The organism is Halopenitus malekzadehii, from assembly GCF_900108505.1.
Classification (GTDB): Archaea; Halobacteriota; Halobacteria; order Halobacteriales; family Haloferacaceae; genus Halopenitus; species Halopenitus malekzadehii.
The window spans coordinates 1,037,312-1,093,244 of record NZ_FNWU01000001.1; the positions used below are offsets into that span (position 1 = coordinate 1,037,312).

Annotated in this window: 56 protein-coding genes (2 of these 56 cut by a window edge); 25 read left to right on the forward strand and 31 right to left on the reverse strand. The window is 66.2% G+C overall.

The window, feature by feature from the left end; all coding sequences use genetic code 11:
* Positions 1-672: the 5' portion of a uracil-DNA glycosylase family protein gene (locus BLW38_RS05140; protein WP_092815694.1), read on the reverse strand. Its footprint begins 3 nt before the window's first position; only the first 672 of its 675 coding nucleotides appear in the window; the start codon lies at positions 670-672; the stop codon falls past the left edge of the window.
* A 77-nt stretch (positions 673-749) separates the two neighbouring features.
* Between BLW38_RS05140 and BLW38_RS16150 the strand changes: the two genes are divergently transcribed.
* A complete protein-coding gene (locus BLW38_RS16150) occupies positions 750-896 on the forward strand; it encodes a DUF7550 family protein (protein WP_177167426.1) in 147 nt (48 codons plus the stop codon).
* 135 nt (positions 897-1,031) lie between these two features.
* Here BLW38_RS16150 and BLW38_RS05145 read toward each other — a convergent pair whose 3' ends face one another.
* Together BLW38_RS05145 and purL are read right to left on the reverse strand one after the other, a co-directional pair.
* The gene (locus BLW38_RS05145) at positions 1,032-2,291 is read right to left on the reverse strand and encodes an ABC transporter ATP-binding protein (protein WP_092815188.1); all 1,260 of its coding nucleotides are present in this window, start codon (positions 2,289-2,291) and stop codon (positions 1,032-1,034) included.
* A 187-nt stretch (positions 2,292-2,478) separates the two neighbouring features.
* Positions 2,479-4,704 carry a phosphoribosylformylglycinamidine synthase subunit PurL gene (purL, locus tag BLW38_RS05150; RefSeq protein WP_092815191.1) on the reverse strand — a complete coding sequence of 742 codons (2,226 nt, stop codon included), beginning with the start codon at positions 4,702-4,704 and terminating at the stop codon, positions 2,479-2,481.
* Positions 4,705-4,894: 190 nt separating this feature from the next.
* On the opposite strand from purL, the gene BLW38_RS05155 reads away from it, so the two are divergent.
* Positions 4,895-6,025, forward strand: a complete 1,131-nt coding sequence (locus tag BLW38_RS05155) for a pyridoxal phosphate-dependent aminotransferase (RefSeq protein WP_092815194.1) — start codon at positions 4,895-4,897, stop codon at positions 6,023-6,025.
* Between the two features lie 73 nt (positions 6,026-6,098).
* Positions 6,099-7,070, forward strand: a complete 972-nt coding sequence (locus BLW38_RS05160) for a mechanosensitive ion channel family protein (RefSeq protein WP_092815197.1) — start codon at positions 6,099-6,101, stop codon at positions 7,068-7,070.
* Positions 7,071-7,143: 73 nt separating this feature from the next.
* Here BLW38_RS05160 and cdd read toward each other — a convergent pair whose 3' ends face one another.
* Positions 7,144-7,554: a cytidine deaminase gene (gene cdd, locus BLW38_RS05165; protein WP_092815200.1), complete on the reverse strand. Its 411-nt coding sequence runs from the start codon at positions 7,552-7,554 to the stop codon at positions 7,144-7,146.
* Positions 7,555-7,694: 140 nt separating this feature from the next.
* On the opposite strand from cdd, the gene BLW38_RS05170 reads away from it, so the two are divergent.
* Positions 7,695-8,654: a DUF4382 domain-containing protein gene (locus BLW38_RS05170; protein ID WP_092815203.1), complete on the forward strand. Its 960-nt coding sequence runs from the start codon at positions 7,695-7,697 to the stop codon at positions 8,652-8,654.
* Between the two features lie 125 nt (positions 8,655-8,779).
* Positions 8,780-10,033: a Glu/Leu/Phe/Val family dehydrogenase gene (locus tag BLW38_RS05175; RefSeq protein WP_092815206.1), complete on the forward strand. Its 1,254-nt coding sequence runs from the start codon at positions 8,780-8,782 to the stop codon at positions 10,031-10,033.
* A gap of 57 nt (positions 10,034-10,090) precedes the next feature.
* On the opposite strand, the gene BLW38_RS05180 is transcribed toward BLW38_RS05175, so the two are convergent.
* Entirely contained in the window at positions 10,091-10,477 is a 387-nt protein-coding gene (locus BLW38_RS05180; RefSeq protein WP_092815209.1) for a thioredoxin family protein, read from the reverse strand.
* A gap of 161 nt (positions 10,478-10,638) precedes the next feature.
* On the opposite strand from BLW38_RS05180, the gene BLW38_RS05185 reads away from it, so the two are divergent.
* The gene (locus tag BLW38_RS05185) at positions 10,639-11,571 is read left to right on the forward strand and encodes a PLP-dependent cysteine synthase family protein (RefSeq protein WP_092815212.1); all 933 of its coding nucleotides are present in this window, start codon (positions 10,639-10,641) and stop codon (positions 11,569-11,571) included.
* A 57-nt stretch (positions 11,572-11,628) separates the two neighbouring features.
* On the opposite strand, the gene BLW38_RS05190 is transcribed toward BLW38_RS05185, so the two are convergent.
* The 5 genes from BLW38_RS05190 to BLW38_RS05210 all read right to left on the reverse strand — a co-directional run bounded on the left by BLW38_RS05190 (position 11,629) and on the right by BLW38_RS05210 (position 17,174).
* On the reverse strand, positions 11,629-12,081 hold the full coding sequence (locus BLW38_RS05190) for a DUF5804 family protein (RefSeq protein WP_092815215.1): 453 nt from the start codon (positions 12,079-12,081) through the stop codon (positions 11,629-11,631).
* A 93-nt stretch (positions 12,082-12,174) separates the two neighbouring features.
* Positions 12,175-13,377, reverse strand: a complete 1,203-nt coding sequence (locus tag BLW38_RS05195) for a methionine adenosyltransferase (protein ID WP_092815218.1) — start codon at positions 13,375-13,377, stop codon at positions 12,175-12,177.
* 578 nt (positions 13,378-13,955) lie between these two features.
* Positions 13,956-15,023 (reverse strand): transcription initiation factor IIB, encoded by a 1,068-nt coding sequence (locus BLW38_RS05200; protein WP_092815221.1) that lies wholly within the window; start codon positions 15,021-15,023, stop codon positions 13,956-13,958.
* A 279-nt stretch (positions 15,024-15,302) separates the two neighbouring features.
* Positions 15,303-16,484 carry an asparagine synthase C-terminal domain-containing protein gene (locus BLW38_RS05205; RefSeq protein ID WP_092815224.1) on the reverse strand — a complete coding sequence of 394 codons (1,182 nt, stop codon included), beginning with the start codon at positions 16,482-16,484 and terminating at the stop codon, positions 15,303-15,305.
* A gap of 6 nt (positions 16,485-16,490) precedes the next feature.
* Entirely contained in the window at positions 16,491-17,174 is a 684-nt protein-coding gene (locus BLW38_RS05210; RefSeq protein WP_092815227.1) for a PHP domain-containing protein, read from the reverse strand.
* Positions 17,175-17,326: 152 nt separating this feature from the next.
* On the opposite strand from BLW38_RS05210, the gene BLW38_RS05215 reads away from it, so the two are divergent.
* The 10 genes from BLW38_RS05215 to BLW38_RS05260 all read left to right on the forward strand — a co-directional run bounded on the left by BLW38_RS05215 (position 17,327) and on the right by BLW38_RS05260 (position 27,429).
* Positions 17,327-17,641 carry a hypothetical protein gene (locus BLW38_RS05215; RefSeq protein WP_143040797.1) on the forward strand — a complete coding sequence of 105 codons (315 nt, stop codon included), beginning with the start codon at positions 17,327-17,329 and terminating at the stop codon, positions 17,639-17,641.
* A gap of 113 nt (positions 17,642-17,754) precedes the next feature.
* The gene (locus BLW38_RS05220) at positions 17,755-19,125 is read left to right on the forward strand and encodes a geranylgeranyl reductase family protein (protein WP_092815233.1); all 1,371 of its coding nucleotides are present in this window, start codon (positions 17,755-17,757) and stop codon (positions 19,123-19,125) included.
* 168 nt (positions 19,126-19,293) lie between these two features.
* Positions 19,294-21,390 carry a sensor histidine kinase gene (locus tag BLW38_RS05225; RefSeq protein WP_143040798.1) on the forward strand — a complete coding sequence of 699 codons (2,097 nt, stop codon included), beginning with the start codon at positions 19,294-19,296 and terminating at the stop codon, positions 21,388-21,390.
* Positions 21,391-21,451: 61 nt separating this feature from the next.
* A complete protein-coding gene (locus tag BLW38_RS05230; RefSeq protein WP_092815239.1) occupies positions 21,452-21,658 on the forward strand; it encodes a DUF5800 family protein in 207 nt (68 codons plus the stop codon).
* A 3-nt stretch (positions 21,659-21,661) separates the two neighbouring features.
* On the forward strand, positions 21,662-22,855 hold the full coding sequence (locus tag BLW38_RS05235; protein ID WP_092815242.1) for a redox-regulated ATPase YchF: 1,194 nt from the start codon (positions 21,662-21,664) through the stop codon (positions 22,853-22,855).
* Between the two features lie 246 nt (positions 22,856-23,101).
* Positions 23,102-24,157 (forward strand): aliphatic sulfonate ABC transporter substrate-binding protein, encoded by a 1,056-nt coding sequence (locus tag BLW38_RS05240; RefSeq protein WP_092815245.1) that lies wholly within the window; start codon positions 23,102-23,104, stop codon positions 24,155-24,157.
* A complete protein-coding gene (locus BLW38_RS05245) occupies positions 24,157-24,990 on the forward strand; it encodes an ABC transporter permease (RefSeq protein ID WP_092815248.1) in 834 nt (277 codons plus the stop codon). The genes BLW38_RS05240 and BLW38_RS05245 overlap by 1 nt, the downstream gene beginning before the upstream one ends.
* A 1-nt stretch (position 24,991) precedes the next feature.
* On the forward strand, positions 24,992-25,705 hold the full coding sequence (locus BLW38_RS05250; protein ID WP_092815251.1) for an ABC transporter ATP-binding protein: 714 nt from the start codon (positions 24,992-24,994) through the stop codon (positions 25,703-25,705).
* A 108-nt stretch (positions 25,706-25,813) separates the two neighbouring features.
* On the forward strand, positions 25,814-26,623 hold the full coding sequence (gene dacZ / locus BLW38_RS05255; RefSeq protein WP_092815254.1) for a diadenylate cyclase DacZ: 810 nt from the start codon (positions 25,814-25,816) through the stop codon (positions 26,621-26,623).
* An 8-nt stretch (positions 26,624-26,631) separates the two neighbouring features.
* A complete protein-coding gene (locus BLW38_RS05260; RefSeq protein ID WP_394327074.1) occupies positions 26,632-27,429 on the forward strand; it encodes a mechanosensitive ion channel domain-containing protein in 798 nt (265 codons plus the stop codon).
* Here BLW38_RS05260 and BLW38_RS05265 read toward each other — a convergent pair.
* Positions 27,426-27,926 (reverse strand): acyltransferase, encoded by a 501-nt coding sequence (locus BLW38_RS05265; protein WP_245710070.1) that lies wholly within the window; start codon positions 27,924-27,926, stop codon positions 27,426-27,428. The two genes, BLW38_RS05260 and BLW38_RS05265, sit on opposite strands and share 4 nt — an antisense overlap.
* 391 nt (positions 27,927-28,317) lie before the next feature.
* Entirely contained in the window at positions 28,318-29,601 is a 1,284-nt protein-coding gene (gene purD / locus BLW38_RS05270; RefSeq protein ID WP_092815262.1) for a phosphoribosylamine--glycine ligase, read from the reverse strand.
* A 229-nt stretch (positions 29,602-29,830) separates the two neighbouring features.
* Between purD and BLW38_RS05275 the strand changes: the two genes are divergently transcribed.
* On the forward strand, positions 29,831-32,095 hold the full coding sequence (locus tag BLW38_RS05275; protein WP_092815265.1) for a thioredoxin domain-containing protein: 2,265 nt from the start codon (positions 29,831-29,833) through the stop codon (positions 32,093-32,095).
* A 45-nt stretch (positions 32,096-32,140) separates the two neighbouring features.
* On the opposite strand, the gene BLW38_RS05280 is transcribed toward BLW38_RS05275, so the two are convergent.
* From BLW38_RS05280 to BLW38_RS05295, 4 genes are all read right to left on the reverse strand, one after another.
* A complete protein-coding gene (locus tag BLW38_RS05280; RefSeq protein ID WP_092815268.1) occupies positions 32,141-33,001 on the reverse strand; it encodes a hypothetical protein in 861 nt (286 codons plus the stop codon).
* A gap of 360 nt (positions 33,002-33,361) precedes the next feature.
* Positions 33,362-33,823 carry an aspartate carbamoyltransferase regulatory subunit gene (gene pyrI, locus BLW38_RS05285; RefSeq protein WP_092815271.1) on the reverse strand — a complete coding sequence of 154 codons (462 nt, stop codon included), beginning with the start codon at positions 33,821-33,823 and terminating at the stop codon, positions 33,362-33,364.
* Positions 33,820-34,737, reverse strand: a complete 918-nt coding sequence (gene pyrB, locus BLW38_RS05290) for an aspartate carbamoyltransferase (RefSeq protein ID WP_092815274.1) — start codon at positions 34,735-34,737, stop codon at positions 33,820-33,822. The genes pyrI and pyrB overlap by 4 nt, the downstream gene beginning before the upstream one ends.
* Positions 34,738-34,816: 79 nt before the next feature.
* Positions 34,817-35,161, reverse strand: coding sequence for a 2Fe-2S iron-sulfur cluster-binding protein (locus BLW38_RS05295; RefSeq protein ID WP_092815277.1), 345 nt, complete (start codon positions 35,159-35,161; stop codon positions 34,817-34,819).
* 136 nt (positions 35,162-35,297) lie between these two features.
* Between BLW38_RS05295 and mvaD the strand changes: the two genes are divergently transcribed.
* Positions 35,298-36,290 carry a phosphomevalonate decarboxylase MvaD gene (gene mvaD, locus BLW38_RS05300; RefSeq protein ID WP_092815280.1) on the forward strand — a complete coding sequence of 331 codons (993 nt, stop codon included), beginning with the start codon at positions 35,298-35,300 and terminating at the stop codon, positions 36,288-36,290.
* 200 nt (positions 36,291-36,490) lie between these two features.
* Entirely contained in the window at positions 36,491-37,831 is a 1,341-nt protein-coding gene (locus tag BLW38_RS05305; protein WP_092815282.1) for a DEAD/DEAH box helicase, read from the forward strand.
* A gap of 28 nt (positions 37,832-37,859) precedes the next feature.
* On the opposite strand, the gene BLW38_RS05310 is transcribed toward BLW38_RS05305, so the two are convergent.
* Entirely contained in the window at positions 37,860-38,261 is a 402-nt protein-coding gene (locus BLW38_RS05310; RefSeq protein WP_092815285.1) for a hypothetical protein, read from the reverse strand.
* A gap of 135 nt (positions 38,262-38,396) precedes the next feature.
* Here BLW38_RS05310 and BLW38_RS05315 point away from each other — a divergent pair, with 135 nt between their 5' ends.
* Entirely contained in the window at positions 38,397-39,908 is a 1,512-nt protein-coding gene (locus BLW38_RS05315; protein WP_092815288.1) for a DUF790 family protein, read from the forward strand.
* A gap of 131 nt (positions 39,909-40,039) precedes the next feature.
* On the opposite strand, the gene BLW38_RS05320 is transcribed toward BLW38_RS05315, so the two are convergent.
* The 3 genes from BLW38_RS05320 to BLW38_RS16155 all read right to left on the reverse strand — a co-directional run bounded on the left by BLW38_RS05320 (position 40,040) and on the right by BLW38_RS16155 (position 42,188).
* Positions 40,040-41,125: a tyrosine-type recombinase/integrase gene (locus BLW38_RS05320; RefSeq protein WP_092815291.1), complete on the reverse strand. Its 1,086-nt coding sequence runs from the start codon at positions 41,123-41,125 to the stop codon at positions 40,040-40,042.
* Complete coding sequence (locus BLW38_RS05325) at positions 41,118-41,522, reverse strand: DUF5805 domain-containing protein (RefSeq protein ID WP_092815294.1); 405 nt, start codon at positions 41,520-41,522, stop codon at positions 41,118-41,120. Before BLW38_RS05325 ends, BLW38_RS05320 begins: the two co-directional genes overlap by 8 nt.
* 522 nt (positions 41,523-42,044) lie before the next feature.
* Positions 42,045-42,188 (reverse strand): hypothetical protein, encoded by a 144-nt coding sequence (locus tag BLW38_RS16155; protein WP_177167427.1) that lies wholly within the window; start codon positions 42,186-42,188, stop codon positions 42,045-42,047.
* A 686-nt stretch (positions 42,189-42,874) separates the two neighbouring features.
* On the opposite strand from BLW38_RS16155, the gene BLW38_RS05330 reads away from it, so the two are divergent.
* Positions 42,875-43,606 carry a DUF7124 domain-containing protein gene (locus BLW38_RS05330; protein ID WP_092815297.1) on the forward strand — a complete coding sequence of 244 codons (732 nt, stop codon included), beginning with the start codon at positions 42,875-42,877 and terminating at the stop codon, positions 43,604-43,606.
* Positions 43,607-43,625: 19 nt separating this feature from the next.
* Here the strand turns inward: BLW38_RS05330 and BLW38_RS05335 are convergent, their stop codons facing one another.
* Both BLW38_RS05335 and BLW38_RS05340 read right to left on the reverse strand, forming a co-directional pair.
* Complete coding sequence (locus tag BLW38_RS05335; RefSeq protein WP_218143027.1) at positions 43,626-44,729, reverse strand: DoxX family protein; 1,104 nt, start codon at positions 44,727-44,729, stop codon at positions 43,626-43,628.
* A 194-nt stretch (positions 44,730-44,923) separates the two neighbouring features.
* Entirely contained in the window at positions 44,924-45,106 is a 183-nt protein-coding gene (locus BLW38_RS05340) for a hypothetical protein (RefSeq protein WP_092815303.1), read from the reverse strand.
* Between the two features lie 76 nt (positions 45,107-45,182).
* On the opposite strand from BLW38_RS05340, the gene BLW38_RS05345 reads away from it, so the two are divergent.
* On the forward strand, positions 45,183-45,584 hold the full coding sequence (locus tag BLW38_RS05345) for a hypothetical protein (protein WP_092815306.1): 402 nt from the start codon (positions 45,183-45,185) through the stop codon (positions 45,582-45,584).
* Positions 45,585-45,612: 28 nt separating this feature from the next.
* Here the strand turns inward: BLW38_RS05345 and BLW38_RS05350 are convergent, their stop codons facing one another.
* From BLW38_RS05350 to BLW38_RS05365, 4 genes are read right to left on the reverse strand one after another with little or no spacing between them, the layout of a single operon-like run.
* The gene (locus BLW38_RS05350; protein WP_092815309.1) at positions 45,613-46,623 is read right to left on the reverse strand and encodes a cytochrome b/b6 domain-containing protein; all 1,011 of its coding nucleotides are present in this window, start codon (positions 46,621-46,623) and stop codon (positions 45,613-45,615) included.
* Positions 46,620-47,009, reverse strand: coding sequence for a hypothetical protein (locus tag BLW38_RS05355; protein ID WP_092815312.1), 390 nt, complete (start codon positions 47,007-47,009; stop codon positions 46,620-46,622). The genes BLW38_RS05350 and BLW38_RS05355 overlap by 4 nt, the downstream gene beginning before the upstream one ends.
* Positions 47,006-47,662: a 4Fe-4S dicluster domain-containing protein gene (locus BLW38_RS05360; protein ID WP_092815315.1), complete on the reverse strand. Its 657-nt coding sequence runs from the start codon at positions 47,660-47,662 to the stop codon at positions 47,006-47,008. Before BLW38_RS05360 ends, BLW38_RS05355 begins: the two co-directional genes overlap by 4 nt.
* A gap of 11 nt (positions 47,663-47,673) precedes the next feature.
* The gene (locus BLW38_RS05365; RefSeq protein ID WP_092815318.1) at positions 47,674-51,057 is read right to left on the reverse strand and encodes a molybdopterin-dependent oxidoreductase; all 3,384 of its coding nucleotides are present in this window, start codon (positions 51,055-51,057) and stop codon (positions 47,674-47,676) included.
* Between the two features lie 186 nt (positions 51,058-51,243).
* Here BLW38_RS05365 and BLW38_RS05370 point away from each other — a divergent pair, with 186 nt between their 5' ends.
* Together BLW38_RS05370 and BLW38_RS05375 are read left to right on the forward strand one after the other, a co-directional pair.
* Positions 51,244-53,397, forward strand: coding sequence for a hydrogenase iron-sulfur subunit (locus tag BLW38_RS05370; RefSeq protein WP_092815321.1), 2,154 nt, complete (start codon positions 51,244-51,246; stop codon positions 53,395-53,397).
* Positions 53,397-54,044: a TorD/DmsD family molecular chaperone gene (locus tag BLW38_RS05375; RefSeq protein WP_092815324.1), complete on the forward strand. Its 648-nt coding sequence runs from the start codon at positions 53,397-53,399 to the stop codon at positions 54,042-54,044. The genes BLW38_RS05370 and BLW38_RS05375 overlap by 1 nt, the downstream gene beginning before the upstream one ends.
* 76 nt (positions 54,045-54,120) lie before the next feature.
* Here the strand turns inward: BLW38_RS05375 and BLW38_RS16160 are convergent, their stop codons facing one another.
* From BLW38_RS16160 to BLW38_RS05385, 4 genes are all read right to left on the reverse strand, one after another.
* The gene (locus BLW38_RS16160; protein ID WP_177167428.1) at positions 54,121-54,258 is read right to left on the reverse strand and encodes a hypothetical protein; all 138 of its coding nucleotides are present in this window, start codon (positions 54,256-54,258) and stop codon (positions 54,121-54,123) included.
* Between the two features lie 106 nt (positions 54,259-54,364).
* Positions 54,365-54,697 (reverse strand): hypothetical protein, encoded by a 333-nt coding sequence (locus tag BLW38_RS05380; RefSeq protein ID WP_092815327.1) that lies wholly within the window; start codon positions 54,695-54,697, stop codon positions 54,365-54,367.
* On the reverse strand, positions 54,694-54,840 hold the full coding sequence (locus BLW38_RS16165; protein ID WP_177167429.1) for a hypothetical protein: 147 nt from the start codon (positions 54,838-54,840) through the stop codon (positions 54,694-54,696). The genes BLW38_RS05380 and BLW38_RS16165 overlap by 4 nt, the downstream gene beginning before the upstream one ends.
* Entirely contained in the window at positions 54,837-55,091 is a 255-nt protein-coding gene (locus tag BLW38_RS05385) for a hypothetical protein (protein ID WP_092815329.1), read from the reverse strand. Before BLW38_RS05385 ends, BLW38_RS16165 begins: the two co-directional genes overlap by 4 nt.
* A gap of 183 nt (positions 55,092-55,274) precedes the next feature.
* On the opposite strand from BLW38_RS05385, the gene BLW38_RS16170 reads away from it, so the two are divergent.
* Entirely contained in the window at positions 55,275-55,424 is a 150-nt protein-coding gene (locus BLW38_RS16170) for a hypothetical protein (protein WP_177167430.1), read from the forward strand.
* A gap of 107 nt (positions 55,425-55,531) precedes the next feature.
* On the opposite strand, the gene BLW38_RS05390 is transcribed toward BLW38_RS16170, so the two are convergent.
* Positions 55,532-55,933, reverse strand: partial view of a hypothetical protein gene (locus BLW38_RS05390; protein ID WP_092815332.1) — the final stretch only. It continues 504 nt past the right edge of the window; only the last 402 of its 906 coding nucleotides appear in the window; its start codon lies beyond the right edge, outside the window; the stop codon is at positions 55,532-55,534.

A 55,933-nucleotide genomic window follows, 5' to 3' on the forward strand; every position in this document is an offset into this window, starting at 1 on the left:
CCGCACGTAGTAGGGGTCCTCGCCCGCGATGAACCGACCGAGATCGCTCTCGCGCCGGTAGTCGGTTCGGCGGAGTTCACGCAGCCCCGCCGACAGCCGGTCCGCGTGGTCGGATCCCCAGTCCCGCGGATCGCGGATCGGAACGACCAGCCAGCCGGAGCCGAGTAGTTCGGTTCCGTGGACCGCCTCGAGGCCGCCGGCCGCGTCGATCTCGGCCCACGTTTTGGCGGTGTAGGACTCGATGACGTGGCGGGTCGCCCGATCTCCGACCGGCAGCAGTACGTGGGCGGCGATCGCCCGCAGTTCGGCGTCGAAGACCGGTTCGAGTTCCGCATAGGAGTCCTCGGACGGGTCGGCGACGCTCGTGTCCGGAACACACGAGTGGAGGTACGACAGGAACGTGCTCCCGATGTCGATCCACGGCGTCGTCTCGGCGTCGCCATCACCGGATGCATCGGTGCTGACGAGCCCACCGTCAGCGAGCGCACCGAAGAACCGTTCGGACCACGTCTCGCCCGTGAACGGGACCCCCGACGTCCGCCCGCCGTGAACGCCCGGGTGGTCACCGATCACGTGAAAATCGGCGTTTGCGTCGCCGTATCCGGGGACGTACTCGGCGCAGCCGGGCCGCATTCCGAACGGGTTCCGGAGCCGATCGGTGACGTTTCGCACGACGACGGCTACGACGGTGCCGCCCAAATGGCGTTCGGATCGGATCCGTTTTTGTGGGTCCGCTCCGATCGTCGAGTATGGCAGACCATTCCGCGGAACCCGACCCGAACGCACGCGTCACGTCCCCGATGCAGGATTTCACCGGAAGCCAGGCGCTCACCGGCGGCGTCGTTCTCCTGATCGGTCTCGCGATCGCGTACCTCGTCCCGGCGCTGTTGCTGTAGTCTCGGCCCATCGTGTCACGTCGCGATCGGCGACGGCCGGGATGGCGTCCCCGGAACCGGTCGGATGGGACGACGATCACGGCCGCGTTCGACCACCGTCGGTGACGTCCGCGAGAACCAGTCGACGAGCGGCGGCTACCGCGGGTACCAGGCCAACGGGTGATCGGCGACGAGGTCGACCGACACCTGCTCGTCGAGGTCGAACTCCTCGGAGTGGTTGTGCAGGCAGTGGACCGACTCCCCGGAGTCGAGCTCGACGCGATAGATGAACGAGGGACCGACGTACTGCCGGGAGACGACGGTACCGTCGGCGACGCCGTCCGCCGCGGGGGACGCTCGGAGGTCATCGGGGCGGACGAGGACGTCGACCGGCGCGCTGTCGTAGACCGTGTCGTACCCCTCGAGCGTTGCGGCGTTGAACCTCCCGATACCGGTCTCAACGGAGCCTTCACGGAGGTGTCCCTTGAGGAACGCCGCGCGCCCGAGGAAGGAGGCGACGAACTTCGACTCGGGCTGTTCGAACACCGACTCGGGGGAGCCGATCTGCTCGAGCTGGCCGTCGTGCATCACGGCGATCCGGTCGGAGATCGAGAGCGCCTCCTCCTGGTCGTGGGTCACCGAGACGGCGGTGACGCCCGCCGCCTTGAGGATCCGTCGGACTTCCTCGCGCATCTCCACGCGGAGCCGAACGTCGAGGTTCGAGAACGGCTCATCGAGGAGAAGCACGTCCGGCTTCGGAGCCAGCGACCGGGCCAGCGCGACGCGCTGTTTCTGGCCACCCGACAGCTGGTCCGGCGTCTTCTTCCCGTGATCCGGCATATTCACCAGATCGAGCAGCTCGTCGACGCGCGCCTCGATCTCGGCGTCCGACCGGTCCGAAAGGCCGAACGCGATGTTCTCCCGAACGGTCAAATGGGGGAATAAGGCGAAGTTCTGGAAGACGATCCCGACGTCGCGGTCCTCCGGCGCAGTGCTTTGGTCCGGTTCCGCGACGCACTCGTCGCCGATCGCGATCCGCCCCTCGCTGGGCGTCTCCAGGCCGGCGATCATCCGGAGTGTGGTCGTCTTCCCGCAGCCGGAGGGACCGAGCAGGGTCAACAGCTCCCCGTCTCGAACCGCCAGGTCAACGCCCGAGACCGCCGATTCGGAGCCGAACCGCTTGTGGACGCCGTCCAGCGCCAGCACGGTCTCGCTTGCGGTGACGACCTCGTCGGGGTCGGCACTGCCGATCGGATCGGACCGCGACGTCGTCCGCGAACGGGTGTCGGCCGCGGTCTCGGGATCGAGCGCGGCACGCGACCCGGACGATGGCCTCGCAGTCGATGTTGAGGCCCCATCACCGTCCGTATCGGTCGGTTCGGCCGTCCCGCGAACGGAGCTGCGTTGGTGTGACATGGTCAGAGAGGGTGAAACGCCGCGAATGGGTTCGTTGCTGATTCATACTTTAGGAACCCCTAAAACCGTTTCGCTCGTCCCGTGTTGACACACATCATATACTGCCCCGTCGGTCAGTCGCTTGCACATCGTTGGCCCACATCGATCGGCGGGAACGTTCGAATCGATCGGCGGGAAAGGACCCGACTCAGGCGATCTCGCGTTCGAGCACGTCCCGCAGATCGCGGACTTCGGCGGCCGTCGTCTCGACGCGGTCCTCGCCGACCGCCAGCCGAAGTCGTCCGCCGTCCGTTACCGATCCGAGCGTGTGGACCGGGACGTCGCCGGCCAGCTCGGCCACCGCCTCCGAGTCGGTCGTCTGGACCACGAGCCGACCGGGCGTCTCCTCGAAGGCGGCGACGTGGTCGGGCAGTTCGACGTCGGCCCCGGCTTCATCCGTGACGAGCTCGGCGAGCGCGACCGCCAGCCCGCCATCGCTCACGTCGTGCGCAGCGACCGTCGACTCGTGTCGCGCGACCCGCGCGAGCGTGTCGATCAGGTCCACGGGGTCCGCTTCGGGAAGCGTCGGGAATCGGTCGGTGCCGCCGACCTGCGCCAGATACTCCGAGCCGCCGAGCGCATCGCCCCCGGCGCCCACGAGGAGGAGCTCGGAGTCGTCGGCGACGGTCGCATCGAGCGCGGCGGGCGGTGCGTCGTACCCGCGCTTCGTTCCGAGCACCGCGAGCGTCGGGGTCGGCGGGATCGGTCCCTCGACGCTGTCGTTATACAGCGATACGTTGCCGCCGACGACCGGCGTCTCGAGGGCGGCACACATCTCGGCGAGTCCGTCGACGATCGCGGTGAAGCCGCCGTAGACGTCCGACTTCTCGGGATTGCCGCCGTTGAGGCAGTCGACCGCCGCGAGCGGAACCGCACCCTTCGCCGCCAGGTTGGTCGCGTTCTCGAGCGCGACCGCACGGGCACCGTCGTAGGGGGCGGCTTCAGTCCAGTTCGGGTTCGCGCCGGACGAGAGCGCGAGCCCGACCCCGGTCGCATCAGTTGCGTCAGTCCCGTCGGTCCCGTCGAGGGCGTCCGCCTCGGCCGCTTCATCGATCGCCATAATCGCTGCGTCGTCGCCGGGCGTGAGCGCGGTTCGTGTGCCGACCTCGTGGTCGTACTGGCGGTAGACCCACTGCTTGCTCGCCGTCGAGGGCGCGGAGAGGACCGCCTCGAAGGCCGTATCGAGGTCGACCTCGGGAAGATCTCGGGGTGCACGTTCGGGCTCGGTCGCGTCCAGATCGTTCATCGGCGCGCCGTCAGCGAGGAATGCGGCGTCGACGTCGACGACCGTCTCGCCTTCGAAGGTGCAGGTGTAGGTCCCCTCAGTCACCTTGCCGATGACCGAGCACCCGAGGTCGAACCGCTCCGCCAGCTCCCGAACGCGCTCGACGTTCTCGGGGGCGACCTCGTAGCACATCCGCTCCTGGGACTCCGCGAGGAGGATCTCCAGCGGCGCCATATTCGGTTCGCGCTGGTGGACCTGATCGAGTGCGAGACGCGCGCCGAGTCCGCCCTTCGCGACCAGCTCGGAGGAGGCGCCGCCGAGGCCGGCCGCGCCGAGGTCGCGGGCGGAGACGACGAGATCCCCATCGAGCAGTGCCTCGTTGCACTCGATCAGCAGCTTCTCCGCGTAGGGGTCGCCGACCTGCACGGCCGGCCGGTCCTCGGTCTCGGCGTCCTCCGCGAGGTCCTCGGAGGCGAAGGAGGCGCCGCCGAGACCGTCACGCCCGGTCGCGTTGCCGACGAGGACGAGTGCGTTGCCGGGTTCCTGGGCCGTTGCGGTCACGAGCCGCTCCTCGTTCGTCAGGCCGACGCAGGCGACGTTGACGAGGGGGTTGCCCTCGTAGCCCTCGTGGAAGGCGACGCTGCCCCCGACCGTCGGGACGCCGATGCAGTTCCCGTAGTGGGAGATCCCCTCGACGACGCCCTCGAAGAGGTATTTCGCGTGGTCCCGGTCGAAGGACCCGAAGTACAGCGAGTCGAGCAGGGCGATCGGGTACGCGCCCATACTCATCGTGTCCCGAACGATGCCGCCGACGCCGGTGGCCGCCCCGTCGAAGGGGTCGACGTAGGAGGGGTGGTTGTGGCTCTCGACGCCGAAGGTGACATAGGTGTCGCCGTAGTCGTCGCCGTCGCGCTCGCCTGCGGGCGTCTCCGCGGCGTCGGGCGTTGGCAGCGCGAGTACGGCGGCGTCGTCGCCCGGGCCGATCACGACCGCGTCGCCCTCGCTCTCGAAGGCGCCCAAAAGCGGTCGCGAGGAGCGATACGCACAGTGTTCGCTCCAGAGGTTCTCGAACAGCTCGGCCTCGGCTGGGGTGGGATCGCGTCCGAGCTCCTCGCGCACGAGCTCGGCGTCCGCGTCGGACAGGCTCATTCAGTTGTATGGTGATATCGGCCGTTCTAATGTCTTTCCATACCCACATTCGTGGATCACGATTCGGAACGTGTGACCGGCACCGTATGGGGCCGCCGACGTGTGCGACGTGCGACACGTGTCGCCGCCCGACGCACGTGACTCGCGGGATGTGACAAGAATTATTCGCGGCCGGATCGCTGCGTTAGGTATGGCATCACCGACGTTCTCCGACCGGATCGAACGGATCCCGCCCAGCGGCATCCGCGACGTCTTCGAGGCGGCCGGCGACGACGCGATCGATATGGGGATCGGTCAGCCCGATTTCCCGACCCCGAATCACGCACGCGAGGCCGCCGTCGAGGCGATCCGGGCCGGACGTGCGGATAGTTACACGCCGAACCGCGGCCTGGAGTCGCTCCGGGAGGCGATCGTCGCCAAACACGAACGCGATCAGGGCGTCTCGGTCGACGTCGACGACGTGATCGCGACCGCCGGCGGCAGCGAGGGACTCCACCTCGCGATGGAGGCCCACGTGGATGCGGGCGACGAGGTCATCGTTCCCGACCCCGGGTTCGTCTCCTACGCGGCGCTGACGAAGCTCGCGGGCGCGGACCCGGTTCCCGTCGAACTGCGGGACGACCTCACGCTCGATCCGGCGGCCGTCGAGGACGCGATCACCGAGGACACCGCCGCCTTCGTCATCAACTCGCCGGCGAACCCGACCGGCGCCGTTGCACCCCGCGAGGACGTCGCGGAGTTCGCCCGCATCGCACGGGAGCACGACGTGCTGTGCATCTCCGACGAGGTCTACGAGTACACCGTCTTCGACGGCGATCACCACTCGCCGATGGAGTTCGACACGGGCGGGAACCTGGTGGTCGTCCACTCGGTCTCGAAGCTCTACTCGATGACGGGCTGGCGGCTCGGCTGGGTCACCGCGACGAGCGATCGGATCGACCGGATGCTCCGTATCCACCAGTACGCACAGGCGTGCGCGTCGGCGCCCTCGCAGTTCGCCGCGGAGGCCGCCCTCACCGGCGACCAGTCGGTGGTCGACGAGATGACGGCCACGTTCAAACGACGGCGCGACGTCCTGCTCGATGGACTCGCGGAGATCGGCATCGACTGTCCGACGCCGCGCGGGGCCTTCTACGCGATGCCGAAGGTGCCCGACGGCTTCGTCGACGAATGCATCGAACGTGGTCTCATCATCGTCCCCGGAGACGCCTTCGGCGACGGCGGCGCCGGCCACGCCCGACTCTCCTACGCGACCGACGAGGCGACCATCCGCGACGCGCTCGACGTGATGGCCGACGCCCACGACGCCGTCACCGAGTGACGCCGTCGCTTGGGGCTGCAGGGAGCCCCGGCCGGCACAACCGTTTACTTGATGCGCCGCGTTCGATCCGGAAGTGGACCGACGCGTCGCCATCGGATCCGTGCTCGCCGGGATCGCTTCCGGGGTCGGCGCCGGCCTGCTGTCCGCCGCGGATCCGCCCCCGACGGGCCCGATCGCGACGTTCCCGACGCCCCTCGGGATCGCTTTGTTCCCGATAGCGAGCAAGGGGCTGCTCCTCGCGGCGATCCTGCTCGTCGCGTACGGACTCTACGCCTTCACGCTCGCTGCGCTCACGCGTCACGCGAGCAAGCGGCGCGCCCACGACGCGCGGAACGTTCTGCGGCTCGCGTTCGGGCTCGCCGCCACCGTCACCGCCCTCGCGGCCCTGACCCAGCAGTGGCTCGGCCTGCTTCTCTCGCTCGGCGTCGTCGGGTTCGCGATCACGTTCGCGCTCCAGCAGCCGCTGTTGTCGTTGATCGCGTGGGGCTATATCCTCCTCAAACGACCCTACGGCGTCGGCGATCGGGTCCGGATCGGCGACGCGAAGGGCGACGTCATCGCCGTCGACTTCCTGGTCACGACGATCTGGGAGATCAACGGCGAACTCGTCACGACCAACCAACCGTCGGGACGCGTGATCACCGTCCCGAACAGCCTCGTACTCTCCTCGGAGGTCGTCAACTTCGGCGGGGGCGGGTCCCCGTCGGTCTGGAACGAGATCCCGATCCAGGTGGCCTTCGAGACCGACCTCGCGTTCGCCCGCGATCTGATGCGCGAGGAGGCCGCCGACTACCTTGGCGAGGAGATGGCCCGCCACGTCGCCACCTACCGTGAGGCGCTCGCGGAGACGCCGGTGGAGCTGGAGGTCGCCGACGGCCCGTCGGTGAACGTCACCCAGCGCGAGAGCTGGGTCGAGCTGCGGCTCCGATACCTGGCACATCCCCGCCGCGGCCAGCGGGTAAAAAACGAGCTGTACGAACGGATCCTGGACCGGTTCAACGAGCATCCCGACCGGATCGCCTTCCCTGTAAGCCGGAACCGGTGACTGGCGGCGTCGAGCAACACCCGTCCGACGACTAGCGATGCGCCACCGACGACTAGCGATGCGCCACCGACGACTAGCGATGTTCGGCCGCCGAGAGCGTGTCCGCCGAGATCGTGTTCGGAAGCAGCTCCCCGAGCGTGTAGGTCGTCGTCCCGTCCGCGCCCTCGTCACAGACGATCGTGAGGTCGTCGTCGCAGAACTCCGCCAGCGTCTGCCGGCACATCCCGCAGGGCGTGACGCCGTCCTTCGCGCCGGATGTGACCGCGATCCGGTCGAACGCCTCGTGGCCGTTCTTGACGGCCTCCGCGATCGCGACCTCCTCGGCGTGGAGGCTGTTCGAGTAGTTCGCGTTCTCGATGTTACACCCGGTGTAGACCGTCCCGTCGGCGGTGACAAGCGCCGCACCGACGGTGTATCCTGAATACGGAACGTGGGCGTTCTCTAGCGCGTTTCGAGCCGCCTCGATGAGCTGATCGGCGTCCATTGCCAATCGGTGGACGACCTCGATCGATAAATCCACGGGTCGTCGCGGAGCGTCGTCCGTGGGTTGTGCGCGTGGTAGTTTCACGCGTTCAGCATTTGACTCCGGCACGCCTTTCCCGTTCACTCGTCTCGTCCGAGACGATGCAGAGGCGCACATACATACGGGGGATCACAGCTGCAGCAACCACCGGCGCGTTCGCCGGTTGTACCGGCGGAAACGGCGGGTCTGACGGCACCGATGGGTCGGATGGATCCGAAGGTGGTGCCGGTTCCAGCGATACGGACGACGGATCGACCGACGCCACGCGCTATGGAACCCTCTCGACGAGCGTCACCGATCAGCCGAACGACATCGGCGACTTCGAGTCACTCGTCGTGACGATCGACGGGATCTGGATCAAGCCTGCCGAGTCCGGGGACGATTCGGACGACGAGGACGCCCAGACGCCCGATCAAGAAGCGACGGAGGACGGAACCGCCGAGACGACTGAGACCGATACGGCGACTACGACCGACACGGCGACGCCGGCGGGAACTGAGGCCGCAACGGCAACTCCTGACGGCGAGGAGAGTGACGATGAGGAGGCGGACGGTGACGATGGTACCGACGCCGAGAACGCCGAGGACGCCGACGGCGAAACCGGTCGGTACTACGTCGAGTTCGCGGAGCCGCAGGAGGCTGATCTCGTCCAACTGCAGGACGGCAGCACCAAGCTCATCGACGAGACTGAGGTCGAAGTCGGCAGTTATCAATTCCTCCAGCTCGACGTCACCAAGACGACCGGCGTCTTGACCACCGGCGAGGAGGCGGACGTCCGGACGCCCGGAAACGCGCCGCTTCAGTTCAAGCAGTCCTTCGAGGTCCGGGAATCGGCCACGACGACGTTCATTGCCGACTTCGCCCCGAACCGGACCGGACAGGGAACACGCTACATCATCCGCCCCGTCGCCAGTGGGACGACCGTCCGATACGGGGACGAATCGGGAGCCGAAACGACCGAAACGACTGACACCGCGACGCCGCCCGGAACCGAGGCGGAGTCGGGAACGACCGATCCCGGCACGGAGTCCCAGACGGAGAGTCCGGGAGCCGCACAGTAGCGCGGGAACGGTCGCCACCGTTCGATCCCCACTGTGGCGGTTGAACGCAGTGGGTGGGCGTGGCAAAATTCGCCACGGGAGTATGAGACGGTACAGTTAACCACGCGGATGTGGCTCGTGTAGGTATGTCGGACGAGACCAATCCGTTCGAGAGTCTCCAGGAGCAGATCGACGACGCCGCGGCACACCTCGACGTCGACGACGGAGTCATCGAGCGGCTGAAGAACCCCGAACGGGTGCTCGAGACCAACCTCACCGTCGAACTCGACGACGGCTCCCTCGAAACGGTCCGGGCGTACCGCTCGCAGTTCAACGGCGACCGCGGCCCGTATAAAGGCGGGATCCGCTACCACCCGGGCGTCACCCGCGACGAGGTGAAGGCGCTGTCGGGCTGGATGGTGTACAAGTGTGCGACCGTCGACATCCCCTACGGCGGCGGGAAGGGCGGCATCAGCATCGATCCCACCCAGTACTCCGAGGCCGAGCTGGAGCGGATCACTCGGGCGTTCGCGACCGAGCTCCGGCCGATCATCGGCGAGGACCGCGACATCCCCGCACCCGACGTCAACACGGGACAGCGGGAGATGAACTGGATCAAAGACACCTACGAGACCCTCGAAAACACGACTGCTCCCGGCGTCATCACGGGAAAGGCGATCGACTCGGGCGGGTCGGCGGGGCGCGTCGAGGCAACCGGCCGCTCAACGATGTTCGCGGCCCGCGAGGTTTTTGACTGGATCGGCGAGCAGATCGAGGGCGCCTCGGTCGCCGTACAGGGGTACGGCAACGCCGGCTGGATCGCGGCTGACCTCCTTGACGATATCGGCGCGACGGTCGTCGCCGTCTCTGACTCCGCCGGCGGCATCCACGACCCACGTGGACTGGATCCGGTCGACGTGAAGGACCACAAGAACGAGACCGGCAGCGTCGTCGGCTACGGCGACGCCGAGGAGGTATCCAACGAGGAGCTGCTTACGCTTGACGTCGACCTCCTCGTTCCCGCGGCCCTCGAGAACGCGATCGACGCCGACCTCGCCGAGGACGTGCAGGCCGATGTCGTCGTCGAGGCGGCCAACGGTCCGCTGACGCCGGGTGCCGACGACGTCCTCGCCGACAGCAACGTTTGGGTCGTGCCGGACATCCTCGCGAACGCCGGCGGCGTCACCGTCTCCTACTTCGAGTGGGTCCAGAACCGACAGCGGTTCAGCTGGACCGAAGAGCGCGTGAACGAGGAGCTCGAACGGGTCACCATCGAGGCCTTCGACGGCCTCGTCGATGCCTACGAGGCCCACGACCTGCCGAACCTCCGCACCGCGGCCTACGTCGTCGCGCTCCAGCGCGTGGCCGATGCCTACGACCAGGCCGGAAACTGGCCCTAAACGGCTGAACGGCGCAAAACTGGGTGGGGAACCGTTTTCAACGGGTCGAGATGTCTGTTAGGCCGTCGCGTCGATCTCGTCGAGCCGTGCGGCGAGGAAGACGGCGATCGGCACGTCCGCCTCCTCGACGAACCGTGCGAGTTCCTCGCCGTCGCGCTCGACGACGACCGTCGGGATCAGCTCGATGTCGTACTCCTCGACGCCCGGTCCGACCTTGGATCCGTCATCGGCCTTCTCGACGGGATGGTGTTCGATCCGGTCGTCGGGGACGCCGGCGGCCTCCAGGGCCGCGGCGAAGTCCGGGAGCTGCTGGCGGCAGTCGCCACACCAGTCGCCGCCCCAGACCTTGAACACGTACGCGTCGTCAGCACCCACGGTCTCGATCGCGTCCTCATAGCCCGCTTCGCTCCACGCCGCGTTCGGCTGTAGCGTCCGTAGTGGCATACGCCCGCCTAGGGGCGGGGCAAATAAAAGGGGCGCGTCGCCGGCGGTTTTCCGTGCAGGCGTCACACCAGCCCAACGCGAGTGCCGGTCGGCTCACCCACCCGATCGCACCTTGCCGCAGTCCGTAGATGGTTTAGGCGCGCTCGTCGTAGGCGAGGCCAATGGACGACGGCATCCTCGACACCGTCGGATCGCCGCTGGTTCGCGTCTCCTCGCCGGCGGGGACCACGGTGGCGGCGAAGATCGAATCGAAGAACCCGGGCGGGTCGGCCAAGGATCGTCCCGCGATCGCGATGATCGAGGCTGCCGAGGAGTCCGGCGAGCTCTCGCCGGGCGACGGCATCGTCGAGCCGACCTCCGGCAACACCGGCGTCGGGATCGCGATGTGCGGCGCGGCGAAGGGCTACGACGTGACGATCGTGATGCCGACCTCAAAATCGCCCGAACGACGCCGCATCATGCGGGCCTTCGGGGCCACCGTCGAGCTCGTCGAGGGCGACATTTCGGACGCCAAGGATCGGGCCGACGAGCTCGAGGCCGAGGGGCTGGTTCAGCTGCGGCAGTTCGAGAACCCCGCGAATCCGCGTGCCCACTACGAGACGACCGGCGTGGAGCTCCTCGACCAGGTCGATGGCCGGCCGATCGACGCGCTCGTCGCCGGCGTCGGCACCGGGGGGACGATCACCGGCACCGGCCGGCGTCTCCGGGAGGCGTTCCCGGACGTCAGGATCGACGCCGTCGAGCCCGCCGACAGCGCGGTGTTGTCCGGCGAGGAGCCGACCGGCGATTCCTTCCAGGGAATGGGGCCGGGGTTCATCGCCCCGAACCTCGATACGGACCTCCTCGATGGAGTTCACACGGTCGAACTCGCGGACGCCGAGGCGGAGTGTCGACGGCTCGCTCGCGAGGAGGGGATCCTGGTCGGGCAGTCCTCGGGCGCTTCGAACCTCGCGGCGAAGGCCGTCGCCGGGGATCTTCGGGAGTCGGGCGCGTACGCCGGCGACGAGCCGCTCGTGGTCACGGTCTTTTGGGACAGCGGCGAGCGCTACCTCTCGACCGGGATGTTCGAACCCGACGGGAACGACGTCGAGTGACGCGTCGGGAGCGGCCGGACGCAGCGGAACCGGCAGAACAGCCGGAATGAACCGTACTCAGGGTGAGAACTCCGAATCGCTCACGCGGACCACGACGGTCCCGTCGAGGTCGTCCCGGTCGTGTTCCGGGACCGTCCCCCGTTCGCGCCGTTTGAACACCGGATCGACGAGCTCGCCGTCGACGACGCCGAACAGCTCGAGTCGCTGGTCGGTTTCCTCGGGGCGAACCTCGCCGTCGCGGACCTGCCGTGCGAGCTCCCGCGAAAGCCATTCCTCGGCGTCGATCGACGGGTCGCGGATCAGCGTCTCGCGGACGAAGCGGACGAGGTACCAGTTCAGGTCGTTACACAGCGAGACGGCCGCGCCGAGGCTCACCGTCTCGACCGCGATGCTGTTGGCGAACGGCTCCGTGATCTCGTACGTCGACAGCGCCTCCCGGGCGGTCTCGCGCGAGAGGAGTTCGTACGCGAGGCTCACCGCCGGATCGCCCACGAGACACACCTGCGTCATATCCGGAGTCGGTTCCCCGACCGCAAATCGGTTGTGGTCGGTCGATCCGTGGTCGTCGCCCCTCGTCCGTGGTCGGGCGGTCGCGACCCGTGGTCAGAACGTCGAGACGTCGCCCTCGATGACGCGCCGGGTCACGCCCGTAACGTCGTCGAGCTCCGCGTCGACGATCGCGACGATCTCGTCCTCGACGTCCGCCAGGTCGACCTCGTCCTCGGTGACCACCTGCGCGTCGGCGACGTGCGGCTCGTCGATCGGGCGGCCGATCTGCGAGAGCAGGCGGACCTGCAGGTCGCGGATCCCGTCGACCTCGGCGGCGACGGACTCGGCGATCTCCGTCGAGAGCAGGTTGTAGATCTTGCCGATGTGGTTGACCGGATTCTTGCCGGAGGTCGCCTCCATCGACATCGGCCGGTTCGGCGTGATCAGCCCGTTCGCGCGGTTGCCGCGACCGACCGAGCCGTCGTCACCCTGCTCGGCGGACGTCCCCGTCACGGTGAGGTAGATGGAGTTCTCCTCGTAGTCGTCGGCGGTGTTGACGTCGACGTGGACCTCGCGGTCGGTCCGGTCGCGGGCGAGATCGGACACGAACTCCCGGACCGATTCAACGGCGTCGTCGTACGCCTCGAAGTCGTCGATGTAGCGGTCGACCATCGCGGCGGCCACCGTGATGTCGATCCGGTCGCCCTCGCGTTTGCCCATGATCTTCACGTCCGGGCCGAGTTCGGGATGGTCGGCGTGGTAGGTCGTGTTGAGCTCGCGCTCGGCGTCGTGCACGATCCGCTCGGTTTCGGTGAGCGGCGCGTGGCCGACGCCGAAGGAGGTGTCGTTGGCCATCGGAACCTGTGCTTCCTCCTCGCCGAAGACGTCCTGCAGGTCGCCCGACCCCTCGCCGAGCTTGACGTCGACGATGACGTCGGTCCCGTACTCCAGTTCCGGGATCGCCTCGGCGAGGTACTCGCGGGCCGCCGCCAGTGCCGTCGAGTCGACCGGCAGCTGTTGACCGTCGTATTTCTTGGTTGCGCGACCCACGATGAGGATGTAGATCGGCTCGACCACCTCGCCGCCGCCGAACGCGGGGGCGGCGTTGCCGGCGACCAGTTGCGTCTCGTCAGTGTTGTAGTGGAGGACCGTGCCGACCCGATCGAGGTATAGCTGTGAGAGTGCCCGGGAGACCGACTCCGCGATGCCGTCGCTTATCGAATCTGGATGCCCGATCCCCTTTCGCTCGACGATCTCGACGTCCTGATCCTCGACCGCCGTCCGGTCGAGGCGACTGACCTGGATGTTCCGACTCATTAGCTACGCGTATCGGACGCGATACGGTATAACTTGCGGAAAGTGTTTCGGTGCTATTCATTCCTCTGAGGAATATTCCGACGGACGGATCGGGATGGTCGGTCCGACTGATCGACCGCCGGGGTATGGACCGCGTCGATAGAGTGGTTGGCGGAGGCGGGATCGGTTGATGCGGAACTATCGGATCGATCAAAAGTGACGTGAATACGTGGCGTGTCGTATATCTGAGGCCAGTATCAGGGCCATAAAAGAAACGATACTGAGGATCATCGAGATGGTGTGGCCAGTTTTGACGGAGCAGATGCGGTTTAGGTACCACCGGACCGATCGACTGACGGCGTCCGTGCCGCGAGGCGGCATCCCGGACGCCGACGCGGACGAGTGCTCCCAGTGGCTTGGTCAGTCACCGGTTCGTCCCGATCGCCTCGCCGCAAGGCGGGGCCGATCGATCTCTGGCCGGTTATCGACCTCTGGCCGGTTCTCTGAACGCGTTCTCTCGCAACGCTCTCCGGTATGCTCCCGGAATACGCTCAAAAACGTGCTTCCGAAACCGATTCCGGTGTCGAGATGCCCCGCGATCAGGCGGCGGCGTCCGCGTCGCCTTCTCCGACGCCGGGGAACCGCGCCTCCTCGGCCTCGAGCAGCTCCTGGTAGCGGTTCCGGATCGTGACCTCGCTCATTCCGGTGGCGTCGCTGACCTCGCTCTGGGTGAGATCGACGTTGGTGAGTTTTCCGGCGGCGTAGATCGCGGCGGCCGCGAGGCCGACCGGCGACTTGCCGCTGTGGACGTTCTGCCGTTTCCCCTGCTCGAGCAGCTGGCGGGCGAACTGCTCGGTCTCGTCGGGGACTGCCAGGTCGCTTGCGAACCGCGGGAGGTACTCGACGGGGTCGGCCGGCTGGATCTCCAGCTTCAGCTCCCGGTTGATGTACCGGTAGGCGCGCTTGAACTCCTCGGCGTCGACCCGGCTGACGGCCGCGATCTCGTCGATCGATCGCGGTACCTGCTCCATCCGGGCGGCCGCCTGGAGGCTCGCCGTCGCGATCCCCTCGATCGACCGGCCGGGGAGCATGTCGTTGTCGAGCGCCTGCCGGTAGATGACGGAGGCGGTCTCGCGGACGTTCTCGGGGAGGCCGAGCGCGGAGGCCATCCGGTCGATCTCGCCGAGCGCCTGTTTGAGGTTACGCTCCTTCGAATCGCGGGTCCGGAAGCGCTCGTTCCAGGTCCGGAGCCGCTGCATCTTCTGTCGCTGGTTCGAGGAGAGCGAGTTGCCGTAGGCGTCCTTGTCCTGCCAGCCGATGTTCGTCGAGAGCCCGTCGTCGTGCATCATCTTCGTCGTCGGGGCGCCCACGCGGGACTTCGAGTCCTTCTCGCTGGCGTCGAACGCGCGCCATTCGGGCCCGCGGTCGATCTCGTCGGCGTCGACGACGAGGCCACAGCTCGAACAGACGGTCTCGGCGCCCTCGTTTCGAAGGGTGCTGCCACACTCCGGACAGGTCGTCGTCGACTCGTGGTCGTGTTCGTGTGCCTGCTCGTCCTCGGTCGTCGATTCGGCGTCGCCGGAGCGCGTCCCGGTCCGTCGGTCGTCGGTCGTCTCTCGGTTCGTGTCGGTCGTGCGCCGGGTGGCGCTGAAGCGTGTCTGACTCATTGGGTGTGCTCGTGATGACTGCGGGCCGCGGTCGCGTGGTGCGCGGCTGAGGAGGACGAAAGGAATATAAAATCGACCTCGCTCGTGTTCTTCACTCAGAGTTAGGAACTGGGTAGTAATAAATGTATTGTGTTATCCGATCACAACCGACGGTAGACGCCCCGAAACCTCCGAAAACTCCAACACGATCGTTCGTTTATATATATATATGAATATGGTCCCGATTCGGTGACGGGCACGGCGATCCGGGTCGATCCTCCGTTCGGTTCCGATCGCGGTCTATCCGACGGTTTCGCCCGCGGGATCCGACTCGATCAGCTCCGCCTCGACGTACCGCTCGACGTGGTTCTCCATCCGCCGTTTAAACCCGGCCTGCCGGGCGAGCCGGTCGAGCTCGCGGGAGACGTAGGTGCCGTACTGCACCGCCTTCTTCTCGGCAGTCCGGACGGACTCCGGGACCAGTCCCTCGGCGGCGCTCCGGAGCGCGATCTTCCGTTCGTCGGGCGTCGCGAGCAGTTCGCCGGGCAGCCGTCGCGCAGCCGCCACCACACGGTCATCCAGAAGTGGCGTGACGGGCTCGATCCCGGTCGCCCGGATCGCACCGACGTCGCGTTCGATCTGTGCCGGCAGCGTCCGCATCGTCTCGTCGCGCGCGCCTTGCACCGTATTCGCGTCGACCCGGTGGTCGTCCCCGGGCTCGACGACCTTGCTGTACCCGCCGAACAGCTCGTCGGCCCCCTGCCCGAGCAGGATCCGATCGTGCCCGTCCGCTGCAGCAGCGCGCGCGGTGCAGTATAGCGGGATCGCGATCGCGAGATCCATCGGGTTCGTTCGCCCGGTCGCCGCGGCGATCTCCGGAACGGCAGCCCGGAGGTCGTCGTGGTCGATCCGGACCTCGTGCAGCTCACGATCCATCGCGTCCGCGGCCGCCCGTGCTGCCGCGACGTCGTGGCAGTCCTCGAAGCCGGCGACGTAACAGGGTGCCTCGGGAGCGCCCGCCGCGATGACCGCTGAATCGACGCCGCCCGAGAACGCGACGGCGGCGTCGGATTCGACGTCATCGACGTCGTCGCCGGCGTCGAGACGGATCACGTCCCGGGTCGCCGTCTCAACCGCCGTTTGTGCAGCAGCCGCCGGATCCGCTCGCGAGTCCGGGAGCGTCCAGACGGTCCGTTCTCCCTCGGGCGTCAGTATCGCACCGGCCGGAACCGGGCGCGGATCCGTGAGGGAGCGCCGGTCGAACGCCCACGATCCCGCCGCCGTCGGGTCGGCAGCGTCCGCCTCCACGAAGACCGGAACGCGGCCGAGAACGTCACGAGCGAGGATCGGCGTCCCGTCCTCACGCTCGATCCGGCCGCCGAACCCCGCGCCGCCGGGAAACGGATCGGACTCGCGGAGCGCTCGACGAACGCGGTCGGGAGTCACGCCGCCGACGCCACGGAAGTCTCCATCGGACGTCATCGAGTCTCACCGGAGGTCGTCCAGCCGTCTGAGGACCCGCCGCTTCGCGCCGCCGGCCGCCTGACGGAAGGAGACGTGCCAGGGGGTTCGGCGACCGATGACGCTCGTTCGTCCGGCGGCGATCGCCTTGAGGATCCCGGCGGCGGACCGCTCGTCGGCGTCGACCTCGGTGACCGCCTGTCCGACCATCTCCGAGACGTGGGCGTCGCTGCCGGCGGTCATCGGCAGGTCGCGTTCCAACGCGAACCGCTCGGCCTTGCGGTTCGCCCGTCCGGTCAGCAGCCGGGAGTTGTACACCTCGATCGCGTCGGCACTGGCGAGCTGGTCGTCGTCGATGTGGGCCGCGACGCCGTGGCGGGTCTTCTGGAACGGGTGTGGAACGACCGCGATCCCGCCCTGGTCGTGGATCCGATCGAGGGTTTCCTCGTAGGGGAGCCCGGAGGGAACCAACTCCTCGATGCCGAACGCGAGCACGTGGCCGGCCGCACACGTCACCTCCATCCCGACGATCCCCACGAGGCCGTACTCGGCGGCGCGATCGGCGGCCTCGATCGACGCGTCGATCGCGTCGTGGTCGGTGACCGCGATGGCGTCGAGCCCGACCGCGGCCGCCTGCTCCAACAGCAGGTCGACCGGGTCGCGGCCGTCGTGGGAGCGTTCCGAGTGGGTATGCAGCTCGACCGAAAGCACGACCGTTCGTACGCGGGAGTCCCTGAAAAGCGGCGCGGTGTGCGGGCCGCCGGTCGGATCGGTCCCGACCTCGCGTGTCGGGCGGGCTCGGACTCGATGATCCGGCCGGTACGGTTATGCGTCCGGCCGCCGCTCGTTCAGCCAGTGATCCGATGACCGACGTCGAGGACGTTCTGGCCGACCGTGGCGTCGATTTCGACTCAGCCTTCGCGTACGCGCTCAGCCCGGCGATGGTCCGGTTGATCATCGTCTTTCTGGCAGGCTGGCTGCTGTTACCGGTCGGGCTGTTGGTCTTTTTCACCCCGGAACTGGTCGTCGGCTACAGCGGCATCGTCCGGGAGGCCGTCGGGATGATCATCGGCTTGGTCATCATCATGGGCGCCGGCGCCCTGCTCGTCGGCGGCCTGATCGGGGCGCTGTTCAAGACGATCGCGGACGCGAACCGGTACGCGACGGCGTCGGCGTGAATTCCCGGGGCGACCCGGGACGGCACTCCCTGCCGATCCCGGTGTTCTGACGCCGGCTGAAGGACGGAAATCGGCATAAAGAGTTTTGCCCGCCCGGCGGCCACGAATGAGGTATGACCACCCACGAGTACGACGTCGTCGTTGCGGGGGCCGGCACGGCCGGCTGTTACGCCGCGACGACGATCGCCGATGCGGGCCTCGACGTCGCCATCGTCGAGCGAAAGGACGAGACCGAGGCCGGCCACATCGCCTGCGGCGACGCGTTGAAGGGGGCCGACGCGTTCCCCGAGGCGATCCCCAAATCCCGGATCGAGCCCGCGTTCACGAACACGGGCGTCGACCACGGCCGCTTTGAGATCCCCCAGGAGGACACGGTTCTCGAGATCCCCGTTCCCGGCGAGCTCGCGGTCATCGACCGCTGGGACTACGGCCGCCGGCTCATCGAGGCCGCCGCGGACGCCGGCGTCGAGTTCCACTACGAGACCGTGATCGGGGACGTACTCCAGGACGAAACCGGCCGCGTGACCGGGCTTCGCGGGAAACACCGCGGGGACGCGATCGACTTCGCGGCGGACGTGGTGATCGACGGGGCGGGCTCGCTCTCGCTGCTGCAGGACAAGGTCGACTTCTCAGGTACGACCTTCGACACGAACGTCCGATACTCGCAGTTCTGCTCGGCCTACCGCGAGATCGTGGAGGTTCCCGAGCCGGTCGAGTGGGACGACGCGCTCGTGTTCAAACCGACCGAGCGCGCGGCGGGGTACCTCTGGTACTTCCCGCGGACGGACACCGAGATCAACGCGGGGCTCGGCTTCCAGATGAACGAGGAGCCGATGCAGCTCATCGAGTCCCTCAAACGGGACCTCCGGGACCGCCCCGAGTTCGCCGGCGCGACCGTCACCGACAAGCTCGGCGCCGCCCTCCCGACCCGCCGCCCCTACGACTCCGCGATCGCACCGGGGTATATGGCGGTCGGCGACGCGGCCGGCCACGTCAACCCGACGACCGGGGGCGGGATCGCCGGCGCGGCCTACGCGGGCAAGTACGCCGGCGAACAGGCCGTCGAGGCGATCGGTGACGGCGACGTGAGCGAGGACGCTCTCTGGCGGTACAACGAGCGCGTGATGGACCACTTCGGCGGCCGGTACGCCGGCCTCGACGTCTACAACATCCTCTCGACCGCCGTCGACATCGACGACCTGATGGGGCTGCTGGCGGCCCTCCCGGGCGAGAACCTCGCGGAAGCGCTGTATGAGGGCTCGACGTCGATGTCCTTCGGGCTCAAGCTCAAGTGCGCGATCAAGAGCTTCGGCTACTGGGGAACGATCTGGAACTTCTACGAGACCAAACAGCTCGCCGACGAGCTGCTCGACCACTACGGGGCCTATCCGTCATCCCCCGACCGAATGACCGCCTGGACCGACTCCCGCGACGAGATCCTCGACCGGATCTACGAGACGACCGGCGCCGAAGCGAAGTACTGATCGGGAATCGCGTCCCTGTCCGGGCCTCTCGTCGGACGCTACGCCTCGAGTCGACGCGCCACGCCCCGGTATCGACGGCGACGCGGCGATCGTTCGTGGGATGATCCCGGCCCCGAACGACGGACATCGGCAGGAGGGTTTATAGTGGTCGACGAAGTCGTTCCGACGATGGCACTCTCGGCCGGAACGGTGGGCGTCGGGTACCTCGCGTTGGGGTCCGCGCTGCTGTTCCTGCTGCGGGAGCCCCTTCGACACCCTGACACACCCGGCAGCCGTGGGTTCGCGCTCGCGGTACTCGGGATCTCGTTGTGGCCGATCGGCCTCGGGAACGAGTACCTCGTCGCGAACCCGGACCTCTCGGTGGCCGCCTGGAACGTTCGGTTCCTCGCGGCCTCCCTGCTCGCGATCGGGTGGCTGCTGTTGTCGGTCGAATCGACGACGGGCTGGTGGCCCTCGAAACGCGCGCTCGTTCCGTTCGTCGCCTACGTCGGCCTCGGCCAGGCGATCGCGTGGTCGAACCCGTATCATCACCTGGTGTTGACGCCGGAGACGACGGTCCAGGGAACCGTCCTTATGGCCGTCTACGGGCCATGGTTCTGGGTCCAGTCCGGCGTGAACTATTTCCTGGTTCTGACCGGGACGGTGCTGCTTGCCGGCGAGTGGTTGCGGTCGCGTGGACTGCGGCGGCGACAGGCCGCGATCCTGACGCTGGCGGTCGTTCCCCCCGTCATTGCGAATCTGCTGACGCTGTTCGGGACCGTCCCGATCCGGTACGATCTCACCCCGATCGGGCTCGCGGGCAGCGGCGTGTTCCTGTTGCAGGCGCTCTATCGGATGGATCTCCTCACCGTCGTGCCGGTCGCTCGGGAGGTCGCGATGGCGGAGATGGATGATGCCGTCGTCACGATCGACGACGAGGAACGCGTGCTCGATTACAACGCCACCGCCGATCGGCTCTTCGCCGGCGACGACGTTCACGTCGGGATGCCGGCCTCGGCGTTCTTCGAGACGCTGCCGTCGACCGTGTACGACCGCATTCTCGAGGCGGCAACGCATACCGGAGACGGGAGCGAGGCCGAATCGATCCCCGAGGAGACGGATGGCGGCACCGAATCGGCGCCAGAAGTGGCCGCTTGCGGTTCCGGGTCGACTCCCGGTGAAGCGACGGCGTCGAGCGCCGACGCTGACGCACGGACCGAGGTGGGACCCGATCCCGATCCCGATCACGATCACGATGATATGGAGATCACCGTCGAGATGGGCGATGCGGATCGACACTTCTCGGTCTCGGCGTCGACGGTCCAACGGTCGATCGACTCGACGGCGTGGGTGATCGTCCTGCGGGATATCACCCCGATCAAACGGCGCGAACGGGAGTTGGAGGACCGTGAAGAGGAACTCGAGCTGCTTCGACAGATCCTCTCCCGCGTGCTCCGACACAACATCCGGAACAAGCTCACGACGATCCGAGGGAACGCCGACCTCCTCGCCGAGGACATCGTGGACGGGATGGCGACCGCGGACGAGGCGGCGATCGCGGACGACGCAGTGACTGCGGACGAGGCGGTGACCGCTGACGACGCGGCGATCGCGGACGCCGAAGACGGCGACCGATCCGAGGAAGCGATGCTCGAGCGGATCGAGGCGATCCGCGAGGCGACCGAGGAGCTGCTCGGCAACAGCGAGAACGCACGCGAGATCGAACGCATCATCGACCAACGTGGCCGTGTCGTCCGATACGATCTCGAGGGGGTCGTGCATCGGGTCGTCGAGTCGGTCCGCCGGGACCATCCCGACGTCGCCGTGTCCGTCGAGCGGGACGGTCCCGAAACGGTGACCGGTGGACCGGGGCTCGAGACCGCGCTTCGGTGTCTCGTCGAAAACGCCGCCGACCACAACGACGCCGCCAACCCCGCCGTCCGGGTGTCGATCGACGGGACGGACTCGGAGACGATCGTCTCCGTGGCGGACAACGGGCCGGGAATCCCCGACAACGAACTCACCGTTCTCGACACGAACGAGGAGACGCCGTTGTCCCACGGGAGCGGCGTCGGCCTCTGGCTGGTCAAGTGGGCCGCCGACTCGGTCGGCGCACGCCTCTCGATCGAGACGAAGGGCTCCGTCTCGACTGCCGGATCGGTTGCTGATGGGGGTGACGCGACGGATACGGGGTCGACTGCGACTGATGCGGAGTCGACTACAACTGATGCGGAGTCGGCCTCGATCCCGGACGGGGCGACCACGGTCGTCTCGCTTCATCTGTGACGCCATCGCCGCGTGGATGCAGAGCCGCACCCTTATAGGGAGGACACGCCTCGGATCGGCCATGAGCACCATCCTCTCCATCGAGGACGACGGCGTCGACGTCGTCTACCAGGGGACCGAGTTCCGACTCGACCGCGATCTGATCGAGGAGGCCACCGAGAAGGACTACCCGAACGTCACCGACCACGAGATCCTCCAGATCGTCGAATCCGATCCCGACCTCACAGGGGAACCGCGCCGCGTCGGGGACGTGGTCGCGGGAGCCTGACCGATGGTGACGGTCGCGCTGGCTGGCAAACCGAACGCGGGAAAATCGACCCTGTATACCGCTGCAACGATGGCCGATGTCGATGTCGCGAACTACCCGTTCACGACGATCGACGCGAACCGAGGAGTCACACACGTCCGTACCGAGTGTCCGTGCCTCGCTCGAAACGAGCGATGTGGGGCGGAGAACTGCCGCGGCGGGACGCGATACGTTCCGGTCGAACTCCTCGACGTGGCCGGGCTCGTCCCCGGCGCACACGAGGGCAAGGGGCTGGGCAACCAGTTCCTCGACGAGCTGACCAACGCGGACGTCATCCTCAACGTCGTCGACGCCTCCGGCGGAACCGACGCGGAGGGGGAACCGGTTCCGGTCGGGAGCCACGATCCGCTCGAGGACGTCGACTTCATCGAACGCGAGATGAACCTCTGGCTCGCCGGGATCATCGACCGCAACTGGGAGGGCGTCGAACGGAAGTCACGATCGCCCGATTTCGACCTCGAGGAGGCACTCACCGACCTACTTACGGGGTTCGGCGCGACGACGGCGGACGTGACGGCGGTCCTCCGGTCGATCGACTATCCCAATGACCCATTTAAGTGGACGGACGAGGATCGCGAACGGCTCGCCCGGGACCTTCGCCGCCGAAGCAAACCGATCGTCGTCGTCGCCAACAAGGCGGACGCCGCGCCCCAGGCGAACATCGATCGGCTTCGGGAGCAAACCGACCAGCCGGTCGTGTTCGCCACCGCCGACGGCGAGCTCGGACTCAGGCGGGCCGCCGACGCCGGCGTCGTCGAGTATGACCCCGGCGATCCGGGGTTCGATATCGTCGACGACGACGCGGTCTCGGACGAGCAGCGCGAGGGTCTCGAGCAGATTCGTGACGTGATCGACGACATCGGCGACACCGGCGTGCAGACGGCCCTGAACACGGCCGTGTACGATCGGCTCGACCGGTTCACCGCGTATCCGGTCCAGGACGCCTCGAAGTGGACCGACGCCCGCGGCAACGTCCTTCCCGACGCGTTTCTGCTCCGGGCGGGCGCGACCCCGAGGGATCTCGCGTACGCCGTCCACACGGACATCGGCGAGGGCTACCTCCACGCGATCGACGCGCGGTCGAACCGCCGGATCGGGGAGGACCACGAGCTCACGGAGGGCGACGTGATCAAGGTCGTCTCGACGGCCGGGCCGTGATCCGACCCTCCCGACGGAGATAGCGGAAACCATATCCTGTTTTTGGCACGCGACCGGTCGGATGCTAGAGAATGGGTGATATTCCCACGCAGCCACGAATACAGTCCGTTCAGATTTTGAAGGAGACGTTCGGGTCATTCCGCCCGACAGCCACGACTCAGAAATAACTAACAAGCATCATAGATGTGAATAAATATTCCATTTATGCATACTTTATAGGGGATACGGCCGGTACGTGGAGGCAAGATGGACCGACGAGGATTCCTGACGACGGCCGGAACGACGATCGCCACGCCGCTCGTGGCTGGCTGCATCGCGACCGGCGGAAGCGGTGGCGGAAACGGCAACGCCGGCGGCTCGAACGACGGGTCCGGAACGAATTCCGGGAACGGATCGAGCGGCGGCGACGGTAGAACGATCACGGTCGATTGGGCCTACTACAACCCGATCAGCCTCGTGCTCCGGGACCACGGCTGGCTCGAGGAGGAGTTCGCCGACGACGACGTCTCGATCGAGTGGGTGCTCAGCCTCGGAAGCAACCAGGCCAACGAGTACTCCCAGAGCGGGTCCGCCGAGTTCGCCTCGACGGCGGGGATCGCGGCGCTGCTCGCACGCACGAACGGCGTCCCGATCCGGACGCCGTACATCTACTCGAAGCCGGAGTGGACCGCGCTCGTGGCCAAATCCGACTCGGGGATCGAGGAGGTCGCGGACCTGGAGGGCAAACGCGTCGCCGCGACGCGAGGAACCGACCCGTACTTCTTCCTGCTCCAGGCCCTCGAGACCGCCGGACTCTCCGAGTCCGACGTCGAGGTCGTCCACCTCCAGCATCCCGACGGGCAGTCGGCGCTCGTGCAGGACGACGTCGACGCGTGGGCCGGTCTGGACCCCCATATGGCCGAGCTGGAGCTGGAACACGACGTCGATCTGTTCTTCCGGGAGCCCGACTTCAACACCTACGGCTTCCTCAACGTGCTCGATGGATTCCTCGAGGACCATCCCGAGGACGCACGTCGGGTCCTCGAGACCTACGAGCGCGGGCGCCAGTGGGCACTCGAGAATCCCCAGGAGACGGCGTCGATCCTCGCCGCCGAATCGGACATGTCCCAGGCGGTCGCCGAGCGCGTGTTCGTCGAGCGAAACGACCTCTCGACCGCGCTCCCCGGCGAGCAGCATCGTGACCTCCTCTCCACGCTGGCGCCCATCCTGAAGGACGAGGGGATGGTCCAGCCCGACGCCGACCTCCAGGCGCGGATCGACGAGCTGATCGACTCCGAGACCGCACGCGAGGTGGTGAACTGATGGCGACGGTCGAGGACCACGACGGCGTGACGGCGATCGGGGAGCGTCTGACCGCGTGGGTTCGCGACCGTTCTCCGTCCGCGATTGGCTTCCCGCGCCGTGCCCTCGGCCTCGTCGTACCCGGCCTGCTCGTCGTTGGCTGGCACCTGCTCATCACCCAGGGCGTCTTCCAGCCCCACCAGCTACCGGCGCCGATGACCGTCCTCTCGACGTTCGTGGCGATGGGTGCCTCCGGCGAGCTGTGGGGCCACCTCAGCGTCACGATCCAGCGCGTCGCGTTCGGCGTGCTCTTCGGCGTGAGCGCCGGGATCGTCTTCGGGACGATCACCGGGCTGTTCGGGCTCGCGAACGACCTGCTGGATCCCCTCCTTCAGAGCATGAAGAACATTCCCTCGCTGGCGTGGGTCCCGCTGTTCCTGTTGTGGTTCGGCATCGGCGAGAGCGCGAAGGTGACGCTCATCGCGCTGGGTGCGTTCTTCCCGGTGTACCTCAACCTCTCCACGGGGATCCAGGGGATCGACGAGGACCTCCTCGAGGTCGTCGAGGTCTACGACGTCGGCCGCCTCGAGACGCTTCGGCGCGTCGTCTTCCCCGCCGCCCTCCCGAACCTGCTGGTCGGCATCCGCGGCGGCGTCGGGTTGGCGTGGATGTTCGTGGTCGCGGCCGAGCTGATCGCCGCCAGCCAGGGCCTCGGCTTCCTGTTGAGCGACGGCCGGGTGCTCGCACGTCCCGACATCATCGTCGGCTCGATCCTGCTGTTCGCGTCACTCGGAAACCTCTCGGACATCGGTGTGAAGGCGTTACAGCGACGACTCGTCTACTGGAGCGCCTAGGATGATCGAGACGCGCTCGCTCACCAAGACCTACGACGACACGGTCGCGCTCCGCGAGGTCGACTTCGCGGCCGACGACGGGGAGTTCGTCTCAGTCGTCGGTCCGTCCGGCTGCGGGAAGAGTACCCTGCTGCGCGTGCTCGCCGGCCTCGAGTCGGGCTTCGACGGGACGGCCTCGATTGACGGGACACCGGTGAACGCCGGCGGCAGCGACGACGTCGGGGTCGTCTTTCAGGACCCGCGCCTGCTCCCGTGGGCGACCGTCCGGGAGAACGTTCGGATCGGCTTTGACGAGTCGGTGACCGACGACCGCATCGACGACCTGATCGACCGCGTCGGACTCGACGGCTTCGAGATGGCACTTCCCGAGGAACTCTCCGGCGGGATGGCCCAGCGGGTCGCGCTCGCTCGTGGGCTGGCGTACGGCCCGCAGGCCCTCCTGCTCGACGAGCCGTTCAGCGCGCTCGACGCGCTGACGAAGGTCGAGCAACAGGAGTTCCTGCTCGACGTGCGGGACGACATCGACGCGACGGTCGTCCTTGTGACCCACGACGTCGAGGAGGCCGTCTACCTCGCCGACCGTGTCGTCGTGCTGGGCGGCCAGCCCGGCACCGTCGTCGCGGACGTCGAGGTGCCTCTCGATCGACCCCGCGATCGAACGGACGAGCGGCTGATCGAGACTCGCGAGCGCGTGACGGACGCGCTCGGGGTGTGATCGCCCCCTCTCCCCACTGCCGAGGGAACAGCCGTTCCGCCATCCGTCAGACGCGCGCGTGACGACGGCACAACTGCTTTATATACGGGGTCGGACGTTTAAGTAACGATGTCCACCCTCACCGACCTTCTCGGCGACGTCGTGGCCGACGTCGACGACGTCTTCCTGTTTTCCCCGAGCGGATCGTTTCACGACCGGTTCCGCGAGGCCGACGTCGACGTCGTCGTCGTCGATACCGAAAACGACGTCGACGCCGAGACGTTCGTCGAACTCCCGCTGGAGTTCGATAACGTCCGCGACCGGATCCGGTTCGGCATCGAGGGCGCGGTCGAGAACGGGATCGTCGAGGAGGGCGACGCGATCGCCTGTTCGGTGGCGGTGTTCGCCGACGACGCGGATTCGGTGATCCGCGTCCGGGCGACCGAGGACATGGGGTCCGGGATCTACGACCTGTTCGTCGACTCACGAGCCGACCCGGACGTCATCCGTGACGTCTTCCAGGTGGCGATCGAACTCGGCAAGAAGGGCCAGAAAGGCAAGCCGGTCGGCGCGCTGTTCGTCGTCGGGGACGCCGGAAAGGTGATGAACAAATCGCGACCGCTCAGCTACAACCCCTTCGAGAAGAGCCACGTTCACGTCGGCGACCCGATCGTGAACGTGATGTTGAAGGAGTTCTCCCGGCTCGACGGCGCGTTCGTGATCTCCGACTCGGGGAAGATCGTCTCCGCGTACCGCTACCTCGAGCCGGCCGCCGAGGGTGTCGACATTCCCAAGGGACTCGGCGCACGGCACATGGCCGCCGGCGCGATCACGCGTGACACGAACGCGACCGCGATCGTGCTCTCCGAGTCCGACGGGCTCGTGCGGGCGTTCAAGGGGGGACGGCTCATCCTCGAGGTCGATCCGGAGGCGTACTGATGACGGGGATGTCCGTCCCGATCACGGTACAGGAAACGGTTTCGGAGGTGATCGCGCTGGTTCCGCCGCGCATCTGGCTCGCGTTATTCATCGTCATCTTCGGAGTCATCGCCGGCTACCTCGTCGAAGTGGTCAACCGACGACTGCTTGAACGAGCCGGCGTTCCGGCGTCTACCGAAGGAACCGCCTTCGAGCGAACCGTACGCGGGTTCGGGCTCTCGACGGTGACCATCATTGCGAAACTCTCGAACTACTTCATCGTCGGGATCGCCGTCCTCACGGCCCTGTCGGTCGCCGACGTCCAATACACCGAGCTCTTCTGGGGCGACGTCGCGACGTTCGTGCCGCGGCTGTTCATCGCGATCGTCGTCCTGATCGTCGGGATCGTGGTCGGCGACAAGATCGAGTTATACGTCGCCGAACGGCTCCGCGGGGTCAAACTCCCGGAAACGGGCGTGATATCCACCGTCGCGAAATACAGCGTCGTCTACGTCGCGGCCCTGATCGCCCTCGATCAGATCGGCGTCGCGACCCTGGCGTTGATAGTCCTACTTGCGGCCTATGCGTTCGCGCTCGTGGTGCTCACCGCCTTGGCCACCAAGGACCTGCTCGCTGCCGCCGCCGCCGGAGTGTTTCTCCTCCTGCGACACCCGTACGGGATCGGCGACGAGGTGAAAGTCGCGGACCGACGCGGGATCGTTCAGGAGGTCGACCTGTTCGTCACGCACATCGAGACCGACGGCGAGGAACACGTCCTGCCGAACCACATCGTGTTCCGTGAGGGGATCGTCAGAATACGGGACTAGCTCCGCTCACCGGACGTCTCGGCTTCGCGTTCGGAGACCACCTCGGCCGGCACGCCGGCGACGGTCGTCCCGGCCGGAACGTCCTTGGTCACGAGCGAGTTGGCGGCGACACGAGCGTCCTCCCCGATCGTCACCCCGGGCAACACGATCGCGCCGGCGCCGATCATCGCGCGTTGCCGCACCACCACGTCGCCGAGCCGATATTCGTCCTGGAGGAACTCGTGACACAGCAGGGTGGCGTCGTATCCGACGATCGCGTCCGATTCGATCGAGATCCGCTCGGGCCAGAACACGTCCGGCGTCGACTCCAGCCCCCAGGAGACGCCCGCGCCGACCGAGACCCCGATCCGCCGCAACAACCAGTTCTTGAGCCGGAGGCTTGGCGAGATCCGGCACGCCAGTATCACGAGATAGTTCCTGACGACGACGAGCGGCGACTTCGCGTCCGGCCAGGACCACAGCGAGTTGCGCGGTCCCGGGGTCGCGACCCGGTCCAACTGGTCACGACGCCGTGGCCCGGTTTCGCCCGAGCCGTCGACGTCCTCGTCCCCGGGGCTTGAGGGATCCGAGGGGCGCTCCGACGCCCCGTGGTGCTCGTCGTTCACGCCGTTCGATCCGCTCCCCGTGGTTAAAGACCTCGCGCTCACGACTACCTCCGCGCGCGGTTGTCTCTCTGCCCACCGCCGCCCCCAGTCACGGCGCCGCCTCCGGTCACGGGTCCCGTGTTCCGACCCTTCAAACCGAATGCCGACGCATCCGTCCGCGTGCCGTGATCCCACCGACCCACGACGGTCCAGGCGGGTGCGTGACGCGCCGTCGTGGGATCTTCCCGGACCCCACCGCCCCGGACCGACGGAATGCGTCACCTGCTCGCAAGCACTCGGGCAGTCACTCCCGAATGGCGTCCATATGCTCGAGCCGTCGGTCGATGAGGGACGCGGTTCCGATGTCGTGTCGGATCCGCACCCGATCGCCGGCGGCGGAGAGCGCCTCCGAGGCCACCGATTCCGCCGCCTCGATCGACGCCCCCAACCCGACGACGGCGAAGGCGCGTGAGGTCGTCGTGTAGAGCCCGTCCTCCCGCTCGTCGACGCTGGCGTAGAACAGCAGCGCGTCCCCGACGCTTTCCTCGTCGACATCGATGCGGGCGCCCGCGTCCGGGCCCGTCGGGTAGCCATCGGGTACGGCGTACTTACAGACGGTGGCTCGCTCGGCGAAGGACAGCTCCGGAAGGCTCTCTCCGTCGCGAGCGGCGGTGATCACGTCGATGAACGGCGTTTCGAGTACCGGGAGCGTGTTCATCGCCTCCGGGTCGCCGAACCGGGCGTTGAACTCGACGACCTTCGGTCCCTCGGCGGTGAGCATAAACTGTCCGTAGAGGACGCCCGTATATTCCGGCAGCGCCTCGACGACCGCCTCGATGACCGCGACGGCGTCGTCGTAGTCTCCGTCGTCCATAAACGGCAGCGAGAACTCGGCGTCGGAGTAGGAACCCATCCCACCCGTGTTCGGTCCTTCGTCGCCCTCGTAGGCGCGTTTGTGGTCCTGGACCGCCGGCGTTGTCCGCACGTCGCCGTTGGCGACGAACGCCTGGATCGTGAACTCCTCACCGACGAGCCGTTCCTCCAACACGACGCGGTCGTACTCGGACTCCCGGAGATATTCCTTCGCTTCGGCGGCGGTGACCTGGTCGCCGATCACCTTGACGCCCTTCCCGCCGGTGAGTCCGACGGGTTTGACGGCGAGGTCGCCGTCGTACTCATCGATGTACTCGCAGGCGGCCTCCATATCGGTGAACGTCTCGAAATCCGGACAGCCCGGGATGTCGTTGTTCCGCATAAACCGCCGTTGGTAGGCCTTGTCCGTCTCGATCCGTGCCGCCTCCTGGTGCGGGCCGAACGTGTATACGCCGACCTCATCGAGGGCGTCGGCGACGCCGGCGGCAAGCGCCGATTCGGGGCCGATCACGGCCACACTCGCGTCGATCGACTCGGCGTAGTCGACGATTGCCGCCGCATCCGTCTCCGAGGTGGTCTCGAACCCCTCCGCGAGCCGGGCGATCCCGGGGTTCCGGTTGCTCGCACAGGCGTGAAGTTCACAATCCGGAGCGAGTGCGCGGGCGATCGCGTGTTCGCGGCCGCCGCCACCGATCAGCAACACGGTCTCGGTCATACGCGAGGGGTTTCCGCACGGTAGTGTAAATCTTGTCGTTACATCCGACGGATACAACCACGATCGTGGATCAGAGCCGGGGATCACCATCGTCGAACACGGGGGTCGTCGATTCCGGTCGTCGCCGACCTCAACCGCCGTCGAGCCAAGACTCGAGAACCCCGGTCGACGGCGCGCTCGGAGCTTCGAGTGTCGACGGCTTTTCACCGTGGCCGCCGTACCGGCAGCTATGTCCACACCGACCGACCGGAATCGGCTGTCCGCGGAGGGAAGTCCGTACCTCCGTCAACACGCCGACAATCCGGTCAACTGGCAGCCGTGGGACGATCGTGCCTTCGAGACCGCCGCCGAACACGACGTCCCCCTCTTCGTCTCGGTCGGCTACGCCGCCTGCCACTGGTGTCACGTGATGGAGGAGGAGAGCTTCTCGGATCCCACGGTCGCCGAGACCCTCAACGAGTCCTTCGTCCCGATAAAGGTTGACCGCGAGGAACGGCCCGACGTCGACGACGTGTTGATGACCGTCTGTCAGCTCGTCTCCGGCGGCGGCGGATGGCCCCTGTCGGCGTGGTGTACGCCCGACGGGAAACCTTTCTACATCGGGACGTACTTCCCGCGGGAGCCGACGCGGGGGCGTCCCGGATTCCTCGAGCTCTGCAACCGGATCGCTGACTCCTGGAGCGATCCGGAACAGCGGGCCGAAATGGAATCCCGAGCTGATCAGTGGATGGCCGCAGCCCGCGATGAGGTCGAGTCGGTTCCGGAGCATCCCGGTGACCCCCCGGGATCGGCGGTCCTCGAGGAGGCAGCTGCGGCCGCCGTTCGCGGGTACGACGAGGAACACGGGGGGTTCGGAACGAGCGGCCCGAAGTTCCCCCAGCCGCGTCGGCTCGATCTGCTGCTTCGAGCCGGTGGTTCCGCCAACCGAACCGCCGATGGAACGACTGACCGGACCGCCGATGGAACGACTGACCGGACCGACATCGGTCGTGAGGCGGCTACGGACCGGAACGCGGCCCTACAGGCCGCGACGGGGACTCTCGATGCGATGGGTGAGGGAGGAATATACGACCACGTCGGCGGCGGATTCCATCGCTACGCGACCAACCGCTCCTGGACGGTGCCACACTTCGAGAAGATGCTGTACGACAACGCGGAGCTCCCTCGCGTGCTTCTCGACGCGTTTCAGGCGACGGGGACCCCGCGATACGGGCTCCTCGCACAGGAGACGTTCGCCTTCCTCGATCGTGAACTCTCCCACCCGGACGGCGGCTTCTTCAGCACCCTCGATGCCCGGAGCGTTCCGCCCGACTCCCGTCGCGGGTCGACGACGGATGCGTCGGAGGCAGCGCCCGATCCGGTTGAAGGTGCATTCTACACCTGGACGCCCGCGGAGATCGACGCCGTCCTCGAGGAACCGGATGCATCACTCGTTCGCGACCGGTTCGGCGTGACCCCTGCCGGAAACTTCGAACGCGGGACAACGGTGCTCACCGAATCGACGTCGATCGAGGAACTCGCGACCGACCACGGACTCGACCGATCGACGGTCCGCGACCGGCTGCGTGCGGCCCGCCTCGATCTGTACGAGGCCCGCGATCGTCGGCCGCGTCCGGCACGGGACGAGAAAGTGATCGCGGGCTGGAACGGGCGAGCGATCTCCGCGTTCGCGGCGGGCGCACGTGCGTTGGACCCGGGGCTTTCGGAGCGGGCGACCGCGGCCCTCGAGTTCGTTCGCGATCGGCTGTGGGACGCGGCGGACCGTCGACTCGACCGACGGTGGATCGACGGCGACCGTACGGGCCCGGGCTATCTCGATGACTACGCGTTCCTCGCGCGCGGCGCTTTCGACACGTATCAGGTGACCGGCCGTCCCGATCAGCTCGGGTTCGCCATCGAACTCGCCGATCGGATCGTTGCGGATTTCTACGACGAGGAGGCAGGCACGATCTACTCGGTTCCGAGCAAGCCCGCCGACGAGTCCGCTGATGAGGCTGCTCGTCCGAGCGACCTCTCGGTCCGTACCCAGTCGTTGACCGACCGATCGCTGCCCTCGAGCGTCGGCGTCGCGGTCGAATTGCTTGCCGAGCTCGACGGATTCGTTCGTGACCGTTCGTACCGCTCCGTCGCGGAGACCGTTCTGGGGACACACGCCGACCGGATCCGAGCCGGACCGCTCGAACACGCGTCGCTCGTTCTGGCTGCCGATCGCGTCGCGAACGGTGGGATCGAGCTCGTGTTCGCCGCCGATGACCGCGCCGAATCGTGGCGGGAAACGCTCTCGAAGCGGTTCCTCCCTGGAGCAGTCATCGCCCCGCGCCCCGCAACGTCGGCGGCAACCGCCGACTGGTGTCGGGAGATCGGTGTGGAAGGGGTTCCCCCCATCTGGGACGGCCGGGATGCGATCGACGGAGAGCCGACCGTCTACGCGTGCCGTGGGTTCGCATGTTCGCCGCCGAAGACCGATATCGAGGCCGCGCTCGACTGGCTGTGATCGGCTCTCGACCGGATCGAGCGCTGCTCTCCACCCTGAATCCTATCACTCCGGCCGGTGCACTTCGCCGCCTCGTGCGTCCGCATCTCGCCGCCGGAGCGCCGCGGCGGCGTTGGCCGCCTCGTAGCCGAACAGGACGTCCTTCGCGTAGGGTTCGACCGCTTCGGTCGCCTCGATCAACGCATCGACGTCGACGTCCGCGGCGTACAACTCGACCGAGACGGGCGTCTCCGGCGGCGCGCCGTGGACGTCGTAGTCGCCGCCGAGCCGAGATCGAAACCCCCGAACGATCGTCTCGAGCCAGTAGGTCGTCGCGTACTCGGTGTCGTATATCGGCACCACGAACTCGTCGACGTGATCGGCCACCGCGTCGACGGCGATCCCCGATCGCGTGCGAAGGTGTCCCGGGTACGGGTCCGGATGGACCGAGAGATAGGTCCGCCCGGACACCCGATCGGCGGCTGCGGCGACGAAGTCGGTGATCGTGGCCGCCCGCCAGCCCGCCCACTCGTCGTGGTCGCTCTCGTCGAACAGCCGCTCACAGCGTTCACACCGACAGTATCCTTCCCGTGGGAATCCAACGTCGTCGAGCCTGACGTCGGGGGCGACCGCGGCACAGTCCTCGACCATCTCGAGCAGTCCGCGCCGATACTCGGGATGTGTCGGACAGATATGGGTCCACTCGAACTCCGTCCGGTCGCGACTTGCCGGCAACCCGCGGTCGTCGACCGGAACGAGCCCCGAGTCATCGTCGGCTGCCGCGGTATCACCGAAACACGACACCATATTGACCGCGTTCGCGATCGGCTCGGCCGCTCGCCCGGTGACGTCTTTCACCTCGTAGAACCCGCGATCGAACTCGCCGATCGATACGTCGTCGGCGTTGCGCGTGACCACCCCGTACATACACGACGCTACTCGATGGCCGTGGTTAAAAGGGATGTTCGAGGGCCGGACGGGATCGGTTCGGAGGACGGTATGACCCGACCGGCTCGTGGGACTGTCAGCTGTTCGATCGACTCGTTATTCGACTTCCACCGGCTCCTTATCGCCGGAGACGATGAAGTAGACGGTGGCTACGAGGGCCAATGCGACCAGGAGTTTCGCTTTCGTGCCCATATGTAACGGTACGTATCGTATGGCTAAAAACTACCGGGACGGTTCGCATCCGAGGACGGTTCGCGTGCCCGACGTCGGTTTCTCGTGTGGCGTCGATGGGCGACCGTTCCATGAACCTCCGCAGCGTACTTCCCGTGGATCACTGCCTCACACGTCGATGTGTTCGGCGATCCGGTCACGCAGGATCTCCGAACAGTAATCACACCGCACGCCGTCGTCCATCACCGCAAAGCGCGTCTCGACCGGCTCGTCGTCGTTCGAGATGCAGTTCCGGTTGGGACACGAGAGCACGCCGACGACCTCCGTCGGTCGCTCGACCCGGTTCTTCTCGACCACCTCGTAGTCGCGGACGATGTTGATCGTCGCCTCCGGCGCGATGAGCGAGAGGACGTCGACCTCGGACTGGCTCAACTCCCGCCCTTCGACTTTGAGGATGTCCTTGCGACCCAGCCGATCGGAGGGGACGTTCATCCCGATCGAGAGGCTGAACTCCTCGGATCCGTCGATCCCGAGGATCGCGAGCACGTTCAGCGATTGCCCGCCGGTGATGTGGTCGATGACCGTCCCGTTCCGGATCTTCGAGACGCGGAGTTCGCGGTCCGGACTCATGCCGCATCACCGCCGAGGAGCATATCCAGAAGCGCCATTCGAACCGGGACCCCGTTGTGTGCCTGTTCGAAGTACCGTGCGTGGGACGTCTCGTCGACGTCCGCCGCGATCTCGTCGACGCGGGGCAGCGGATGCATCACGGTCAGATCCGGATCGGCGGCCGACAGCGTGTCGGCGTCGATCCGGTATTCGCCGGCTATCTGGTGGTATTCGTTCTCATCGGGGAACCGTTCACGCTGGATCCGGGTCACGTATAATACGTCGAGCTCCGGGAGCACTGCGTCGAGTTCGGTGTGTTCGCGGACCTGGGCACCCGACTCGTGAAGATCGAACCTGACGGACCGGGGCAACCGCAGCGATTCAGGGCTGATGAAGTGCTGGGTCGCGTCGAAGTTCGTCAGCGCGGACGCAAGCGAGTGGACCGTTCGTCCGTACTTTAGATCGCCCATGATCCCGATCGTGAGGTCATCGAGCCCGTGTCGTTCCCGGATCGTGTGGAGATCCAAAAGCGTCTGCGACGGATGTTGACCGGCGCCGTCGCCGGCGTTGATGACCGGGACGTCGACGAACTCGGAGGCCATCTTCGCGGATCCTTCGCTCGGGTGTCGCAAGACCAGCGCGTCCGCGTATCCCTCGATCACGCGGACCGTGTCGGCAAGGGACTCACCCTTTTTTACTGAGGAGGACTCGATCGATCCCATATCGATCGTCTCCGCACCGAGCCGTTTCGCGGCGGTCTCGAAGCTCATCTTCGTCCGGGTACTCGGTTCGAAAAAGCAGAGCGCGAGCACGGACCCTGAATATCGTTGCTCGAACGCCTCCCGTGACCCGTCGATCTCGCGGGCCCGATCGAGTACCGCCTCGATGTCGGGCCGCGAGAGCTGTGTCGCGGTGATGAGGTGGTCCTGACGCATCGTCTATCCGGCGGTCGGGGAGCATCTTGAATCCGTCGGGTCCGCAAGCATCGTCCGTTCGGACTCGACGATGGACCACTCAGTCGTCGGCCGTCGCCGCCCCGGTGGCATCCGGTCCGGCATCCTCACCGGTCGCGTCCTCAATGCTTGGTGGGTACACGCCGCGTTCAAGCGTCAGATCGGATTTCGGGCGAGCCATACAGGTGAGTGCGTACTCCTCTGCCTCCTCGTCGGTTAGCCCCCGTGCTGCGGGCTGTGTGACCTCCCCCTCGAGAATATGGGCCGAACAGGCGAGACACATCCCCACTCGACAGGAGTACTCCTGGGCGATCCCCTCCTCGAGACAGGCGTTGAGGATCGTCTGGGTGTCGGACACCTCGATCGACTCGCCGGTGCCGGCGAACTCGACGGTGTACTCGGACATACTGACCGGATTCGCCCAGGGTCGGCAAAACTCTTGCCATCGGATCGGTCCGCAGAGCGTGGATCGGCGATCGTGACGGAACGGCCGGAGCCGACCATTCGCAACGCTAATCCCGCGTTACCCGTTGTGGTGGGATATGAAAGCCACCGCTCGAGCCCATCCGATACAGGGACTCGTGAAGTACCACGGGATGCGCGACGAGCAGCTTCGGCTCCCGTACCACGACAGCATCAGCCTCTGTACGGCGCCGACGGCGACCACCACGACGGTCGAGTGGGAGCCCGACGCGACGGACGACACGTTCGTCATCGACGGGGGTGTCGTCGACGGACGGGCCGCCGAGCGGATAGAGCTGGTGACTGACTACGTTCGGGAATTGGCCGGGATCGACCACGCGGTCCGCTTCGAGAGCCGAAACTCGTTCCCGTCGAACATCGGGTTCGGGTCCTCCTCCTCGGGGTTTGCGGCGGCAGCGATGGCGCTCGCTGACGCTGCCGGCCTCGACCTGTCGCGTCCGGAGATCTCCACGATTGCTCGCCGTGGATCCTCGTCGGCCGCGCGCGCGGTGACCGGTGCGTACTCCATCCTCGAGACGGGACTCAACGACGAGGACTGTCGATCGCGGCGGCTCCCGGTCGGCGAGGGTGAGGACGGGTTCGATCCCGAAGAAGACCTCCGGATCGTCGCGGCGCACGTCCCGGCTTATAAGGAGACCGAGGAGGCACACCGGGAGGCGGCCGCGAGCCATATGTTCGACGCGCGGATGGCACACGTTCACGAGCAGTTGGCCGAGATGACCGACGCGCTCCGTGCAGGGTCGTTCGACCGGATATTCGAGCTCGCCGAACACGATTCGCTCTCGCTGACCGCGGCGACGATGACCGGCCCGTCCGGGTGGGTCTACTGGCAGCCCGAGACGATCGCGGTGTTCAACGCCGTTCGAGAGCTCCGGGAGGAGGGCATTCCGGTCTACTTCTCGACCGACACCGGAGCGTCGGTGTACGTTAACACGCGTAAACAGTACGTCGACGAGGTCGAGTCCCGGATCGCCGAGATCGGGATCGAGACGGACGTCTGGTCGGTCGGCGGCCCCGCCCGCGTTCTCGACCCCAGCGAGTCGCTGTTCTGAGAGTACGTCGCTGTGGCGAACAGGCGGAACGGACCCCTCATTCACTCGGCGTGTCCGTCCCGCACACCCGCGTGCCACGCCGAGACGACGTGCTATCGCACGGTGTCGGTGTGTCCCCATCCGATTTGAACCCGATCCCCGTCAGTCGGTGTTCCTTTACCGACGGCTCGCGCAGTACCGGCATACGGAGGGATCGAGGAATGACCGTACGGCTCCGCTATGCGGACGGGACGATCCGGATCGACGCCGACGAGTCGCTGCCACCGCTGCCGGGCGTAACCGAGGACGCTCGGAGCGGGGACGTTCGCGCGCCCGCGTTTCGGTACGCTGAGATCCGCCGCGCGCTGGAGGTGGCCGGGCGTTCCGTCGACGATGACGTGGTATCGACCGGTCCGTTGTCGCTCTCGACCGCCTACGACCTGCGGCCGTATCAGCATACGGCGCTCGATGCGTGGGCCGACGCCGACCATCGCGGCGTCGTGGAACTACCGACCGGCGCCGGCAAGACGGTCGTCGCGATCGCGGCGATGGTCGATCGGGGACGGCCGACGCTCGTGGTCGTGCCGACGATCGACCTCCTCGACCAGTGGCGCTCGGAGCTCGAACGCGAGTTCGAGATGCCGATCGGCCAGTTCGGCGGCGGCGAGCAGCGCCGCGAGCCGATCACGGTCTCGACGTACGACTCGGCATATCTGAAGGCCGACGACGTGGGCGACTCCTTCGGCTTCGTCGTCTTCGATGAGGTACACCATCTCGGCGGCGAAGGGTATCGGGACATCGCCCGCCTGTTGCCCGCGCCCGACCGACTCGGGCTGACGGCAACCTTCGAGCGACCGGACGGTGCCCATCACGCCGTCGAGGACCTCGTCGGCCCGGTCGTCTACTCCGTCGACGTCGACGACCTCGCCGGTGAGCACCTCGCGCCGTACGACGTTCGGCGACTGGAGGTCGAGTTGACCGACGCGGAACGCGAGCGCTACGAGCGCGAACAGGGCGTGTTCGTCGAGTATCTCCGAGATTCCGGACTCACGCTGACGAGCGGCAGCGATTATCAGAAACTCGTCAAGCGGTCGGGGCGGGACCCGCGGGCACGGGAGGCGCTGTTGGCGAAACAGCGCGCGCGAGAGATCATGATGAACGCCGATCGAAAGCGGGACGTCCTCGAGCGGCTCCTCGACCGCCACCGCGACGATCGCGTCATCGTCTTCACCGCCCATACGGACCTCGTCTACGACCTCTCCGAGCGGTTCCTCCTGCCGGCGATCACGAGCGAAACCGGCGCGGCGGAACGCCGTGAGATACTCGATCGATTCCGTGAGGGGACGTATTCGCGAGTGATCGCCGCCAACGTTCTCGATGAAGGCGTCGACGTTCCCGACGCGAACGTCGCGATCGTGCTGTCGGGATCGGGGAGCGAACGCGAGTTCACGCAGCGTCTCGGTCGCGTGTTGCGTCCGAAGGATGACGGCGGTCGAGCAACCATCTATGAGCTCGTTACCGCCGACACCGCGGAGGAACGCGTCGCGGATCGACGTCGATGAATCACGGGCGTCGCTCGTGGCTCGTACGTTACGGTTCGACGTTCACCGAGAGGCTCCCGCCGTTGATGAACGCCTCGTAGGGAAAATCGAACGTGACCGTGACGTCGATCTCCGCCCCGGGATCGACCGATACCTCCCGTGTCTCAGTCGCCTCCTCCTCGGGCGTCGCCGCCGTCACGACGAGCGTTCCGGTTCGTCGGTCGGCGGCCATGTTCCCGATCGTCGCGTCGATCCGAAGGGTTCCGTCGTCGCGCTCAGAGAAGTCCCGGTCCACGATCCGCAATCCCGGTGGCTGTGTCGTGTCCTCCGCGTCGGCGTCGGGCGGTGTATCTCCGGTCGGCGGGTTTCGCGGTCCGGATGGGTCGCGTCGTTCGAGACACCCTCCGAGGACAGCACCGATGGCGGCGACCACCAGTTCCCGTCGTCGCATACCGATCCGTCCGTTCGAGAACGCATATGTCTATCCCCGTCCCGGATTCATGGGTCTACGGTCGGTCGGATTCGATCGTTCCGCCAAATGCTGCCTCCCGGTGGGTTTTACCGGACCGACGACCGATGGACAGCCATGCTTCGGAAGGACCACCTGCGCGTCTCGCGGGCGGGTGGTGCATATACGCCGCAGTTCGTGAGCGAGACGGACCTGCCTCTCGCCGAGCGACTCATCGGGACGTTTCGGGAGCACGTCGGCGACCGCTATGCCGATCTCCAGGCGGCGGTGACGGCGCTCGAGGCGGACGCCGACGACTTCAAGCTCGTTCGCGGACTCGCGTCTCTGCTCGAGCGTGAGACGACGTTCGAGACCCGATCGCCGCTGCCGCCCCAACGAGCTCGACGCTCGGCCTTCGAAGCCGCCGAATCCATCGGCGTCGCCACCGCCGCGGAGCGTGAACGTGCCCTCCAAACCGCGGCGTCGGGCCTCGGGGTCGAACCGGACGCGGTTGACGAATCGCTGTATGCGGACCGTGAGGACGAACGGATCGCGGTCGGCTTCGAGCCGCGATGGGATGCGGAGACGCTGCTCGATCAGTACAACCTCTCGCTGGCCCAGACCGCGCTCTTCGACGCGACGGACGTTCGGGTCCGGTCGGCCGACCCGAAGCGACTCGTCACGGCGACGAAGCGGCTCGGGCTGCTGTACGAACTCGAACGAACCGACGCGGGACGGGAGCTCGTGGTCACCGGTCCCGATGCGCTGTTTCGCCGCACCCGCCGGTACGGGACCGCCTTCGCTCGCCTGCTTCGGTCGGTGGCTGCGGCTCCCGACTGGGCGTTGACGGCGACGATCGACGACCGGGGGACCGAACGGACGATGACGCTCTCCGACGCGGACGTCACCGTTCCGGGCGTCGATCCGGTCGCCGAACCGTCCTTCGACAGCGGCGTCGAAGCCGACTTCGCCGGCCGGTTTCGGTCGCTGGGTCTCGACTGGACGCTCGTCCGCGAGCCCGAACCGCTCGAGACCGGAACGAGCGTGATGATCCCCGATTTCGCCTTCGAGTACGACCACGCGGACTTCCGCGTGTTCTTCGAGGTGATGGGGTTTTGGACGCCGGAATACGTCTCCAAGAAGCTCTCACAGCTCGAATCGGTCGAATCGGTCGACCTGATCGTCGCGGTCGACGACTCCCTCGGCGTCGGAGAGGAGATCGCGGCCGCCGACCACCGGGTGGTGACCTACACCGACTCCGTTCGGGTGAAGGACGTCGTTGACGTGCTCAGAGAGTACGAGTCGGATCTGCTGGCCGATGCCGCCGCGACCCTTCCCGACGCGATCCGACCGACGGAGGACGTCATCGAACTCGAAACGATCGCCGATCGGTACGCCGTCGGCGTCGACGCCCTCTCGGCGGTGACGTACCCCGACCACGAGCGGCTCGGCGGTACCCTCGTTCGACCGTCCATCCTTGAGGAACTCGAGGGTCGACTCGAACCGGGAATGCGCCTCGAGGCCGCCGAGGACGTCCTTCGATCGGCCGACATCACCGAGACGAGTCCGGTCCTGTCACGGCTCGGATACCGAACCGAGTGGGAGGGGTTGTCGGGTGGGACGATCCGGCCGCTGGAGGGCGACAATTGATATAGCATCATATAATTTATTAGTCGGTGAGCGATCGTTCGTGATCGGTTCGTGACCGAATCGTGTCCGATTCGAGCCGACGAAACCGGTCTCGATTTCCCACCAGTCACTTCCGATTCGTGCGGAAGCGGTTACAGCAGCTCATAGATGTGCGATTCGTAGGTCGCCCGAACCTGATCGCCCCAGTTGTGCGTGTAGGTGTCGATGATGTCCTCGGCGACGTCGCCACGGAGGTACTTTACGACGCCGCGATCGCCGGTCCGGTCCCGAAGGTGGGTGGTGAAAAAGTGCCGGAAGTAGTGGGGCGTCACGTTCTCGCTCGCGCCGCCGCCGGTCCGGTACCACCCGTGGTCCCGTGCGTGTTCTTCGACGATGTGCCGGACGCTTTCGGGGTCGAGCCGCTCGCCCCACGATCCCGCCGTGCCGATGAACAGCGGTTCGGCCGGGGAGACGGCGTCGGGCCGGATCGCGAGCCACGCGGTGAGTACGCGTTCGATCTCGTCGTCGATCGGGATCACCGTCTCCCGCTTCCGCTTGTTGGCAGCCGACCTGATCTCGCCGTTGAGCGGCTCGCCGACCCGCGCGTCGCCCGTTACGTATAGCGAATCCGGACGCGACTCCAGCGCCGGCCGAGTGCCGAGGTCGTAGGCCGATGCGGCCGGGGATCCGGGCATCGAGACGTCACGCAGATCGAGGTTACACAGCTCACCGACCCGCATTCCGGTCTTGAGCAACGTCACGATCACCGCCCGGTGTAGCGGATGACGAACCCGATCGAGAAACGCCCGCATCGCTGGGACGTCGATCTCGCGGCGGGCGGGATCCTTGTCGATCGACTCGTCCATCTCCTCCATCACGAGCGTCATCGGGTTCGACTCGAAGGCACCGACCTGCGTCATGTACGTGTAGTACCGGTGGAGATACGCCGCGTACGACGCCACCGTGCTTTCGGCGTGATCACCTCGGAGGGAGTGAACGAAGGCCATACAGTCCCTGTGAGTGGCCCGTGCGGTCACGTTCGTCGTCGTTCCGTTTCCCGTGGTGTCGTCGGCGTCCGATCGCCCCGATCCCCGCCGATCGGTGACGAACGACTCGAAACGGCGGAGGACGCGCTCGTAGGACCGCTTCGTCCGGTCGGTCTTCCCGTGATAGGTGAGGTCCTCGAGGAAGTAGCCGACGGGGTCCGCGGGATCAAGGGATTCTGTATCGCTACTCATCGACCAACACGTACCCGCCATCCCGCCCTCGATAGCGAACGCATCCCCGATCCTGGAGGTCCTCCAACACTGCGTCCAACCGTTCCTCGAGATCGTCGATCACGGCTTCCCGCAGTTCGTCCCAGGAGTGAACCGCCGATCCATCGAGAACGGCGAGAACCCGTTCTTCGAGACCGTCACCCCCAGGGTTCGAGCCCCGATCATCGGGATCCTCGTCAGTTCCCGATTCGGTCTCGAGATCGGCGGTGAAACCCCGCCGGCCGGCCTGCACCATCGTTCGGACGAACTCGCTGCGCGACATCCCGAGTTCCTCGGCGTGTTCGGACCATTCCGTTTTTTGATACGTCGGAACGTACGTCTTGACCGACGTTCGATCGGTATCGAGATCGGTGCTCATCGGTGACTGATACGTTTCGGGCCAGTTCCTTCAATGTATCCCTTGATATACGGATAAGGTCTCTTATCCTCATTTTAGGACCTAGAATTCGACCCGAATATATGAGTTATGCGGAGATCTATTACTAAGCTCCGGCATAGATAGTACTATAAATCTGGATCAATTCTGTTGTACCTATATGGACGTATCTCGCCGTTCGGATCGCCGATCGTCGATCGAGACGATCGGCTGTGGGCCGAGTCCGTGTTCGAGTACGTGGTCGGGAATTCACTAGTAACATCTTTCGTATATATCAACGTCGTCCTGGGGGATCGACGTCGTCGCCGACGTGGCGCGGACGCCGGTCGTCACAGTCGCCGTGAGAGTCACAGTCACGTCTACAGCGTGCACCAGATCCTGGGCCCTCGACGTCGATGCTGGCGCCATCGGACGCACACGGCCGTGAGGCTGAAACGGCGTCGAGCGAAACACGTGACGGAACGGCTGGCGTGTGGACGCCAACCACGTTACTTCGGGATCTCGTTAGCGGGCGGTTTCGGACGTGCTCGTGACGTCCGTCGGTGTGTACACCGTCACGTCGATCGCGGTTACGTTCTCACGGTTCTCGGCGTCGGTTGGTGGTGGGTGGGGTGGGTGGAGGGGTGAGTGGATCGAGGTGTCGGCCATCCCTAGGGTCCGAGGACGTCTCGGTGCTTCACGGACGACGCCGTACGGTGCGGGTCGTACCCGTGCTGAGACACCGCGGGACTGACACGACCTCGGTATGGCACGTCAGCGGCGGCGATTCGATGCCCGGATGACGGTACACCGATGGGTCGGTACACCGATGGGTCGGCACACGGATGCGTCGGGACACGGATGGGCCACACACTGGGCCGCTCCGAGCTACAGGATGGCGGCCGTCGTCTCGGTTGTCCTCGCCGTCGCGGAGTCTGCCGGTGCCCCGTGGTTCAGTCAGCCAGCCGTTCCGACACCGCCGTCGATCAGTGTGAGCACATAGCACATTATCTGACCGTATCGATCGCCGTGGTGGGTCATTTCGTCGGGTCGTGAGTGACACCGCGGTTGTGAATCGTATCGTTCGATCATCGATCGGCCTCGGACGTGGGACGCCGCCGATCGAACGCGATCGTATAAATTGTATGTCGCTATATTCAATTTGATCCGTCACCCCCATAGCTTTTGAATACCTGTCCCCAAGAACTCGAAGAATAAACGGGGCGAGGGCGTCCTGCAGACGGACCGCTCCGCAGGGCGGTTAGTTGCGAGCCTGCCCCGGGTGTGTCGACGGCTCCACCGAACTCCCGATGTTGATCCGCCCGAAACCGTTCCACGAACCGAACTCAACCACAATGACTGACACGATCGACCTCGACGATCTCGAGACCGACGACGCCGACGAACCGGCGGCCAATCACGGCGACTGGCTGTGGCGCGAGGAGGGTACCCCCGAGGACGAACCCGAAACGCCGACGCCCAACCCGTCAGCGACGGAAACGTCGGCGTCGACGTCGACATCGGGGACGCCCGGAAATGGTGGGACAGATACGGACGCGACCGACACCGACGCGACTCACGACGGCCCCATCCCGCGTGTTCCCCGAAAAAACGAGAGCAAGCCCGCGGGTGTCCCGACCGACAGCGGCGGCTCGGGGGCTGGCGCGACCGTCAGCAACGCTCCCGACGACGCCGAGCCGATGGCCGCCGGCCCCCACGGGGGCGGCGTCGACGACATGACGATGGCGGTGACCTACAACGCCATCTCCGAACTGGCCGATCCGCAACTGGTCCTCGTCTCGGCCCGCGAGTGGGCCGACTGGATCGGCATCGTCGGTGACGTGGACGCGCCGGTCATCACCAAGTTCCAGCGCGAACACGGCATCGACGCCGACTTCTTCAACGGGACGGGAACCGGTCCCGCCGAACGACTCGCCGATATCGGCAAAACGTCGATGTTCTACGCCGAACGACTGGCCGTCGTCGGCACTCCCGACGACGAGTGGATCGCCGAAGAGGCCGGCTGGGAGTTCGTCCCGCTCGAAACAGCCGCCGCGGAGGCCGACTGGGACTTCGAGGAGGGGTAGCTCCTCCGCACAGTGACGGCTACTCGTCGGCCGGGGTGGCTCCGTCGTGGGCCATCGCGGGTTTGTCGGCGCCGATGTGGTTGTCCAACGCGTAGGCGCCCGCACCCGTGATGAGAAGCGCCGAGGCGAGGCTGAAGAGGCCGATGTGGGCGAGAACGGGATCGTCCGGGATTCCGAACAGCGTGAGGACGAAGACGCTCAGCGCGGTTAACGCGGAGATCCGGGTGAAGAATCCGGACAGAATCGCGAGACCGAGGCCGAGTTCGGCGAAGCCGGCACCGAGTACCCACAGTTCGGCGGGGAACGGAGCAAGCGCGGTGAGGTCGTACTGTTCGACGACGCTGAGGGCCATCTCGGGAGCCAGCAGTTTCTCGAAGAGGCCGAGGAAGACGAAGGAGAGGCCCATTCCGACCCGGATGATCGTCGGGACGAACCGCTCATAGGGATCGGCATTGCGATTGAGCCACGACGCGGCGCGGTGAACCGGATCGATCCGCCCGTAGACGGTCCCCTCGGCGGCGGCAACCTTCTGCAGTACCTCGTCCGCGCTGGGGCGGCCGCTACCGATCAGGGCGATGGCGACGAGACCGGGAACCCACTCGAAGGAGTACAGCAACAGCGGCTGGGAGACGAGCGCCAGCAGATACACCAGCACCCCGACGATCGCGGCCACGCGCGTGGCGATGCCGAAAAGCAGGGCGAACCCGAGTCCGATCTGGAACAGGCGGACGAGCCCGGGAGCGGCGACCGGCTCGACGATGGGATTGAAGAAGTAGCCCGCGAAGCCGGCGCCCACGAGCGGCAGTCCGAACCCGAGGCGCAACAACCACGGCAACAGGTCCCGATAGCCGGTCATCACGTTACGGAACACCGCAACGTCTCGCTGGAGCGGTCGGACGCGGAGATAGACTCCGAGGGCGCCGAGCGTGGCGAGACCCCCGCCGCCGAGGACGGCGACGTTAACCGGGTCGGCCAACGCGTCGGCGAGAAAGGTCAGTCCTTCGCCCGCCTGCTCGGCGTTCGTGACGAACCTGACGTGGGCGGCCGCGACCTCCGAACAGACCACTGAAACGACCCCGAGAGCGACCAGCACGCGCGCGATCGGTTTTGCGCTATACGGCATCATAGCTCACACATAAGTGTGGAGGATAAAAGGATCGGCGCCGAATCGTCGTGTGGTCGTGACACGATCGATGTGAACGAGCGACATGCTGGTAGCGCCGACGCCGCCCGTACTGACGCCGACGGTCCCACCAGGGCGCCGTCACGCCGACGATGCGGATCGTGCGTGAGGTGTGTGCGTGTGGAGCGTGACGATCAGAACATCGTCGCCCACACGAGCCCCACCACGAACAACGCGACCGCCGCGATCGTCCCCCAGTCGCTCCATCGCGTTTCCTTGCCGGTGCCGTCGTCGGACTGGGTCAGCACGTAGGCGAATCCGACGATCGCCACCAGGGCGACGATGACGGCGTAGACGATGTTCAGTACACCAGCCATATGGTAACACACACCCCGATCGTACAAAACGTTGCCGGCACAACCGTCTTTAGGTCCGGCTCCGATATACCGACGTATGCGAATCGAGCTTCGGGTGTGTAAACACTGCTACGAGGGAGAACACGGGAATCAACGCAAGACCGCAGTGACGAGAGATATGGTCAACTGCGCCGAGCGGGTCCGCGAGTACAAGGACCTGATCGGCCTCGACGCCGTCTACATCACTCGGGTCGAGGAGGGTGATCCCGGCGGGGCGGAGGCGCTGCCGGCGATCGTCGCCAGCATCGAGAGCGACCAGGTGACCCTCTCGGACACCCAGCTCGTGATGGAGGACGAGGACGGGAACATGCTCGTCTACCCGGAGCCGAAGGACATCCTCGAGGTCCTGACGCGCAACATCGACCAGATTCAAGAACAGACGCGACAGGACGCCACCGTGGAGCTCTCCCAAGAGGGCGCGGAGCTACTGACGGCGTAGCGACCGCAAAAAACGACGGCAAGAGGCGTCAGTCGTCCGAGTTCGGGTCGCCGCCGTCTGCGACCGTCTCACGGTTTCGCTGGCGCCGCATCTCCTTCTCCCAGCGGACCCGCATCACGTTGCCGTACATCGAGAGGATGAGGCCGACGAACAGCACGAACATCCCGATGTTGATGCCGACCGTGAGCAGGAGGTTCGTCACGTCGCCGCTGACGACCAGTTCCCGTGGGACCGGGTAGCCTCCCCGGACGATACTGCCCATCAACACCGAGACGATCCCGATGACGACCAGCGAGCCGAAGATCGTCGAGACGGAGTGCCAGCTCGGCGAGAGTTCGAGCCGCTCGATGCCCGTTCCCTCGTGATCCTCGTCGTCGTCGTGGCTCTCGGGAATCATACTGCGGGGAATGAACGCCTTCGTCTCGACGGGGTAGAAGGCGGGATGCATCCCGTGTTCGAATATGTGGAACATTACCCCCATCAGCATAATGACCCCCAGCAATCCGTGGAAGACGACGAACGCCATCGCCGCGGTTCGCGTCGCGAAGTACTGCATCAGTCCGGTCTTCGACCAGATGAGCAGTCCGGAGACGGTGAGCAACAGGAGCTCGACGGCGAAGATGTAGACGACGCCCTTGCCGACGTAGGACAAAAGCGGGACCTCGTCGGCCTCGTGGCCGGCGAACTGCCGTGCGTGTGGGTGGCGTTCGTCGGCTCGGCCGAGCATAAACTGAACGTCCTGGATGAACGCCTCGGTGTCGGCCTTCGCCGGGAGGATCTCCCGGAAGTTGCTCCGGCCGGTCGGACTGATCAGCATCAGTACCGTCCAGAAGACGATGAGCGCGACGAGGCCGACCCCGGCGATGCGATGGAGCGCGGTGACGCCCGTCGCACCGCCCATCAGCTCCATCATCCACCACAGCTCGGAGTTGAACATGATGGCGTAGCCGGTGAAAAACAGCAGGAACACGTCGAGCGCCAGAAGCGAGTGGAACAGCGTCGTCACCCGCGTGAACTTGCCGTGGTCGAGGTTCGTCATTCGGCCTCACCCCCGTCACCGGAGCCATCCGCCATCACGGTCTCTGGCTCCTCGTCGGTCCCGGGATGGCGCATCCGAGCGGCGATGCGGCGGAAACTCGCCCAGTGGAGAAACACCATGACCAGGATGAACACGCCCATCAGGACGTCGGCGGCGTGGATCAGCGCGATGAGGAAGTCCAGCGCCGGAATCGCGTTGCCGGCGACCCAGTCGGTGCCGACGCCGCCGCCCTCGATGGTGGGGTCGACGCGGAACAGCGTCTCGTAAAACGGCCCGAAGCCGCTGGCCCACCACACCGACAGGACGGCGACGGCAATGCCGACGATCGCCGAGACGAAGACGGCGATCGGGGAGTAGCCCTCGACCTCGGGCGTCTCGTAGCTCATTGGAACTCACCGGCGTCCTCGCCGAAGACGATCTCCATTGCGGTGTCGTTGAAGAACGACCCCTCGTCGCGTTTGTTCAGTTCGTCGGCGATCTGCGAGGGTTGACCGACGAGGATGGCGTCGGTCGAACACTCCTCGGCACAGGCCGGCCCCTTGCCGACGTCCTGGCGCTCCTCGCACATCGTACACTTGTCCATCTTGCCGCCGGTGCCGAACACCTGTGCGGCGCCGTCGTCCTCCTCGGGGAACTGTGGCGCCCCGAACGGACACGCCGACAGACAGTATTGACAGCCGATACAGAGGTCCTCTCGAACGTTGACGAACTCCTCGTCGGTCTTGATGAGGGAGTCTGTCGGACACACCGACACGCACGGTGCATTGTCGCAGTGGTAACACTGCATCGGGATGGACGTCTCGCCGGGCGATTCACCCGCCGCGAGCGCGGCCGCGCCGGACGTCCCGGATCCCTCCTGGCCCTCCAGCATCGTCGAGATGCTGATGCGTTGTTCGTCGTGGGGGACGTCCCACGTTCGCTTGCAGGCGACGACACACCCACCACAGTCGATGCATGCGCCGACGTCGGGGAAGATCCGTGTTCCCTCCCCGACGCTCATCACGCCATCGCCCATCACTTCCTTGTTCGATTGAGACATATTGTATCACCTCATTGGACGGTTTCGCTGTCACGGACGTCGAAGTTCTTCTGCTGGCCGATGCCGTCGCGGTCCTGCGGGAACTCCAGGTCCGTATCCATCCCGAGTTCCTCCAACAGGTCCTGGGTGGCCGGTCGGACGGCCACCATCGACACCTTCGTCTCCTGCATCTGCGTCTCGACGTCGTAGCCCCGTGACGTGATCGCGTTCGCGGAGTCGCCGATGGCGTACGGGACGGTGCCTTCAGGATACTTCTCCTCCTGACTCTTGCCTTTGAACACCCCGCCCCAGTGGAACGGGAGGAACACCTCGCCGTCGTTGGGCCGGTCGGTCACTCGTGCCTTCACGAGCACCGACCCCCTGTCGGTCGAGGAGACGACGACGAGGTCGCCGCCGTCGACGCCGAGGTCGTCGGCCTTCGCGGGCGTTATCTCGGCGTACATGTGGGGTTGCAGGTCGGCGGTGTGGATGTTCGAGCGCGTCTCCGAGCCGCCGCCCTGGTGTTCGACCTGCCGGCCGGTCGTCATGATGGTGTCGAGGTCCGGGCCGTCGTTCTGGTTGTGGATGATATCGTTGGCTCGCTGCTGTTCGGCGCCGTTGTTCTGATCGAGCCGGAAGAAGTTCCGTTGCTGGCCGTTCGCCGGCCACTCCTCGACCAGATCCGGCCGCGGACTCTCGATGGGCTCGCGGTGAACCGGAACCGTATCGAGAAAGCTCCACACGACCGCCCGTGCCCGGCCACGGCCGGTCGGCGCGTCGGGCTGTGCGTAGTCGTACTGCTCGTAGAAGTCGGGATCGACGCCCTCCCCGATCATCGTTTGGAGGTAGTCGTCGAACTCCGAACTTCCGGTGTCGGGGTCGTTGAGCTCCTGTGCGGCGGTGTACACCGACTCCTGGTTGTCCAGCGCGTACTGCTGGGGGATCGTCAGTTCGTCGGACTGGGTTCGCTGAGTCGGATCGATGAGGCTCTGCGGTGGTGTGACCTTCCAGCCCGGATACTCCGGAACGCCGTGGATCTGGCCGTCGTCAGCCAGATCCCTGGTACCGGCCCAGTCGGGGACGTAGGGGTCCCGGATCAGACTCAACGCCTCCGCCTCGGTGTCGTATCTGTCGCCGACGGCGTCGACGGTCTCCTGAAGCGGGTAGTCGGCGTCGGTCGGCATATCGTCCCACTCATCCGGCGTCGGGGCCTGGACGCCCCACCGAGTCCGGAAGTCCTGTCCCCCGTCGTTGGGGTTCATATCGTCGTTCCAGATGATGGGCGTCCCCGGATGTCCTTCGCCCCAGCAGGGCCACGGGAGCATCCAGTATTCGCCCTCGACCGGCGTTCCCTCGGCGCCTTTGAGGTCCTCGCTGGAGAACGCGTAGTCGTACTCCAGGTGTTGTTGGAGCCGTTCGGGCGTCTGTCGGTAGCCGATGGTGTTCGTCCCGAGGTTGAACTCCCGGATGACGTTCTCGTAGGACGACTTCCCGTTGTGTATCTCGGGTCCGCTCCCCCAGTCGAAGTGCTCGCCGAGGCCGAGTTCGTCGGCCAACTCCTGCATAATGCGCAGGTCCGGACGGGAGTTGTGTGCGGGCTTGGCGACCGGCTCCGACCACTGGACCGAGCGGTTCGTGTTCGTCAGCGAGCGGTAGTGTTCATACTGGCTCGATGCCGGCAGCAACAGGACCGGCGGGCCGTCCTCGTAGTCCGGCAGGACGCTCGCGACCGAGGGGAACACGTCGACGACGACGAGCAGGTCGAGGTTCTCCATCCCCTCCTTCATCTGCTCCATCTCGCTGATGGAGTTGGCTGAGTGGCCCCAGAAGACCGCGATCTTCACCTGATCGGGCTGGTAGATCGGCGTCTCCTGGTAGCGGTCCTCCTGATCGAGTGCCGCCTCGAACCAGCGGGCCACGGTGAGCCCGTTCTGGAACATCATCGAGTTCGCGGCCGGCTCGTCGGGCCCGTGGTTTTCGGAGGGTGGGAGCGAATCGGGCTCGAGATCCTCGTTGCCGCTCTGTCGGACGTATTTCTCCGGCGGCATCAGCTCGAACTTGTCGTACAGCTCCCCGAAGGACGTCGAACCGCTGGTGTAGGGGTTTCTGTCCCAGATCTCGGCCCACCACGACCAGCCGCCGGGCGTGAGACCGTAGTAGCCCGGCAGGATGTGACTCGCCACCGCGAGGTCGGTTGCACCCTGAACGTTGGCGTGACCCCGCATAACCTGTAGGCCGCCGCCGCTGCGGGCCGCGCTCCCGGACGCGAGGCTCAGCGCAGCATACGAGCGGATGTTCTGGGTACCGTTGTTGTGCTGGGTGCCGCCCATCGCCCACTCGATCTGGACGTGCGGACGGTTCTCGTCGATGAGTTCGGCGATCCGCTCGATCTCCTCGACGGAGAGCCACGTGATGTCCGAGACCGTCTCCTTATCGTACTCGTTGAGTTCGGCGTCGAGGTCCTCCCAGCCCTGGACCCGGTCGGTGATCATGTTCTGACCCGAGTCGTCGGCGTCCGGGTCCATCGCCAGCCCATACTCGTCGCGGAGCTCCTTGATGACGCCCATCATCAACGCCACGTCGGTGCCGGGCCGGAAACGCATGTATTCATCGGCGTGAGCCGACGTCTTCGTGAATCGGGGGTCGAGGCTGAGGATGGTTCCGCCCCGCTTTTGCCCCTCGAGGATGTGCTGCATCGCGATCGGGTGGGCCTCTGCGGGATTCTGCCCGATGATGATGTTCAGGTCGAAGTTGCGGTAGTCGGAGACGGTGTTGGTCATCGCACCGTACCCCCAGGTGTTCGCCAGCCCTGTCACCGTCGTCGAGTGACAGATGCGCGCCTGGTGGTCGATGTTGTTCGTGCCCATAAACGCCGCAAGCTTTCGGATGGCGTAGGACTCCTCGTTGGAGTGGTGGGCACTGCCGAGGAGCATCACGCTCTCGCGGCTGTGTTCCTCGTCGACGTCGACGGCGTCACTCGGCGAGACGTCCGAGTCGGGCCACAGTGCCCGGATGTCGGTCCCGAGACGGTCGTAGGCGGTATCCCACGAGAGCTTCCGCCACTCACCGTCCTCCCGAATCATCGGGTGTTTGAGTCGCTTTTCGGAGTGTTCGGTCTCGTAGATGCCTGCTCCCTTCGAGCAGAGCGATCCGTTGTTTATCGGATGGTCTTCCCACGGCTCCATACCGACGAAGGAGTCGCCCTTCCGTTCGCCGTGGAACCCGCATCCGACCGAACAGTAGTTACAGATCGTCTTTGTCAATTCCCCGTCCGTGTCCTGTCCATCGACCTCGTCGTCGCTCTGGGCGAGGACTCGTCCCGTCGTCCCGCCACCGAGTGCGACCGCGCCCGCGAGGGCGCTCGCCTTCATAAACGACCGCCGATCGAGGTCAAGGGAGACTGGTTCCGTGCTCATTCCATTTGTGCGCATCCCGCCATCGATTGAGTGCTATTCACTAGCATATTAGGAACCGCCCTATATTAATATGCGGGCCCGTGTCCCGGATCGATCACGGTGCGTCGGTGACGGCGCTCGGCCGAACCCGCCCCATCGGTCGAATCGTCGCAAAACCTATATTCGTGGTAGCATTCAACATAGTCGATGAACGTAGGGGCATTCGTCTGCGGCTGTGGCGGCACCTGTGGGCTCGACCTCGAGGAGGTTCGAGAGGGGGTTCGAGACGTCGACGTCGTCGCCTCCTCGGAACTGCTCTGTGAGGGCGGCCTCGACGGCGTCGAACACGTCATCGACGAGTACGACCTCGACCAGCTCATCGTGACGGCCTCGGACGACCGCTGCCGACAGACGGTCCGTGAGGTGGTCGATCGAAGCGGGCTCCACCCGGACGCGGCCGAGTTCGTCAATCATCGCGAGGGTGCCGCCTGGGTCCACGACGCAGAGGCGGCGACCGACAAGACCGCCCGCCTGCTCAACGCGACCTATGCGGGCCTGCAGGAGGAATCCATCTCCAGAACGGTTTCCCGGGAGGCGGGCGACCGGGTCGCGGTCGTCGGCGACCCCGAAACGGCGGCCGCCCTCGCCGATTCGGCGGACGTAACGCTCGTCGCCAACGGTCGTGAGTTGCGGACCGTCGACATCGATCTGGACGACGTCGACGTGGCTCGTGGCGAGGTCGTCGGCGTTGACGGGCGGTTCGGTGCGTTCGAACTCACCGTCGACTCACGGGTCACTGAGGCCTGCATCGACTGTCTGGAGTGCGTGCGGAAGGGTCCCGACGGCGTCACCGCGCGCCCCGTCCAGATCCCGGCTGATGCCCCCGATGGCGAGTGGACCGACGTGTGCCCGACCGACGCCATCGAGATGGAGGGGACGACCCGCCGGATCGCCGCCGACCAGGTCATCCGTCCCGACGCCGATCCGGAGACCCGCGGCGGTCGCGTGGGCTACTACACCGGCCCCGTCGACGCCGCCACGATCGCGGCCGTCGAATCCCATCTCGGCGGCATCGAGAAACCCGCCTTCCTCGATCTGGAGATGGACGTCTGTGCCGCAGGTGCCTCCTCCCAGCAGGGCTGTACCGCCTGCACGGACGCGTGTCCCCACGATGCGGTGGGTCGGCCGTCGATCGATTCCGTCGAGTTCGACGAGGTGGCCTGTCAGAACTGCGGCGCCTGTACCTCGGCGTGTCCCACCGGCGCCACCCGGCTTCGGGAGCCCTCGAACCGACGCATCGCCCGTGAAGTCGAGGCGCTGCTCACCGCGGAAAACGACGACGGCGGCTGGCTGTTCAACCGGGGGTCGAGCGGCATCGACCGGCCGGTCGTCGCCTTCGTCTGCTCGGAACGGGCAGCCGATCGGCTGCGCGAGTACGGCCGCCGGGCGGCGACGGCAGGGGGCGTCACCTATCCGCCAGTGCTGCCCGTGAACGTCAACTGCACCGACACGGTCGGGGAGGCCCACGTCATGCACGCGCTGGCCGCCGGCGCCGACGGCGTCGCGATCGTCGGCTGTGGCGGTTCGTGTCTCCATTCCGGCCCGGACCCGAAGGCCGAACTCGTCGATCGTCTGAACCGCGCGACCGCCGACCTCGGCCTCGGCGAGCGCGTCGGCTTCTTTGCACCCGGGGCCGACGACCCCGGCCAGTTCATCGAGGAACTCTCCATGTTCGTCGTCGAGCGCCTGGACGAGTCACCGATTCCCGCGGGCGAACACGAGGCGGAGGGCACCATCGAGGGCGACGTCGACCGTCCGGCGTTCGCCTCCCACGCGTGGACCCTCGAGTCCGTGCGCGCGATCCTCGACCACGTCGTCCCCGATCGGGGGATCATCCGCGGCCTGACGGACTTCGGCTGGATGGACGTCTCCGACGCCTGTAACCTCACGCCGACCTGTACGAACCTGTGTCCGACCGATGCGGTCCAGCGAACGGACGAGGGCGATCTGCTCTTCAACCACGAACGCTGTGTCAACTGCGGCCTCTGTGAGGAGGGCTGTCCGGAGACGGCGATCACGATGCGCGACGGTCTCGACCTGTCGCTGCTGCCCGAGAACCGGGAGGGGATGGCCGACGGCGTATCGGCCGACCTCGGGGCGGCGTGGACGCGCGTCTACGAGGGCGAGATGCAGGAGTGTGTTCGCTGTGGTAAACCCTTCGCCTCAGCCGGAACCGTCGACACGATCCGCGAGGAGGTCGGCGAGGCCGTCGACGGCATTGCACCGGAGTCACCGCATTCGGTCTTCGAGTACTGCGGCGACTGTCGAACGCATCTGCTGTTCGAACGAGGTGACCACTGATGGACGAAACCACAATATACGAGGCACGGCTGGAAGTGATCGATTTCCTCATCGAGGTGTTCTATGACGCCCCCAGCGAGGAGTTCCTCGATCGGCTGTTCTCGGATGCGGTGACCGTTCCGGACGGCGAGATCAACGAGCCGATGGACCGCGGCTTCCGGCGGCTCGAGGCGTTCATCGAGGCCAACCGGTCACGATCGGTCGCGGACGTCGCCGACGATCTCCGGACGGAGTACACCCGGCTGTTCGTGGGACCACGACCGCCGGCACTCCCCCACGAGACCTACTACCGTGATGACACCGAGTTCATCGGGGAGGGACTCGCGAAGCTGGAGGCGGACTACTCGGCGGCCGGCTGGACGCCCCACGAGGACTACCCCGAGGAGAACGACCACCTCGCCGTCGAACTGGCGTTCCTCCGGAATCTCGTCGATCGCCAACGGCGTGGCGAGGAGGCGGCGTTCGGCTACGAGCGAGTGTTCCTCGACGAACACGTCGGCCGATGGAACGAGGCGTTCCTCGAAACGGTTCGAGAGGAGCTCGACGAGCCGGTCGCCGAGGCGAACCTCTTTCTCGCCGCTTCGGAGGTGTTCGTCGGTCTCGTCGAGTTCGAGGACGAACTCGTCGCCCAGCAGGTACCGAGCTAGCCAGCAGATACCGCCGCAACGTCCCGTGGGTCGAGGGTAAAAAGCCCCGTCATCAGTCGTATTCGCCGTGGAACGGCTAGTCGTTCAGGGAGACGTCGCCGTCGACCTCGCCGGTGTGGAGTTCGTTCGGCCAGACCCCGTGGTCCCATACCTCGAACCCGTTGAACGTCTCGGTCGCACCCGTGGGACGCCATTCACCGTCCTTGTGTGACATACTGACGCATACTCGGGGCGACGTATTAAGCGTTGTGTGGGCCTGCCGGATGCCGTGATACCATCGAACGATCGACGGTGGCTGGCGGGGTGGTCGGGTCCGTTTCTCACGTCGGCGGCGCGTTCGAGGGGCGCTCCTCGTCGTCGAGGAAGACGCGTGCGAACAGGTCGACGTGGAGTGCGAGCACGTCCGACTCGTCGAGTCCCTTCGCGGTCGCCTGTCGCTCGAGGAAGGTCGCCAACGCGTCGGTCGGCTCGAGGTGGACGGTCCGGCCGTCCACCTCGAAGTCGACCTCGTGGGCGCCGGAGACGAGGTGTTCGACCTCCAGAAGCGCCTGCTCGACCTTGGTTTCGATCGCTTCGTCCCGTTCCTCCAGTCGGGCCTCGCCCCACTCCTCGGCGGCCGCAACGAGGCGATCGCTAGCCTCGAAGGAGATCAAAACGACACCCCCTCCTCGGCCTCGAAGGCGGTCTCCCAGACGGTCTCCTCCTCACAGACCGGACACCGCTGTCGGAGGGTCGATCGCTCCATCCGCGTGAAGTTACCCATCTGCCCGCAGTCGGTACATTCGAAGTACGTCATGTTGGCGGCCAACTCTCGGGCGCCGGCTCCTCTTCGCCCAGTTCGCCGAACATCGCGACCAGCAGCACGACGAGCGCTCCGAGGACGAGGAGCCCGATCACTCCGCTGACCGCCGATCGACCGACGTAGTCCATCGCCGTCCACTCCATCAGTCCGAGAACCTCGAACCAGACGACGACCGTCCAGATGGCGACTGCAAGGGCCCCGATCGTTATCCATCGAGTCTGCCGGAACGCGGTTCTAATTCCCATGGTACCTACCCACATTCGCTTGGGACGGGAAGGATAAAAAATGTATTCACTGCTTGCCCCAACACATATGTCGCTTCGTCCGGTAGACGGACCACCGATGGCTCACCGGGCCGCTGCGGTACGCGGGGTCGGGGACGAGCGTATCGACGACCATCCGGACACCGGTGAGCCGAGGATCGAGACATGCCCTGGGGAGTACATACGGAGTTCACCGACGAGGAGGGACCGGACGTGGAGATCGATGAGGACCAGGAGGCCGTCGACCGGGGTGAAACGGGCTCGGAAACCACCGAGACGTTCGACATCGACGACGCGATCTCGAATCTGGATTGACCGGCCCCCGGTCCTGTTTTGCCTGCGTCCCCCGGTCCTGTTTTGCCTGCGGCCCCCGATCGACGTGTCCGTCAGCCGGAGTCGGGAGCGCTACCGAACGGCTACAGCTACACCGAGAGCACCGACTCCGCCTCCTCACGCACCAACCGGTCGCGGACGCGATCGATCGCCGTCGACGCCTCGGCCGCGTTGGCCATCAGGACGGTCTCGCTGGGGAAGAGGTGTTCCCCGAGGACGAGCCCGTGTTCACGGGCGGTCGATCCCGTGACGGTCAGGTAGACGCCGATGCCGGTCTCGGCGATCGCCGCCTCCTCCTCGTCGGCGTCCCGTGCGGGATACGTAAAGGAGACGTCCCGGGTCGCGTCGGTCCCGAGCACGGCGGTGACCAACCGCTCGTACCGCGGGGAGATGCAGAGGTCGCCCTCGTAGTTCTCGACGAACGACCGGTCGAGATCGGTGCCGGCAGGGAGGAGCTCCGGCGTCGCCATCAACGTGTGATACACGGTATC

Coding starts and splice junctions, on each gene's coding strand:
- BLW38_RS16150 (WP_177167426.1), top strand. CDS start 750: ATGGCAGACCATTCCGCGGAACCCGACCCGAACGCACGCGTCACGTCC.
- BLW38_RS05145 (WP_092815188.1), bottom strand. CDS start 2,291: ATGTCACACCAACGCAGCTCCGTTCGCGGGACGGCCGAACCGACCGAT.
- purL (WP_092815191.1), bottom strand. CDS start 4,704: ATGAGCCTGTCCGACGCGGACGCCGAGCTCGTGCGCGAGGAGCTCGGA.
- BLW38_RS05155 (WP_092815194.1), top strand. CDS start 4,895: ATGGCATCACCGACGTTCTCCGACCGGATCGAACGGATCCCGCCCAGC.
- cdd (WP_092815200.1), bottom strand. CDS start 7,554: ATGGACGCCGATCAGCTCATCGAGGCGGCTCGAAACGCGCTAGAGAAC.
- BLW38_RS05170 (WP_092815203.1), top strand. CDS start 7,695: ATGCAGAGGCGCACATACATACGGGGGATCACAGCTGCAGCAACCACC.
- BLW38_RS05175 (WP_092815206.1), top strand. CDS start 8,780: ATGTCGGACGAGACCAATCCGTTCGAGAGTCTCCAGGAGCAGATCGAC.
- BLW38_RS05180 (WP_092815209.1), bottom strand. CDS start 10,477: ATGCCACTACGGACGCTACAGCCGAACGCGGCGTGGAGCGAAGCGGGC.
- BLW38_RS05185 (WP_092815212.1), top strand. CDS start 10,639: ATGGACGACGGCATCCTCGACACCGTCGGATCGCCGCTGGTTCGCGTC.
- BLW38_RS05190 (WP_092815215.1), bottom strand. CDS start 12,081: ATGACGCAGGTGTGTCTCGTGGGCGATCCGGCGGTGAGCCTCGCGTAC.
- BLW38_RS05195 (WP_092815218.1), bottom strand. CDS start 13,377: ATGAGTCGGAACATCCAGGTCAGTCGCCTCGACCGGACGGCGGTCGAG.
- BLW38_RS05200 (WP_092815221.1), bottom strand. CDS start 15,023: ATGAGTCAGACACGCTTCAGCGCCACCCGGCGCACGACCGACACGAAC.
- BLW38_RS05205 (WP_092815224.1), bottom strand. CDS start 16,484: ATGACGTCCGATGGAGACTTCCGTGGCGTCGGCGGCGTGACTCCCGAC.
- BLW38_RS05215 (WP_143040797.1), top strand. CDS start 17,327: ATGACCGACGTCGAGGACGTTCTGGCCGACCGTGGCGTCGATTTCGAC.
- BLW38_RS05220 (WP_092815233.1), top strand. CDS start 17,755: ATGACCACCCACGAGTACGACGTCGTCGTTGCGGGGGCCGGCACGGCC.
- BLW38_RS05225 (WP_143040798.1), top strand. CDS start 19,294: ATGGCACTCTCGGCCGGAACGGTGGGCGTCGGGTACCTCGCGTTGGGG.
- BLW38_RS05230 (WP_092815239.1), top strand. CDS start 21,452: ATGAGCACCATCCTCTCCATCGAGGACGACGGCGTCGACGTCGTCTAC.
- BLW38_RS05235 (WP_092815242.1), top strand. CDS start 21,662: ATGGTGACGGTCGCGCTGGCTGGCAAACCGAACGCGGGAAAATCGACC.
- BLW38_RS05240 (WP_092815245.1), top strand. CDS start 23,102: ATGGACCGACGAGGATTCCTGACGACGGCCGGAACGACGATCGCCACG.
- BLW38_RS05245 (WP_092815248.1), top strand. CDS start 24,157: ATGGCGACGGTCGAGGACCACGACGGCGTGACGGCGATCGGGGAGCGT.
- BLW38_RS05250 (WP_092815251.1), top strand. CDS start 24,992: ATGATCGAGACGCGCTCGCTCACCAAGACCTACGACGACACGGTCGCG.
- dacZ (WP_092815254.1), top strand. CDS start 25,814: ATGTCCACCCTCACCGACCTTCTCGGCGACGTCGTGGCCGACGTCGAC.
- BLW38_RS05260 (WP_394327074.1), top strand. CDS start 26,632: ATGTCCGTCCCGATCACGGTACAGGAAACGGTTTCGGAGGTGATCGCG.
- purD (WP_092815262.1), bottom strand. CDS start 29,601: ATGACCGAGACCGTGTTGCTGATCGGTGGCGGCGGCCGCGAACACGCG.
- BLW38_RS05275 (WP_092815265.1), top strand. CDS start 29,831: ATGTCCACACCGACCGACCGGAATCGGCTGTCCGCGGAGGGAAGTCCG.
- BLW38_RS05280 (WP_092815268.1), bottom strand. CDS start 33,001: ATGTACGGGGTGGTCACGCGCAACGCCGACGACGTATCGATCGGCGAG.
- pyrI (WP_092815271.1), bottom strand. CDS start 33,823: ATGAGTCCGGACCGCGAACTCCGCGTCTCGAAGATCCGGAACGGGACG.
- pyrB (WP_092815274.1), bottom strand. CDS start 34,737: ATGCGTCAGGACCACCTCATCACCGCGACACAGCTCTCGCGGCCCGAC.
- BLW38_RS05295 (WP_092815277.1), bottom strand. CDS start 35,161: ATGTCCGAGTACACCGTCGAGTTCGCCGGCACCGGCGAGTCGATCGAG.
- mvaD (WP_092815280.1), top strand. CDS start 35,298: ATGAAAGCCACCGCTCGAGCCCATCCGATACAGGGACTCGTGAAGTAC.
- BLW38_RS05305 (WP_092815282.1), top strand. CDS start 36,491: ATGACCGTACGGCTCCGCTATGCGGACGGGACGATCCGGATCGACGCC.
- BLW38_RS05310 (WP_092815285.1), bottom strand. CDS start 38,261: ATGCGACGACGGGAACTGGTGGTCGCCGCCATCGGTGCTGTCCTCGGA.
- BLW38_RS05315 (WP_092815288.1), top strand. CDS start 38,397: ATGCTTCGGAAGGACCACCTGCGCGTCTCGCGGGCGGGTGGTGCATAT.
- BLW38_RS05320 (WP_092815291.1), bottom strand. CDS start 41,125: ATGAGTAGCGATACAGAATCCCTTGATCCCGCGGACCCCGTCGGCTAC.
- BLW38_RS05325 (WP_092815294.1), bottom strand. CDS start 41,522: ATGAGCACCGATCTCGATACCGATCGAACGTCGGTCAAGACGTACGTT.
- BLW38_RS16155 (WP_177167427.1), bottom strand. CDS start 42,188: ATGGCCGACACCTCGATCCACTCACCCCTCCACCCACCCCACCCACCA.
- BLW38_RS05330 (WP_092815297.1), top strand. CDS start 42,875: ATGACTGACACGATCGACCTCGACGATCTCGAGACCGACGACGCCGAC.
- BLW38_RS05335 (WP_218143027.1), bottom strand. CDS start 44,729: ATGCCGTATAGCGCAAAACCGATCGCGCGCGTGCTGGTCGCTCTCGGG.
- BLW38_RS05340 (WP_092815303.1), bottom strand. CDS start 45,106: ATGGCTGGTGTACTGAACATCGTCTACGCCGTCATCGTCGCCCTGGTG.
- BLW38_RS05345 (WP_092815306.1), top strand. CDS start 45,183: ATGCGAATCGAGCTTCGGGTGTGTAAACACTGCTACGAGGGAGAACAC.
- BLW38_RS05350 (WP_092815309.1), bottom strand. CDS start 46,623: ATGACGAACCTCGACCACGGCAAGTTCACGCGGGTGACGACGCTGTTC.
- BLW38_RS05355 (WP_092815312.1), bottom strand. CDS start 47,009: ATGAGCTACGAGACGCCCGAGGTCGAGGGCTACTCCCCGATCGCCGTC.
- BLW38_RS05360 (WP_092815315.1), bottom strand. CDS start 47,662: ATGTCTCAATCGAACAAGGAAGTGATGGGCGATGGCGTGATGAGCGTC.
- BLW38_RS05365 (WP_092815318.1), bottom strand. CDS start 51,057: ATGAGCACGGAACCAGTCTCCCTTGACCTCGATCGGCGGTCGTTTATG.
- BLW38_RS05370 (WP_092815321.1), top strand. CDS start 51,244: ATGAACGTAGGGGCATTCGTCTGCGGCTGTGGCGGCACCTGTGGGCTC.
- BLW38_RS05375 (WP_092815324.1), top strand. CDS start 53,397: ATGGACGAAACCACAATATACGAGGCACGGCTGGAAGTGATCGATTTC.
- BLW38_RS16160 (WP_177167428.1), bottom strand. CDS start 54,258: ATGTCACACAAGGACGGTGAATGGCGTCCCACGGGTGCGACCGAGACG.
- BLW38_RS16165 (WP_177167429.1), bottom strand. CDS start 54,840: ATGACGTACTTCGAATGTACCGACTGCGGGCAGATGGGTAACTTCACG.
- BLW38_RS05385 (WP_092815329.1), bottom strand. CDS start 55,091: ATGGGAATTAGAACCGCGTTCCGGCAGACTCGATGGATAACGATCGGG.
- BLW38_RS16170 (WP_177167430.1), top strand. CDS start 55,275: ATGCCCTGGGGAGTACATACGGAGTTCACCGACGAGGAGGGACCGGAC.